Annotated in this window: 64 protein-coding genes (1 of these 64 cut by a window edge); 31 read left to right on the plus strand and 33 right to left on the minus strand. The window is 53.4% G+C overall.

Features of this window, described 5'->3' with window-relative positions; genetic code table 11:
* Positions 1-36: 36 nt before the first annotated feature.
* Entirely contained in the window at positions 37-672 is a 636-nt protein-coding gene (gene cbpA, locus DI14_RS03230) for a cyclic di-AMP binding protein CbpA (RefSeq protein WP_034805156.1), read from the minus strand.
* 187 nt (positions 673-859) lie between these two features.
* On the opposite strand from cbpA, the gene pdxK reads away from it, so the two are divergent.
* The 3 genes from pdxK to bshB2 are packed head-to-tail and all read left to right on the plus strand — an operon-like array spanning position 860 to position 2759.
* Positions 860-1684, plus strand: coding sequence for a pyridoxine/pyridoxal/pyridoxamine kinase (gene pdxK / locus DI14_RS03235; RefSeq protein ID WP_034805158.1), 825 nt, complete (start codon positions 860-862; stop codon positions 1682-1684).
* A gap of 53 nt (positions 1685-1737) precedes the next feature.
* Positions 1738-2109, plus strand: coding sequence for a YojF family protein (locus tag DI14_RS03240; RefSeq protein ID WP_034805159.1), 372 nt, complete (start codon positions 1738-1740; stop codon positions 2107-2109).
* On the plus strand, positions 2106-2759 hold the full coding sequence (gene bshB2 / locus DI14_RS03245; protein ID WP_034805162.1) for a bacillithiol biosynthesis deacetylase BshB2: 654 nt from the start codon (positions 2106-2108) through the stop codon (positions 2757-2759). Before DI14_RS03240 ends, bshB2 begins: the two co-directional genes overlap by 4 nt.
* A gap of 165 nt (positions 2760-2924) precedes the next feature.
* On the opposite strand, the gene DI14_RS03250 is transcribed toward bshB2, so the two are convergent.
* The 4 genes from DI14_RS03250 to DI14_RS03265 form a co-directional block, all read right to left on the minus strand.
* Positions 2925-3758, minus strand: a complete 834-nt coding sequence (locus DI14_RS03250; protein ID WP_034805164.1) for an undecaprenyl-diphosphate phosphatase — start codon at positions 3756-3758, stop codon at positions 2925-2927.
* A gap of 90 nt (positions 3759-3848) precedes the next feature.
* Positions 3849-4994 carry an MFS transporter gene (locus DI14_RS03255; RefSeq protein WP_235193380.1) on the minus strand — a complete coding sequence of 382 codons (1146 nt, stop codon included), beginning with the start codon at positions 4992-4994 and terminating at the stop codon, positions 3849-3851.
* A gap of 116 nt (positions 4995-5110) precedes the next feature.
* Positions 5111-5623, minus strand: coding sequence for a type 1 glutamine amidotransferase domain-containing protein (locus DI14_RS03260; protein WP_034805166.1), 513 nt, complete (start codon positions 5621-5623; stop codon positions 5111-5113).
* Between the two features lie 68 nt (positions 5624-5691).
* Positions 5692-6282: a DNA-3-methyladenine glycosylase gene (locus tag DI14_RS03265; protein WP_051622521.1), complete on the minus strand. Its 591-nt coding sequence runs from the start codon at positions 6280-6282 to the stop codon at positions 5692-5694.
* Between the two features lie 122 nt (positions 6283-6404).
* On the opposite strand from DI14_RS03265, the gene DI14_RS03270 reads away from it, so the two are divergent.
* Entirely contained in the window at positions 6405-6878 is a 474-nt protein-coding gene (locus DI14_RS03270) for an NUDIX hydrolase (protein ID WP_034805169.1), read from the plus strand.
* 59 nt (positions 6879-6937) lie between these two features.
* Here DI14_RS03270 and nhaC read toward each other — a convergent pair whose 3' ends face one another.
* A complete protein-coding gene (gene nhaC, locus DI14_RS03275; RefSeq protein ID WP_034805171.1) occupies positions 6938-8314 on the minus strand; it encodes a Na+/H+ antiporter NhaC in 1377 nt (458 codons plus the stop codon).
* 211 nt (positions 8315-8525) lie between these two features.
* Here nhaC and queC point away from each other — a divergent pair, with 211 nt between their 5' ends.
* Genes queC through queF form a run of 4 tightly spaced genes read left to right on the plus strand, consistent with a single transcriptional unit; the run spans position 8526 to position 10817 of the window.
* A complete protein-coding gene (gene queC / locus DI14_RS03280; RefSeq protein ID WP_034805173.1) occupies positions 8526-9170 on the plus strand; it encodes a 7-cyano-7-deazaguanine synthase QueC in 645 nt (214 codons plus the stop codon).
* Positions 9167-9622, plus strand: coding sequence for a 6-carboxytetrahydropterin synthase QueD (gene queD / locus DI14_RS03285; protein WP_021068101.1), 456 nt, complete (start codon positions 9167-9169; stop codon positions 9620-9622). Before queC ends, queD begins: the two co-directional genes overlap by 4 nt.
* Positions 9622-10317 carry a 7-carboxy-7-deazaguanine synthase QueE gene (queE, locus tag DI14_RS03290; protein ID WP_200871097.1) on the plus strand — a complete coding sequence of 232 codons (696 nt, stop codon included), beginning with the start codon at positions 9622-9624 and terminating at the stop codon, positions 10315-10317. The genes queD and queE overlap by 1 nt, the downstream gene beginning before the upstream one ends.
* A gap of 11 nt (positions 10318-10328) precedes the next feature.
* A complete protein-coding gene (queF, locus tag DI14_RS03295) occupies positions 10329-10817 on the plus strand; it encodes a preQ(1) synthase (RefSeq protein ID WP_029333812.1) in 489 nt (162 codons plus the stop codon).
* Positions 10818-10843: 26 nt separating this feature from the next.
* Here queF and DI14_RS03300 read toward each other — a convergent pair whose 3' ends face one another.
* On the minus strand, positions 10844-11500 hold the full coding sequence (locus DI14_RS03300) for a TVP38/TMEM64 family protein (RefSeq protein ID WP_051622522.1): 657 nt from the start codon (positions 11498-11500) through the stop codon (positions 10844-10846).
* A 116-nt stretch (positions 11501-11616) separates the two neighbouring features.
* Here DI14_RS03300 and DI14_RS03305 point away from each other — a divergent pair, with 116 nt between their 5' ends.
* Positions 11617-12126, plus strand: a complete 510-nt coding sequence (locus DI14_RS03305; protein ID WP_034805178.1) for a hypothetical protein — start codon at positions 11617-11619, stop codon at positions 12124-12126.
* A 188-nt stretch (positions 12127-12314) separates the two neighbouring features.
* Here DI14_RS03305 and DI14_RS03310 read toward each other — a convergent pair whose 3' ends face one another.
* The 3 genes from DI14_RS03310 to DI14_RS03320 form a co-directional block, all read right to left on the minus strand.
* Entirely contained in the window at positions 12315-12812 is a 498-nt protein-coding gene (locus DI14_RS03310) for a hypothetical protein (RefSeq protein ID WP_034805181.1), read from the minus strand.
* A gap of 92 nt (positions 12813-12904) precedes the next feature.
* The gene (locus tag DI14_RS03315; RefSeq protein ID WP_024372499.1) at positions 12905-13360 is read right to left on the minus strand and encodes a GNAT family N-acetyltransferase; all 456 of its coding nucleotides are present in this window, start codon (positions 13358-13360) and stop codon (positions 12905-12907) included.
* Between the two features lie 56 nt (positions 13361-13416).
* Positions 13417-14181 carry an RNA methyltransferase gene (locus DI14_RS03320; protein WP_034805184.1) on the minus strand — a complete coding sequence of 255 codons (765 nt, stop codon included), beginning with the start codon at positions 14179-14181 and terminating at the stop codon, positions 13417-13419.
* A gap of 220 nt (positions 14182-14401) precedes the next feature.
* Here DI14_RS03320 and DI14_RS03325 point away from each other — a divergent pair, with 220 nt between their 5' ends.
* The 3 genes from DI14_RS03325 to DI14_RS03335 all read left to right on the plus strand — a co-directional run bounded on the left by DI14_RS03325 (position 14402) and on the right by DI14_RS03335 (position 18170).
* Positions 14402-16030, plus strand: a complete 1629-nt coding sequence (locus DI14_RS03325; protein ID WP_034805186.1) for a PTS transporter subunit IIBC — start codon at positions 14402-14404, stop codon at positions 16028-16030.
* 52 nt (positions 16031-16082) lie between these two features.
* Positions 16083-16874: an endonuclease/exonuclease/phosphatase family protein gene (locus DI14_RS03330; protein WP_034805189.1), complete on the plus strand. Its 792-nt coding sequence runs from the start codon at positions 16083-16085 to the stop codon at positions 16872-16874.
* Between the two features lie 114 nt (positions 16875-16988).
* Complete coding sequence (locus DI14_RS03335) at positions 16989-18170, plus strand: MFS transporter (RefSeq protein WP_034805191.1); 1182 nt, start codon at positions 16989-16991, stop codon at positions 18168-18170.
* 30 nt (positions 18171-18200) lie between these two features.
* Here DI14_RS03335 and DI14_RS03340 read toward each other — a convergent pair whose 3' ends face one another.
* Entirely contained in the window at positions 18201-18905 is a 705-nt protein-coding gene (locus DI14_RS03340; protein ID WP_034805194.1) for an alpha/beta hydrolase, read from the minus strand.
* Between the two features lie 75 nt (positions 18906-18980).
* Between DI14_RS03340 and DI14_RS03345 the strand changes: the two genes are divergently transcribed.
* Positions 18981-20246 carry a purine/pyrimidine permease gene (locus tag DI14_RS03345; RefSeq protein ID WP_034805196.1) on the plus strand — a complete coding sequence of 422 codons (1266 nt, stop codon included), beginning with the start codon at positions 18981-18983 and terminating at the stop codon, positions 20244-20246.
* 21 nt (positions 20247-20267) lie between these two features.
* On the opposite strand, the gene DI14_RS03350 is transcribed toward DI14_RS03345, so the two are convergent.
* Genes DI14_RS03350 through DI14_RS03360 form a run of 3 tightly spaced genes read right to left on the minus strand, consistent with a single transcriptional unit; the run spans position 20268 to position 22649 of the window.
* Positions 20268-20660 carry an RDD family protein gene (locus tag DI14_RS03350; protein WP_034805198.1) on the minus strand — a complete coding sequence of 131 codons (393 nt, stop codon included), beginning with the start codon at positions 20658-20660 and terminating at the stop codon, positions 20268-20270.
* A complete protein-coding gene (locus DI14_RS03355) occupies positions 20657-21304 on the minus strand; it encodes an NAD(P)H-binding protein (protein WP_034805200.1) in 648 nt (215 codons plus the stop codon). Before DI14_RS03355 ends, DI14_RS03350 begins: the two co-directional genes overlap by 4 nt.
* A gap of 34 nt (positions 21305-21338) precedes the next feature.
* On the minus strand, positions 21339-22649 hold the full coding sequence (locus DI14_RS03360; protein ID WP_369792691.1) for a nucleobase:cation symporter-2 family protein: 1311 nt from the start codon (positions 22647-22649) through the stop codon (positions 21339-21341).
* Here DI14_RS03360 and DI14_RS03365 point away from each other — a divergent pair.
* Genes DI14_RS03365 through DI14_RS03375 form a run of 3 tightly spaced genes read left to right on the plus strand, consistent with a single transcriptional unit; the run spans position 22634 to position 26000 of the window.
* Positions 22634-23242, plus strand: a complete 609-nt coding sequence (locus DI14_RS03365) for an NAD(P)-dependent oxidoreductase (RefSeq protein WP_034805202.1) — start codon at positions 22634-22636, stop codon at positions 23240-23242. The genes DI14_RS03360 and DI14_RS03365 overlap by 16 nt on opposite strands.
* A 60-nt stretch (positions 23243-23302) precedes the next feature.
* Positions 23303-24856 (plus strand): ABC-F family ATP-binding cassette domain-containing protein, encoded by a 1554-nt coding sequence (locus DI14_RS03370; RefSeq protein WP_034805204.1) that lies wholly within the window; start codon positions 23303-23305, stop codon positions 24854-24856.
* Between the two features lie 19 nt (positions 24857-24875).
* Positions 24876-26000 (plus strand): DUF418 domain-containing protein, encoded by a 1125-nt coding sequence (locus DI14_RS03375; protein ID WP_034805206.1) that lies wholly within the window; start codon positions 24876-24878, stop codon positions 25998-26000.
* 46 nt (positions 26001-26046) lie between these two features.
* Here DI14_RS03375 and DI14_RS03380 read toward each other — a convergent pair whose 3' ends face one another.
* The 6 genes from DI14_RS03380 to DI14_RS03400 all read right to left on the minus strand — a co-directional run bounded on the left by DI14_RS03380 (position 26047) and on the right by DI14_RS03400 (position 29464).
* Positions 26047-26538 carry a hypothetical protein gene (locus DI14_RS03380; RefSeq protein WP_034805208.1) on the minus strand — a complete coding sequence of 164 codons (492 nt, stop codon included), beginning with the start codon at positions 26536-26538 and terminating at the stop codon, positions 26047-26049.
* 119 nt (positions 26539-26657) lie between these two features.
* A complete protein-coding gene (locus tag DI14_RS03385) occupies positions 26658-27587 on the minus strand; it encodes a manganese-dependent inorganic pyrophosphatase (protein ID WP_034805211.1) in 930 nt (309 codons plus the stop codon).
* Positions 27588-27680: 93 nt separating this feature from the next.
* A complete protein-coding gene (locus tag DI14_RS15660; protein ID WP_255344253.1) occupies positions 27681-27815 on the minus strand; it encodes a hypothetical protein in 135 nt (44 codons plus the stop codon).
* Between the two features lie 95 nt (positions 27816-27910).
* A complete protein-coding gene (locus DI14_RS03390) occupies positions 27911-28192 on the minus strand; it encodes a HesB/YadR/YfhF family protein (RefSeq protein WP_029333828.1) in 282 nt (93 codons plus the stop codon).
* Between the two features lie 67 nt (positions 28193-28259).
* On the minus strand, positions 28260-29219 hold the full coding sequence (locus DI14_RS03395) for a LacI family DNA-binding transcriptional regulator (protein ID WP_034805214.1): 960 nt from the start codon (positions 29217-29219) through the stop codon (positions 28260-28262).
* 11 nt (positions 29220-29230) lie between these two features.
* Positions 29231-29464, minus strand: a complete 234-nt coding sequence (locus DI14_RS03400; RefSeq protein ID WP_034805217.1) for a hypothetical protein — start codon at positions 29462-29464, stop codon at positions 29231-29233.
* 238 nt (positions 29465-29702) lie between these two features.
* Between DI14_RS03400 and DI14_RS03405 the strand changes: the two genes are divergently transcribed.
* The 4 genes from DI14_RS03405 (at position 29703) to DI14_RS03420 (ending at position 34062) form a co-directional block, all read left to right on the plus strand.
* Complete coding sequence (locus DI14_RS03405) at positions 29703-30992, plus strand: NCS2 family permease (protein ID WP_034805220.1); 1290 nt, start codon at positions 29703-29705, stop codon at positions 30990-30992.
* 234 nt (positions 30993-31226) lie between these two features.
* Positions 31227-31964, plus strand: a complete 738-nt coding sequence (locus DI14_RS03410; protein ID WP_034805223.1) for a (Fe-S)-binding protein — start codon at positions 31227-31229, stop codon at positions 31962-31964.
* A 2-nt stretch (positions 31965-31966) separates the two neighbouring features.
* The gene (locus DI14_RS03415; RefSeq protein ID WP_034805226.1) at positions 31967-33370 is read left to right on the plus strand and encodes a LutB/LldF family L-lactate oxidation iron-sulfur protein; all 1404 of its coding nucleotides are present in this window, start codon (positions 31967-31969) and stop codon (positions 33368-33370) included.
* On the plus strand, positions 33367-34062 hold the full coding sequence (locus DI14_RS03420) for a lactate utilization protein C (protein WP_034805229.1): 696 nt from the start codon (positions 33367-33369) through the stop codon (positions 34060-34062). Before DI14_RS03415 ends, DI14_RS03420 begins: the two co-directional genes overlap by 4 nt.
* 42 nt (positions 34063-34104) lie before the next feature.
* Here DI14_RS03420 and DI14_RS03425 read toward each other — a convergent pair whose 3' ends face one another.
* Together DI14_RS03425 and DI14_RS03430 are read right to left on the minus strand one after the other, a co-directional pair.
* Positions 34105-35139 carry a DUF4097 family beta strand repeat-containing protein gene (locus DI14_RS03425; protein ID WP_034805232.1) on the minus strand — a complete coding sequence of 345 codons (1035 nt, stop codon included), beginning with the start codon at positions 35137-35139 and terminating at the stop codon, positions 34105-34107.
* Positions 35136-35456 carry a PadR family transcriptional regulator gene (locus DI14_RS03430; protein ID WP_034805234.1) on the minus strand — a complete coding sequence of 107 codons (321 nt, stop codon included), beginning with the start codon at positions 35454-35456 and terminating at the stop codon, positions 35136-35138. Before DI14_RS03430 ends, DI14_RS03425 begins: the two co-directional genes overlap by 4 nt.
* A gap of 190 nt (positions 35457-35646) precedes the next feature.
* Here DI14_RS03430 and DI14_RS15585 point away from each other — a divergent pair, with 190 nt between their 5' ends.
* Positions 35647-36780: a hypothetical protein gene (locus DI14_RS15585; protein WP_235193381.1), complete on the plus strand. Its 1134-nt coding sequence runs from the start codon at positions 35647-35649 to the stop codon at positions 36778-36780.
* On the plus strand, positions 36765-37598 hold the full coding sequence (locus tag DI14_RS15590; protein WP_235193382.1) for a cell wall metabolism sensor histidine kinase WalK: 834 nt from the start codon (positions 36765-36767) through the stop codon (positions 37596-37598). Before DI14_RS15585 ends, DI14_RS15590 begins: the two co-directional genes overlap by 16 nt.
* Before the next feature lie 39 nt (positions 37599-37637).
* Here DI14_RS15590 and DI14_RS03440 read toward each other — a convergent pair whose 3' ends face one another.
* A complete protein-coding gene (locus tag DI14_RS03440; RefSeq protein ID WP_034805235.1) occupies positions 37638-38435 on the minus strand; it encodes a glucose 1-dehydrogenase in 798 nt (265 codons plus the stop codon).
* Between the two features lie 189 nt (positions 38436-38624).
* On the opposite strand from DI14_RS03440, the gene DI14_RS03445 reads away from it, so the two are divergent.
* A complete protein-coding gene (locus DI14_RS03445) occupies positions 38625-39947 on the plus strand; it encodes a hemolysin family protein (RefSeq protein ID WP_034805237.1) in 1323 nt (440 codons plus the stop codon).
* A 192-nt stretch (positions 39948-40139) separates the two neighbouring features.
* On the plus strand, positions 40140-41132 hold the full coding sequence (locus tag DI14_RS03450; protein ID WP_034805239.1) for a 5'-3' exonuclease H3TH domain-containing protein: 993 nt from the start codon (positions 40140-40142) through the stop codon (positions 41130-41132).
* Positions 41133-41144: 12 nt separating this feature from the next.
* Here the strand turns inward: DI14_RS03450 and DI14_RS03455 are convergent, their stop codons facing one another.
* Complete coding sequence (locus tag DI14_RS03455) at positions 41145-41945, minus strand: VOC family protein (RefSeq protein WP_034805240.1); 801 nt, start codon at positions 41943-41945, stop codon at positions 41145-41147.
* A 104-nt stretch (positions 41946-42049) separates the two neighbouring features.
* Here DI14_RS03455 and DI14_RS03460 point away from each other — a divergent pair, with 104 nt between their 5' ends.
* Positions 42050-42376: a helix-turn-helix domain-containing protein gene (locus DI14_RS03460; RefSeq protein WP_034805242.1), complete on the plus strand. Its 327-nt coding sequence runs from the start codon at positions 42050-42052 to the stop codon at positions 42374-42376.
* Between the two features lie 64 nt (positions 42377-42440).
* On the plus strand, positions 42441-43448 hold the full coding sequence (locus tag DI14_RS03465; protein WP_034805245.1) for a S66 peptidase family protein: 1008 nt from the start codon (positions 42441-42443) through the stop codon (positions 43446-43448).
* A gap of 4 nt (positions 43449-43452) precedes the next feature.
* Here DI14_RS03465 and DI14_RS03470 read toward each other — a convergent pair whose 3' ends face one another.
* Entirely contained in the window at positions 43453-44643 is a 1191-nt protein-coding gene (locus DI14_RS03470; RefSeq protein WP_034805248.1) for a helix-turn-helix domain-containing protein, read from the minus strand.
* A gap of 116 nt (positions 44644-44759) precedes the next feature.
* Between DI14_RS03470 and DI14_RS03475 the strand changes: the two genes are divergently transcribed.
* On the plus strand, positions 44760-46010 hold the full coding sequence (locus DI14_RS03475) for an MFS transporter (protein ID WP_034805251.1): 1251 nt from the start codon (positions 44760-44762) through the stop codon (positions 46008-46010).
* Positions 46011-46032: 22 nt separating this feature from the next.
* On the opposite strand, the gene DI14_RS03480 is transcribed toward DI14_RS03475, so the two are convergent.
* The 4 genes from DI14_RS03480 to DI14_RS03495 all read right to left on the minus strand — a co-directional run bounded on the left by DI14_RS03480 (position 46033) and on the right by DI14_RS03495 (position 47835).
* Positions 46033-46329, minus strand: a complete 297-nt coding sequence (locus DI14_RS03480) for a DUF3817 domain-containing protein (RefSeq protein ID WP_034805254.1) — start codon at positions 46327-46329, stop codon at positions 46033-46035.
* An 82-nt stretch (positions 46330-46411) separates the two neighbouring features.
* The gene (locus DI14_RS03485; RefSeq protein ID WP_034805257.1) at positions 46412-46915 is read right to left on the minus strand and encodes a DoxX family membrane protein; all 504 of its coding nucleotides are present in this window, start codon (positions 46913-46915) and stop codon (positions 46412-46414) included.
* Positions 46916-47100: 185 nt separating this feature from the next.
* Positions 47101-47514, minus strand: a complete 414-nt coding sequence (locus DI14_RS03490) for a pyridoxamine 5'-phosphate oxidase family protein (protein ID WP_034805259.1) — start codon at positions 47512-47514, stop codon at positions 47101-47103.
* 120 nt (positions 47515-47634) lie between these two features.
* Positions 47635-47835 carry a cold-shock protein gene (locus DI14_RS03495; RefSeq protein WP_016507985.1) on the minus strand — a complete coding sequence of 67 codons (201 nt, stop codon included), beginning with the start codon at positions 47833-47835 and terminating at the stop codon, positions 47635-47637.
* Between the two features lie 266 nt (positions 47836-48101).
* Between DI14_RS03495 and DI14_RS03500 the strand changes: the two genes are divergently transcribed.
* Positions 48102-49697, plus strand: a complete 1596-nt coding sequence (locus DI14_RS03500) for a glycoside hydrolase family 55 protein (protein WP_034805262.1) — start codon at positions 48102-48104, stop codon at positions 49695-49697.
* Here DI14_RS03500 and DI14_RS03505 read toward each other — a convergent pair.
* On the minus strand, positions 49661-50167 hold the full coding sequence (locus DI14_RS03505) for a flavodoxin domain-containing protein (RefSeq protein ID WP_034805265.1): 507 nt from the start codon (positions 50165-50167) through the stop codon (positions 49661-49663). The genes DI14_RS03500 and DI14_RS03505 overlap by 37 nt on opposite strands.
* A gap of 102 nt (positions 50168-50269) precedes the next feature.
* Positions 50270-51919 carry an alpha-glucosidase gene (locus tag DI14_RS03510; RefSeq protein WP_034805268.1) on the minus strand — a complete coding sequence of 550 codons (1650 nt, stop codon included), beginning with the start codon at positions 51917-51919 and terminating at the stop codon, positions 50270-50272.
* A 113-nt stretch (positions 51920-52032) separates the two neighbouring features.
* Between DI14_RS03510 and DI14_RS03515 the strand changes: the two genes are divergently transcribed.
* From DI14_RS03515 to DI14_RS03525, 3 genes are all read left to right on the plus strand, one after another.
* On the plus strand, positions 52033-52812 hold the full coding sequence (locus DI14_RS03515; protein WP_034805270.1) for an AraC family transcriptional regulator: 780 nt from the start codon (positions 52033-52035) through the stop codon (positions 52810-52812).
* A gap of 82 nt (positions 52813-52894) precedes the next feature.
* Positions 52895-54235, plus strand: coding sequence for a copper amine oxidase (locus tag DI14_RS03520; protein ID WP_034805273.1), 1341 nt, complete (start codon positions 52895-52897; stop codon positions 54233-54235).
* An 18-nt stretch (positions 54236-54253) separates the two neighbouring features.
* On the plus strand, positions 54254-55156 hold the full coding sequence (locus DI14_RS03525; protein WP_034805275.1) for a class F sortase: 903 nt from the start codon (positions 54254-54256) through the stop codon (positions 55154-55156).
* A 46-nt stretch (positions 55157-55202) separates the two neighbouring features.
* Here DI14_RS03525 and DI14_RS03530 read toward each other — a convergent pair whose 3' ends face one another.
* Positions 55203-55910 (minus strand): ABC transporter ATP-binding protein, encoded by a 708-nt coding sequence (locus DI14_RS03530; protein WP_034805278.1) that lies wholly within the window; start codon positions 55908-55910, stop codon positions 55203-55205.
* On the minus strand, positions 55910-55981 hold the 3' portion of the coding sequence (locus tag DI14_RS03535; protein WP_034805281.1) for an iron ABC transporter permease. The gene runs 1566 nt beyond the window's last position; the window shows 72 of its 1638 coding nt (coding positions 1567-1638); its start codon lies off the right edge, out of view — the gene reads right to left on this strand; it ends in the stop codon at positions 55910-55912. The genes DI14_RS03530 and DI14_RS03535 overlap by 1 nt, the downstream gene beginning before the upstream one ends.

The following is a 55981-nucleotide window of genomic DNA, read 5'->3' on the forward strand; positions in this document are numbered from 1 at the left end:
TGAACAAGACCTCCTTCGCGTGAAGGAGGTCTTGTCTCAGTTGTTTAAATTCTCGACTTCGACGACACGGAACCCTTTTTGTTCGAGTTTCGCGACAATCTTATCTTTCGTCGGCTCCTCGACGTCCGGTGGTAACGTGATCAACACGCGGCGAAGCACTTTGCTCTTCGCGTCGAGTGTCATCAAGCTCGCGATGGACGAGTACTTGCTGACGATTTTCGTGATCTTCTCAAGCGCTCCGGCTTGTTCGCTGAGTGCGATCGTGACGACGTAACTCCCCGTATCACGGCTCCACGCTTCTTCGAGCATCCCGAGCATCTTCCCGTGCGGCAAGATGCCGTAAAACTCGTTGCTCTCGTCTTTCAACACCGCGATGTACGGCAGTTCTTTGATGGAGAAGAACACTTTGAAGAACCCGTCCGACTCGTGGACATATTTTTGCGTATTTTTGATGAGCGTCAAGACATTATCGTCTAGGCTCCCCTCGTTCATGCCGTGACGATAAATGTGCATTTTATAAATGTTACCGCGGAAAAACGTTCCCGTCTCATCTAGGACAGGTACGCAGCGATACCCCGTTTTCTCGAGCGTGTCGAGCGCTTCCCGTAATGTCGCCGTTTCACTGATGGTGACGACATCTTTTTTCGGAATGCATAAGCTGTGCACTAACATGCGATTTTCCTCCTACTCAATTAAAAGTGGTCTACACCCTATTCATTACTATTCCCCAAATATGATTGAAATCCTCCTCTCGTTTTTTGGAAAGTTGGTCCGTCACTTTCTAATCAAGGGATTTGTCGTAACGTCAAAAAGTCGTTATAGTGAAACTATCCAAACAGACAAAGGGGATTGAACGACTATGACGATGAAAAAAGCTTTAACAATCGCTGGCTCGGATACGAGTGGCGGTGCAGGCATCCAAGCTGACTTGAAAACGATGGAAGAGCTCGGTGTTTACGGCATGACCGCCCTCACGGTCATCGTGGCTCAAGACCCACATAACGCTTGGCATCACGAAGTGTTCCCGATCGACACGACATTGATCGAGAAACAGATTGATACGGTCCTCGCTGGGATTGGTGTCGATGCTGTCAAGACAGGTATGCTCCCGACTCCAGAGATTATCGAACTCGCTGCCCGTAAAATTAAAGAGTACGGCATCCAAAACGCGGTCGTCGACCCAGTCATGGCATGTAAAGGTGCCGACGAGATTCTCAACCCGGACGTCGCGGTCGCGATGCGCAAGCACCTCGTGCCGGTCGCTAAAATCATCACACCAAACTTGTTCGAGGCGCGTATGCTCGCTGGCCTCGATAAGACACCTTCAACGATGGAAGAAATCAAAGAGGCTGCTCGCTTGATCCATGAACTCGGCGCTGAAATCGTCATCGTCAAAGTCGGTGGCAAGCTCAGCTTTGAGACAGCATTTGACGTGCTTTACGACGGCAACGAGTATCGCCTCCTCGAGAGCGAAAAAATCGACCCGGCCTTCACACACGGCGGCGGCTGCACATTCTCGTCAGCTATCGCGGCGTCACTCGCGAACGGTCACTCGGTCGATGAAGCCATCGAAATCGGAAAAGAGTTCATCACGGAAGCGGTCCGTCATTCGTTCCGCCTCAACCAATACGTTGGGCCAACGAACCATACCGGTTACCGCAAAAAACTAGCAACACAATCATAACGGGTGGCCCGGGACGCATGTCTCGGGTCATCGTTTCCATTGGAGGGAACCGCGTGAAATCAATTCAACCTACAACCATCCAGACTTATTTGGACGCGCATGTATCCATGCCGCTCTATGTCCATGTCGAGACGACGAACGGGGCGTATGCGACGCATAACGAGCCTGATTTTCATAACGCCGGTATGTTTATCCGCAACGTCGTCATCGAATATAGCATCGGCCAAATCAAGGGCGATGGACCATACCGGGTCGGCTTAAAACTCGATCACGGTTGGCTTTACGTCGAAGGTTTGACCGACTACGAACAGCACGGAGACCAGCTCCTGCTCGCCGGGCATGACCGTCTCGGACGTCTCGCCTGTGCCTTACACTTAGACATCAAACCGCTCCCACAAGGAGCCTCGGAGGTGGAAAGCCAATGAATGGACCATTACTCGTTATTTTTCCGCATCCCGATGATGAAGCGTTCAGCTCGGCCGGGACGATTATCCAACACCATAAACACGGATTCCCGGTCACGTACGTCTGCCTGACGCTCGGTGAGATGGGCCGCAATATGGGTTCGCCGATTTTCACGACGCGTGAAGAGTTGCCGAAAATTCGTAAACATGAACTCGAGGAAGCGTGTGCCGTCATGGGCATCGATGACCTCCGCATGTGGGGACTTCGCGACAAAACCGTCGAATTCGAAGACGAAGCGGAACTGGCGGCACGTTTCAGCGCCTTAATCGAGGAAGTACAGCCGGCACGCGTTATCTCCTTCTATCCGGGTTACGCCGTCCACCCTGATCACGAGGCGACGGCACGTGCGGTCGTCCGAGCGTTGCAAGACATCGATGCCTCGAAGCGTCCTGAATTTTTAGGAGTCGCGTTCGACCATCGCACCGACGCCGAACTCGGAAAACCGCACGTCGTCATCGAAGTCGGTCAAGAGAGCACGGCGAAGCGTGAAGCGTTGCTCGCCCACCGTTCACAGACGGAAGGCCTGTTACGCGCCATCGACAACGCAGAAAACGCCCACGTCATGGAGTTACTCCAACGTGAGCGCTTCTATCACTATCCGTTCTCATGATTCATAGGCAAGTCGTGTCACGTACAATAATGTACCGACCGTCCCAAGACCAATCAACGTTCCCAATACGACAACGATATGTTCCATGTTCTCACCTCTACTTGGTTATACGAACTTGATGGATCATTGGTTTCAAAGCGCATGTGCTGACATGCGCTTTTTTTCTTAGAAGTACAAGAAGTAAATCACAGCCGCCAACACGATGCGATAAATCGCGAACGGCGTCAACTTCACTTTGTTGATCAACTTCAAGAAGAACTTAATCGACAAGAGCGCGAACAAGAACGCGCTAATGAATCCGACGACGAAGACCGGTAGGGTCGCCATCGTAAAGTACTCCCAATTGCTGTAGAGCGACAGCGCACTAGCACCGAACATGATTGGTACGGCCATGATGAATGTAAAATCTGCCGCGGCCCGGTGACTCATCCCTAAGAGGACACCGCCCGAGATGGTCGACCCTGAGCGTGAAAAACCTGGCCAGAGCGAGAAACATTGAATCAAGCCGACACCGAGCGCTTGTTTATACGAAATCTCATCGAGCGTTGCTGTCGTTTGACGCTTCACGCCTAACAAATCCGCGGCAATCATGAAGAATGCTCCGATGACGAGTCCGATTAAAACGGTCTTGATCGAGAACAAGTTCTCGTCGATATAGTCTTCAAACAATAGCCCGAGCACGCCTGCCGGGAGCAGACCGATGAAGATATGCAGCAAGTTCAGTTTCTTTGTCGGCCCGCTGCTGCGAATCGCGAGCAACTCCTTCGGATTCAACAACTCTTTGAATCGATTTCGAAATACGACGATGACCGCTAAAATCGAACCGAGCTGAATTACGATCTTAAATGTGTTCGCCACCTCTTGACCGAGGAAGCTGCTCGAGTTGAGCCACAGGTCATCCACGAGAATCATATGTCCCGTTGACGATACCGGAGCAAACTCTGTCAGTCCTTCGACGACGCCTAACAAAAAGCCAATAAATAATTCATACCATTCCATTGTTTATCTCCTACTCCAGTATTGTTTCTTATCATACACAAATTTATTCTCAACCGCCCTAGGTCTTGAGACGTAAAAAAAGAGGACGCTTCAGGAAGCATCCTCTTTCCACGCTCTGACCGTGACAATCGCTTGATGCACACAAACGGTAATCCCGATGAACAAAAAGGCGGCGAACAGCGTTACCCCTGCCCCGACGGCAAACACGAGCCCGAACAGGATGATGCCGCCATGCAGCAACATCGAGACGGACGATTCCGTCGTCGCCCGAATCGTGGACGGGACACGGTGGTGCAACGCCCCGAGATAGAGCGGTTCAACGATCCCGATGAGACAGGCCATTCCGACCATCATCACGAGACCGGTCGGCCCTGGATACAGACCGAGGATGACAAAGCCAATGCCGATGCCCCAGCCAATCCAGCGCAACCAACGCTCGGCCGTGGCGAAACGTAACAGCACCGGTGCGACCAACTGTCCAGGTATTTGGATGAGCAGTAGAATCGTTGATAGCATCCCGAACCAATAAAGCGGAAGCGCGACGTCGCGCGCATACAACTGCCAGAACTCATCGATAAAATTGAACGCACTAATGGTCACAACAAACAACGACGTTACGATAAACACGCGACGATGTTGCCGAATAAAGCGGAAACCGGCCGCGATGTCCGCCCACATCAACCGTTCGTCCGATACGACTCGCTTTGTTTCAATCAGACCGAGACTGCATGTCGTCGCGATGAACAAACTGACAATCGACAGCACGTAATTCAGCTCAAACGGGAAGCGTGTCGCCAACAGACTGCCACTGAGGGCCGCGAGCACGGCTGCGACGATTCCGATGACGTTCAATCGACCGACTGTACGTTCAAACGTTCCCGCCTTTCCGTCCTGTTCGAGCGTCTCATACAGCAACGCATTCTCGGCCCCGCTTCGAAACGCCGCTCCAATGCCTGACAAGCCGATGGCGACAGCAAACCCGACAAACGAGAACGACAACAGTAGAACGATAAACGATAGACATTCCAACCCGACCCCGATTTGCATCAGCCGCCGCCGCTCAAATCGGTCGGCGAGGACACCCGTCGGCACTTCAAGCATCACGACGAGGACGGCGTAAATCATTTCGAGATAGACAACCTCTTGAATCGTGATCGTCCGCGACTCCCAAAACAGACGTTCAATCGTGTAGGCCGGGATGAGCGCATCGAACCAACGCATCCAACCAAGCAACACAACGTTTCGACCGACTTAACTAGGTGAACGTGCTCTTTTCATCATACATCTCCTCCTTGTTTGTCTATTCCCGCTGACACAAAAAAAAGCCACGGAAACATTCCGTGGCCTGCACATTATTTAATCAGATTGAGCATCTCGCGATTGAACGCCGGGATGTCGTCCGGTTGACGGCTCGTCACGAGCTGTTCTTGGCAGACGACGACTTCTTTGTCCGCATACTTCGCTCCAGCGTATTCCATGTCGACTTTAATCGACTTGTAGCCCGTCGCATCGCGGCCTTCGAGCGTCTTCGCCGTAATCAACAGCTGTGGTCCGTGACAAATGGCGAACACCGGCTTTTTCGCGTCCATGAACGCTTTCGCGAACTGGACGAAACGGTCATCTTCGCGCAACAAATCAGGTGAGAATCCGCCCGGTAAGAGCAGTGCGTCAAAGTCTTCTGGTGAGACGTCGTCGATGGCTTTGTCGATTGTGACCTTCGACTCCCCTTGTTTGCCTTCGACTGTATTCCCAGCTTTCTTTTCAATCGTGACAACTTCGTGCCCCGCTTCCACCAATGCGTCGCGTGGACCCGTGAACTCTACGTCTTCAAACATGTCTGTGATTAGCGTTGCTACTTTTGCCATATTGAAACACTCCCTCATTATTTTTAAGCACATAGGGAGTGTTCCACAACTAACCGGACCATAAACATTCAGCGAAACTTGGAGACGTACGGATTGGTCCGTTCGAAGAAGCGATACGGATAGTCACGCGCTTCGCCCGTGTTCGGAATCCCGATGCGCGGACCGGCCTCGATGTCTGGAATGACGTCCCCTTCGACGATATAGAGCGGTTCATGTTGGAGCGAATGCCCGTACAAGTCCATCGTGATCCCGAGCGCTTTCGTCAGTTTCCCAGGACCGTTCGTCTGATCGAACCGTTTGATGCCAGGACGATACATGTCGATAACCGCCTGTCCTTCAATCGGCTCGATGGCTCGGATGAGGACGGCTTCCGGCGTGCCGACCGGACCGCTCACGACGTTCAAGAGTGTATGCGTGTGCATCTGATACGTATAGACGTGTCCCGGCATCCCGAACATGACCTCGGTCCGATTCGTCCGTCTGCCGCCGAAGCTATGGGCCGCTCGATCGATGGCACCAAGGTACGCTTCCGTCTCGACGATTTTCCCGACAATTTGACCGTCGAAATGATTGTGGACGAGATACTTACCAAGCAGCGATCGGGCCAATTCAATCGTCGGTTGTTCATAAAATGATAGGTCGAGTCGTTTCATCGTCATCCCTCCTCCACCTATTTTCTCAAACGTTAGCGCACGGACACAAAAAAATGCCCTTCGTAGTCAAAGGGAATTCATGATCGGAATCGAATGGTATGACATACGAGAAAGCGAGGCGAAGAAAGATGGGGTATCTTCTAGAGTTAAGACAGACAGTGGGGAGCAGGCCGCTCATCAGTGTCGGGGCGACCATCCTCGTGTTGAACGAATACGGGGAGCTGTTGTTCCAACATCGGTCCGATACGAATGATTGGGGATTGCCCGGAGGCTCGATGGAGTTGAATGAGACGTTAGAAGAAGTGGCCGCTCGTGAATTGAATGAAGAGACAGGGCTTGAAACGAATCAATTTGAACTCGTCGGTGTCTGTTCGGGACCGAAGTTTTACTTCAAGTATCCGAACGGAGACGAAACGCATAGTGTCATCAACCTCTTCCATGCGAAGCGCGTGCAAGGGGCGTTAGCCATGAACGACGGAGAAAGTCTGGACTTGCAGTATTTCTCAAGAGCTGACTTGCCATCGAACATCGAATCGAGGGCTCAGGCGCTCATCGACCAGTTCGGAGATGCGCTATGGGAACTTGAGAGCTCTTTTACTTGAGACACTCAAAAACCATCCAGGACCTTTAATTGTCCTAGATGGTTTTTTGAGTGATTCGATTAAGATGCGATTCGCATCGTCTCACGCTGCTTTCCCAACTTCACGTATCCGAGAATAATCGAGAAAATCGGGCTGAGCCAGAGGAAGAAAGCGAATGGTGCGTATTCAAGCACCGGCACCCCGAGTGTAGCGGCGAAGAACGCACCCGACACGCCCCATGGGATGAGCGGGTTGATGACCGTCCCACCGTCTTCGAGGGCACGTGACAAGTAACGGGGATCGATGCCGCGATCGATGAACCCTTGCTTGAACGCTTGACCTGGGAGCAAGATTGACAAGTACTGTTCGCCCGCGAGCAAGTTGACGCCAATCGAGCTGAGGACGACCGACAACACCGAGCTGCCTGGTGATTTCAATCGTTCGAGCAACGCATCGACAATCGCTTGGAATACGCCGAGCTCACGGAGCAAGCCACCGAACGCGAGCGCAATCAAGACGAGACTGACCGACCAGAGCATCGACTCGAGTCCGCCACGATCGAGCACAGATGCAATCGTCTCGTTCTCGACGCCCGACTTGAACCCGGCCTGCATGACACCGAACCAGTTTGTGACGTTCCAGTTGCCTTGAACGAAACCAGCCGTCAACACCCCGGCGAACATCCCGACGAGCATCGTCGGCAAGACCGGCATGCGGCGGAACGCAAGCATCGCGACGAGAACCGGCGCGAGCAGCGTCAACCAAGACAAGTTGAATCGTCCAGCAAGTGCCGCCTGCGCTTCCGCGATTTGCGCCGTATCGGCCGCTTGACCGTTCCGACCAAGAATTGCGAATAACACAAATGTAATCAAGATAGCCGGTACGGTCGTCCCCAACATGAAACGAATATGGTCGAACAGTTTGACACCAGCCACAGCCGGCGCAAAGTTCGTCGTATCCGACAGCGGGCTCATCTTGTCACCGAAGAGCGCACCCGAGACGATGGCCCCGGCTGCGAGCGCCGGAGAGATCCCAAGCGCCATCCCGATTCCGAACAAGGCGACCCCGACCGTACCGACCGTCGTGAAGGCACTGCCCGTGAACGACGAGACAATCATCGTGATGAGCAAGACGCTCGGCAAGAACCATTGTGCTGAAATTGTATCTAAACCGATGGAGAGGATCGTCGCCACCGTACCAGACATCTGCCATACACCAATCAACATCCCGATGAGCAGTAAAATCAAGACCGGCATAATCGCTTCGCGAATCCCGCTAATCATCGCCGCTTCGATTCGTTTGAAATCACGCGTGCGATAATACGCGTAACCCCCTATTAATACCATTGTGCCAAAGATCGCCATATGTGGCGTCGCTTTGGCCAAAAACATCAGTGCGAGCAGGGAAATCCCGCTCATCAGCACGACGAATACAGCCTCTTTACCTTTCATCTGCATCGACGTCCCCTCCTTTCAGTTCCATCTTTTTATTTTGCCTAACCGCTTAAACGCTTTTATGCACGAAAGCAAGTCAGTGATGTTCTTTACTATACCTGCTCCTCTTTACCCTGTCAAACAACTTTTTATGGTAAAGTAAACGCTCGAGGGTGACCTCCGGAGTTCGTAACCTCCTCCGACATCAAAACTAGCGAAAAAGGAAGTGTGCATCATGCAACACGAAAAAGCATTGGTCGTCTTCAGTGGCGGTCAAGATTCAACCACTTGCCTATTTTGGGCAAAACAACAATTCTCTCACGTGGAAGCTGTGACGTTCGCCTATGGGCAACGCCACGACGCGGAAATCGAGGTCGCAAAAGAGATTGCGGCCGAACTCGATGTCCCGCACCACATCCTCGACTTGTCCTTACTCGGACAACTCACCTCTAACGCGTTGACGAGACATGATCTCGACATCGACAATGCGGACGTCCCAAATACGTTCGTCGATGGACGCAATCATCTCTTCTTGTCGTTCGCAGCCGTCATGGCGAAACAGCTCGGTATGCACCACATCGTGACCGGTGTGTGCGAAACTGACTTTTCAGGCTATCCGGACTGCCGCGACCAATTCATCAAATCACTCAACGTTACACTCAACTTAGCGATGGACTATCCGTTCGTCATCGATACGCCACTCATGTGGCTCGATAAGAAACAGACGTGGGAACTTGCCGACCGTCTCGGTGCGTTCGACTACGTCAAAGAGCGGACGCTCACGTGCTACAACGGCATCCTTGGCTCAGGCTGCGGCGAGTGCCCAGCGTGTGTGCTTCGTCAAAACGGCCTTGACGCGTACGAGGGGGTGCGTGTATGAAGAACGCCCCGTTCCTCGCCCCAACGAGTGTCGAAGCCAAACAGGACGGCTCGCTCATCTATTGTCCGCATCGCGTCCAAATCGTCAAAGAAGTGACGTTTGACGCCGCCCACCACTTGTTCGATTACGACGGCAAGTGCCGTGCGCTCCATGGCCATACGTATAAACTGCAAATGGGCATCAGCGGCTTTTTAGACAACCGCGGGATGACGCTCGACTTCGGTGACTTGAAAGCCATCTTCAAAGAAGAGCTCGAACCGTATCTCGACCATCGCTATTTGAACGAATCGTTGCCATATATGAACACGACGGCCGAAAACATGTGCTATTGGATTTTCGAGCAGCTCGCCAAACACTTGCCTGACGAGCGCGACGTCCGTGTCGAGTTCGTCAAACTGTATGAGACGCCGACGTCATACGCCGAGTTCCGCCGTGAATGGTTGGTGGACTGATGAAAATCCCGGTCCTCGAAGTATTCGGCCCGACGTTCCAAGGGGAAGGCCGCGCCATCGGACAGAAGACGATGTTCGTCCGGACCGCCGGTTGCGATTATCGCTGTTCGTGGTGTGACTCCGCCTTCACATGGGACGGCTCGGAAAAACCAGACATGCTGTCGGCCGACGCCATCATCGAACGACTTGACGCACTCGGTATGTACGACTACGTCACCATCTCTGGCGGCAACCCGCTCCTCATCGCCGGCATGAAAGACTTGGTCGAGAAGCTGAAGGCACGTGGCGTCAAGCTCGCCGTCGAGACGCAAGGGAGCCGCTATCAAGACTGGCTCACGCAAATCGACGACGTGACACTCAGCCCAAAACCGCCCTCGTCCGGCATGTCGACCGATTGGGAGAAACTCGACGCCATCGTCGAGCGACTCCGTCCGGAACAGACGACGTTCAAAGTCGCCGTGTTCGATGAAGTCGATCTCGCCTACGCAAAACAAGTCCAGACGCGCTATACGCCGGACGTCATGTACTTGTCGGCCGGTAACCCAGAGCCTGGTGCGGACGGTGACATCACCGACGCCCAGCTCCGTCGCCTGAAACAATTATGGGAAGACGTCGCGCGCGACCCGTCGTGGCAAAGCGTCCGTGTCTTGCCGCAGCTACACACATTACTGTACGCCAACGAACGTGGCGTCTAAGGAGAATGAATATGAGACCAGAAGACTTACAAGACTTGTCGCTCCTCGGACAGAAGAGCGTCCCATACATTTTTGAATACGCACCGGACGTCCTCGAGGCGTTCCCGAACCGTCACCCGGAGAACGATTACTTCGTGAAGTTCAACGCCCCGGAGTTCACGTCGCTCTGCCCGATCACGAACCAACCGGACTTCGCGACGATTTACATCTCGTACATCCCGGACGAGAAGCTCGTCGAGTCGAAATCGCTCAAACTCTATTTGTTCAGCTTCCGTAACCACGGAGACTTCCACGAGAACTGCATCAACGTAATCGGGAAGGACCTCGTCAAGTTAATGGAGCCGCGCTACCTCGAAGTGTGGGGCAAGTTCACACCACGCGGCGGCATCTCGATCGACCCGTACTACAACTATGGGAAGCCGGGCACGAAATACGAAAAAATGGCGGAACATCGCCTCTTCAACCACGACCTCTATCCAGAGACGGTCGATAACCGCTAAACGAAAAGTAGGTGCCCACGGGGCGCCTACTTTTTTTGGTAGCGATGGATTTTTCGTTTAATCGGCTCGCGAAACACGGTCGCGACGAGCGTCAAGACGGCGAAGACGATTAACGCGAGGACAATCATCTTGAAGTCCCCGGTCGCAATGCTGCTGCCGAGAAAGTTGTTCGCGAACGCGCCCGGGATCATGCCGACGACGGTCGCGAGGACGAACGCTGGCAGCTTCACTTTCGCAAGGCCCGAGACGTAGCTCACCAAGTCGAAGTTGACGAGCGGGATGAGCCGTAAGATGAGGACGTAGAAGAAACCGTCCTCCTCGATTTTTTGTTGTAGTTTTTTATAATCGGTCGATTCAAAGTGGTTCAAGAAGCGTTCCCCGAACCGGGTCGCCACGTAAAAGGCGACGAGCGCACTGAGCGTCGCCCCGATAATCGTGTATAACATACCCGGCAACGTCCCGAACGCGAGCCCCCCTGCAATCGACAGGACGGACGCGGGGAAGAGGATGAGCGGACGGAACGTATAGAGGAGGATGAATACGACCGGTGCCATCCAGCCGAACGCTATGATATAGTCCCGAATCACGCCCGGGTTCAAGTCGATCCATTGATAGAGGAGCGTCGCCGTCCCAAAGATGAGCAACACGCTAGCAATGATCCATTGCGTCTTCCACTTTTTCACCGAAACGACCCCCTCTCTTTTTACCATCATATCGTCTCGCCCCAAAAAAGTAACGTCTTCCTTTTTTCGGCAATCCCGTTATGGTACGGTAAGAAAAAGCAGAAGGAGGACTCCCTATGTACTTGGCAGATGCCATCAAACTGAAGAGCCTGCTCCATAAGCAGATTGATAAGTTGTTAGAAGAAGTCGAGCGCGTCGCGTTCATCGAGCTTGAGAAAGACGAACCGCTCCCGACGATTCAATCCCGTTCGCTTGAAGACATCGAAGTCGAACTCGAGTCGATTCGGCGTGATATGCGCCGTCTCGACCGCCTCGTCTATGAAGCGAACTTGAAGACGGTGATTGAGACGCACGACGGCCCGCTCCCGCTCGTCGAGGCGATTGAGTTCGCCATCCAATTGCGTGCTCAGGCCCGCATGTATCAAGATTTGTCCGAGCGACCGAAGCGCGAGTTTCAATACGGTTTTGGTGAAGGGACGGCTGTCATCAAGCATGCGCTCTATGACCCGGAGCTATATCGCTTGAAGGCGATTGACGTCGAGAAACGGGCGAATCGCATCTCGAACGCCATCAACGCTGCCAATTATCGAACGGAGATCGACTTTGACCCGAGTCGATACATGTGACCTTGGCCCGGTGAGACTCCGGGTCAAGGATTGGCGCCAAACTTTCTCCAATGCGACTGGATGCGAACACGGCCATGGACCAACCAATCACCGATGACCGATGACACGTTCACCTGTCACTCGTTCCTAACCAGACACCATTCAAGTGCGCCGAAAACGCGCCGGGGAACACTCCCTGGCGCGTTTTTTCACGTGTGGTGATGATGGTCGTTGTGATGGTGATGGTGGTGCGAACTCGAACTACGTCGCGGTGCCGGCTCGTCGGCAAACTTTTCCCCGTCCAAGATGCCGAGCCGCTTGTATTGGCGGTCGATCCGCTCCTTCGTCTCGTCGTGCACGTGCGGTGACTCCATGACCAATTGATAGCTACCGAGCGCGACCCGGAACGGCTCCATCTGCGTCCGTTCGACCGGGAACGAAGTCACGTCACGCAAATAATCCGCGAGTCGATTCGCTGCGACGTCATCTGGATGGTCGGCGAGTTCCGTCGCGAAGCGTTGCATGTCTTTCAACATACCTTTCGTCTTCGTCGCTTGGCGAATCATGCTTATAATAGCGATGATCATAACAGCGAGAATGCCGATGATAAAAATCGGAAAGATACTGAACATCCCCGCGAACAGTGAATCTCCCATCCCCGTCGAATCAATGTATACCTCTTCCCCAAATGCGAACGTGTTGACCATGACGTCTCCCCCATTTTCCTAATATACGGACGCCGCTTCATTTGGTTTCAAGCCCACGAAAAAAAGCCGCGGCACTCGCGACGGCTCACTTGTCAGTTCAATTGTTTCTCCATCATGATGCGTGGTTCGTGATCTTCCGTATACGCCCCCATAATGTCGTAGCCACACAACAAGTTCAAGATGATGACACCCTTGTTCGTGTTGCGCGCTTTCGTCCGAATCGAATGGAACCCTTGCGCTTTCACCCATTCGAGTTGCGTGTCCATCAGCTTGCGTCCGATGCCATGCTTTTGAAACTCGGGGTGGACACCGCCGGCCCAGCTATAAAAACGATACGGCTCGGCCTCGTAGCCGATTTTGAAACCGACGAGACGCTCGTCCGAGAACGCGAGCAACACGAGCGGGTTCGCATGGCGGTACAGTCGCTCTTTAAAACGAAGTTGATCGATGTCCCCGTATAACGTGCGGTACAGGTTAAAGAATTCCTCTTCAAAGTCTTTGAAATTCGTCGTCACATCTTTCACGATAAATGAACTGGTCGTACTCATCGTTCCATCCCCTTTCAACGTGTGAACAGTGCTCGTACGTCTGTACACTTCGCCGTTTACTCGGATTTTCCTGTTTCGCGTTCAAATGCGGATAGACCTTTTTGTTTATACACGCCGAGCGAACGCTTCGGCAAGCTCTTGACCATCCAATTCTTCAAGATGCGCTGTTTGTCTTCTACCTTCAATCCATAGCCTTCCGTCACGACATGGCGCGCCCGTGTCGTCACGTCGTATAACGAGATCGCCGCGGCGACCGAGATGTTCAAACTTTGGACGTACCCTTGCATCGGAATCACGTAATTGCCGTCCGCTTTGGCGAGCGCTTGATCCGATACACCGTGATGCTCATTCCCGAACAAGAGCACGGTCGGTTTTGACACGTCGATATCCTCGAGCGGGACCGCCTCTTCACTGAGTGCCGTCGCGAGCACTTGATAGCCGTCCGCCTTCAATCGATCAATCGCGTCTTCGATTGATCGGTGTTCGACCACATCGACCCAACGATCGGCGCTTTTCGCGATAATCGAGTTCGGTTTAAACTTGGCCCGGCCCTCGACGACGTGCAACGTCTGGACACCGAACGCGTCGGCCGAACGAAGCACGGCCGACTGGTTGTGCGGATCATCGACCCCTTCCGTCAGAATCGTGATATGGTTCGTCCGTAAATCCAATACTTCCTGCATACGCTTGACGCGGTCCGGCATCAACATGCTATACAGCAGCCGGTCCTCTTCTAATAGAAGGCCTGACTGTAACAATTCTTCAAGCAATGCCGCTTGCTCTTCTTTTGATAATGCCGATGTCGTCTGTCTCCAACCCATGATTCTCGCCCCTTTCAACCTCTAGTATTGTAGCGGGATTCGATTGTGCTGACAAGTTAACGTCGCATCCCGCTGTTTCAGTCATTTTATGAAAATAAATGAAAATTAGGAAACCGGTTGCACAAACTTATGCAATCGATTACAATCATTTATGCAAGCGATTGCATTGGCAGTCGCCATAGACAGATAAAAAGTTCCGTACAGGAAGGAAGCGTATTATATGAAACAACTTATCTCGTTCGATTTTTGGCAGAAGCTCGGGAAGGCCTTAATGGTCGTCATCGCCGTCATGCCTGCTGCAGGTCTTATGATTTCAATCGGTAAACTCATCGGCATGTCAGCCGGCGACGTCGGGATTTTACTGACGACGGCTCGCATCATCGAAGACCTTGGTTGGGGCATCATCGTCAACCTACATATCTTGTTCGCAGTCGCCATCGGTGGCTCATGGGCAAAAGATAAAGCAGGCGGCGCTTTCGCTGCCCTGATCGCTTTCATCTTAATCAACCGCGTCACCGGTGCCATCTTTAACGTCAACGGTGCCATGCTCCAAGATTCAGAAGCGACCGTGAAGTCGCTCTTCGGTGCCGATCTCGTCGTTGCCGACTACTTCACATCTGTCCTCGGTTCGCCAGCCCTCAACATGGGCGTGTTCGTCGGGATTATCGCCGGTTTCCTCGGTGGTGCTCTCTATAATAAGTTCTACAACTTCAACAAATTGCCGAACGCCCTCTCGTTCTTCAACGGGAAGCGTTTCGTCCCATTCGTCGTCATCCTCGGTTCAGTCGTCGCGGCCATCGCGCTCTCGATTGTCTGGCCGACGATTCAAGGGGCACTCAACAGCTTCGGTGAGTGGATCGCCACGTCACGCAACACGGCGCCTGTCCTTGCACCGTTCATCTACGGGGCACTCGAGCGTTTGCTCTTGCCGTTTGGTCTCCACCACATGCTCACCGTCCCGATGAACTATACGGAGCTCGGTGGCACATATACGATTTTGACAGGTGCGACAGCTGGTTCGGTCGTCGCCGGACAAGACCCGCTCTGGTTGGCATGGGTAACGGACCTCGTCAACCTCCGTGCTGCTGGTGATACGGCTGCCTACAACGCGCTCCTCGCGGATGTCGTCCCGGCCCGTTTCAAAGTCGGACAAGTGCTCTTGTCGTTCGCAGCGCTCATCGGTGCCGCTTACGCCATGTACCGTAACGTCGATGCGGACAAGAAAGCACAATACAAACCAATGTTCTTATCTGCTGGTCTCGCGGTCTTCTTGACAGGAGTCACAGAACCAATCGAGTTCATGTTCATGTTTGTCGCACCAGTCCTTTATGTCGTTTACGCACTCATGGCAGGTGCCGCCTTCGCCTTGGCGGACATCATCGACCTTCGTGTTCACGCATTCGGTGCGATCGAGTTGCTCACACGCATCCCGATGATTGTCAAAGCGGGTCTCCTTCAAGACTTGATTAACTTCTTCCTCGTCGCCATCGCGTTCTTCTTCATCAACTTCGGTGTGTTCAATTTCTTCATCAAGAAGATGAACTTGCCGACGCCTGGACGTAACGGAAACTACATGGAAGAAACGACCGAGAAATCGACTGTGACAGGCAACGAGCAGGTCATGGGGATTATCGCCCTTCTCGGTGGGGAAGAAAATATTGAAGACGTCGATGCGTGCATGACACGTCTACGCGTCACGGTTAAAGATATGTCGCTCGTCTCGGAAGAGAGCGAATGGAAAAAGAACGGCGCCATGGGTCTCATCTTGAAAGACCGCGGTGTCCAAGCAATCTACGGCCCGAAAGCCGACGTATTGAAGTCAGACATTCAAGACGTCATCGGAGCATAATCAACAGGCCAGCTCGCTCGAGTTGGCCTGTTTTTTCTAAAGGAGGACTATCGTGAATATTTTGACGCTCAACTGCCACGCCTGGTTAGAGGACCGCCAACAAGAAAAAATCGACTTCATCGTCGAACGGATCGCGAGCGAGGATTATGACATCATCGCGCTCCAAGAAGTGAATCAACACAAAGAGGCCCCGATCGTCGAGGGGTTGATCCGGGAGAACAACTTCGCCTACGTGCTCGTCGAACGATTGAAGGAGCTCGGGGTCACGTATCACATGACGTGGGACTTCGCCCATTACGGCTATGACGTCTACGAAGAAGGTGTCGCCATTTTGTCGCGTACCCCGTTTTTATCGACCGAGTCGTTCTTCGTCTCGAAGACGACGGACCCGAACAACTACAAGTCCCGAAAGATCGTCAAGGCGATCGTCGACGGCGTCGATGCGCCGACGGCCGTTTACTCGTGCCATCTCGGTTGGTGGCATGACGAGGAAGAACCGGTCCGCCATCAGCTTGATGAGTTGCTGCGCCGTGCCGAAGAGGATGATCGTGCCCTTCTCCTCGGTGACTTCAACAACGACGCCTTTCTCCGCGGGGAAGGGTATGATTACTTGATCGATCACGGTCTCCAAGACTTGTTTCATTTGGCGACCGAACGTGAAGGCGATGCGACCGTCCAAGGCAAAATCGCCGGCTGGGACGAGAACAAGAAAGCGCTCCGAATCGATTTGATGCTGACGAACGCACCGATTCACGTGTCACGCCACGCCGTCGTCTTTGACGGTGAGAACGGACCGATCGTCTCCGACCACGCTGGCGTCGAAGCGACCGCCTTTTGGCGCTAAGGAATCCTTTTCTTTCACGATTGTGAGAGAAAAGGGTTTTTCTTTCGTCGTAAATTCGGTATGGTTGGAGACGACTGAAGTCTAACAACTTTGAACGAAAGAAGTGATTTTATTTTGACGACTACCCCATCGCTCAGCCGTACCGACTGGACGCTCATCTTATCGCTCGCCCTGCTGACATTCGTGCTCGGGACGAGCGAGTTCGTCATTGTCGGCATCTTGCCTGACATCGCCGACGGGCTCTCCATCTCAATCGCGACGGCCGGAACACTCGTATCCGCCTTCGCCATCACGTTCGCCATCGGGACACCGCTCACGATGTCATTCACGAGCCATTTGCCGAAACGTAAGCTCATGCTCACGCTGACCGCTCTCTTTATCCTATTTAACTTATTCAGTAGCCTCGCGCCGACGTATGGCATCTTGCTCGTCCTTCGCATGTTGACCGCCGTCGTGACCGGGGTTCTCATCTCGCTCGCCATGCTCGTCGCAAGTGAATCGGTACCGACGGGAAAACGTGGCATCGCCATCTCGTTCATCTTCGGCGGGTTCACGATGGCGAACGTGTTCGGGGTCCCACTCGGTACGTTCATCGGGCAACGAAGCGGCTGGGAAACGACGTTCATCTTGACGACCGTCTTAGGTGTCGTCGCATTTCTCGCTGTGTACCGCGTCGTCCCGAGTCAGTTGACGAGTGTGCGGACGTCGATTGCCGACCAGTTGCGCCTGTTGACGAACCCACGTATTTTAATCGCCTTCTTCATCCCGGCGTTCGGTTTCGGTGCGACGTACGTCGTCTACACGTATCTCGTCCCGATTTTAAAAGGTGTGCTCGGTGTGCCGGTCGCTTGGGTCAGTCCGATTCTATTGGCGTACGGATTCATCTCGATTTTCAGCAACATGGCGGCCGGGAAAATCGCGAGTCACAATCCGATCGGCCGACTGCGTTTCGTCTTTCTCATCCAGGCGTTCGTCTTGGCCGCCTTGTACGTGACGACGTCGAACGTGACGCTCGGCCTCCTCAATATCGCGCTCATGTCGTTCATGGCGATCTTGCTCACGACGTCGACACAGTTGTATTTGATCGACTTGGCCGAGAAGTTCAATCCGGACGCCAAAGGGCTCGCCTCATCGCTCATGCCTGTCGCGAGCAACGTCGGGATTGGCTTCGGGTCTGCGCTCGGTGGACTCGTCTACGCGAACACGCCCGTCATGACGCTCGCCCTCGTCGGAGGCGCCGTCGCGCTCTTGACGGCTTTACTCACCACGGTCAGCTATACGCTCGACCGACGCTAAAACAGCGTGCCCAACTCGGGCACGCTGTTTTCATAACCAATTTAAAATTTGTTCAATCGTCTCGTCGAGCTGCTCTTTCGCGCTGAGCGGACTGTCGTTATCGCCGTCTTGCGGTCCGTACATGCCGAAGTTGGCATGGTTGCCGTCTACAATCTCATAAAAGACGGCATCGTCCGGGACGTTTTCTCGGCTCGCCTCGATGTCAGTTTGCGTCGCGAGCCCATCGACTTCTCCAGAGATGGACAAGACACGTAGCTCGCTCTCCACCATCGAGCTGATCGGGTATGAAGCGAGGAAGATGACCCCTTCGACTCGGCTCTCGTTCTCGAGCGCAAAACCGGACGCGGCCGAACCGCCGAGCGAGTGTCCGCCGACGATCCAACGTTCGATGCCTGGATGAGCGGCGATAATCGTCTCCGCCGCATCGATATCTGCGATGCCGAGATTCAAGCGCAGCGACGGGATGGCGACAAAGACTCCTTCTTCCGCGAGTCTTGAGCCGTAGTAGGCGTATGCTTCTTTCTCGACTTTCGCACCCGGATAGAGGATGATTCCAACCTCGCTATCCGGATCACCAAATTCGATACGATTGTCCACTTCCGTCGCCTCGGCCGCGTAACCGAGCGCTTCATCCGTCGGCCCATACGTCAGTTGCGTCCACACGAGGAAGCCGATGACGGCGACCAAAATGAGGCCAACTAGACCAAGGCCGATCCACTTCAACTTTTTCTTCATTATAAGACCTCCATTTGCATCCGTTTCAAGGTCACGGTACACTAGTATAAAAAAGGGAAATACCAGGGGGAGACCATGACCAAGAGTACTGTAACCACGACGATTCAGTGGTTCATTTTTATTTTAGCTACAAATATTGTACCACCGCTTTCGATCGCTGCCTTATTCGAACTGTCGCCGGCCGATACGATGACGTTCATCTCACGTTCGCTGTTCGTCTTCGCGCTGTTTAGCATCATCCAGACGCTGCTCGGCCACCGTTTGCCGATTTTAGAAGGACCGGCCGGCATTTGGTGGGGCGTGTTCACGCTTTATGCGTCCATCGGTCCTGCGCTATACGGAAGCGGCCAAGAGACACTCCAAGCGCTCGGATTCATGTTGTTCTTGAGTGGTGTGCTCGGTGTGCTCATGACCGTCACCGGGATTTTACGTCGGATGCTGTCGCTCTTTACGCCGCAAGTGCTTGGCGTCTATATGATTCTCCTCGTCCTCCAGTTGTCAGGCGCCGTCATCAAAGGCGGGTTCGGCGTGAGCGAGAGCGGTATCAATACGATTCAGGCTGTCGCGACGGCCGGTCTCGTCTTGTTCGCCCTCACGCTCGAACGGAGCCGCTTCAAACAGTACGGTCTTGTCATGACGCTCCTTGTCGGATTCGGGCTGTTCAATCTGCTCGGGCTCGGCAATCCAATCGTCCGTTCGGAGTCGTTCTTCCTCGTCCCTGAGTTGTTCCCGTTCGGGGCTTGGGTATGGAATTGGAACTTGCTGCCGACCGCGTTCGTCATCACGCTCCTCCTCATGACGAACGTGCTCGCCAACATCAAACTGATTGAACGGATTGTCAGTTCGCGGACGAAGCAACAAGTCGAAGGCAACGTCCCGGCGTCAGGCATCGTCAGCGGCTTCAGCCAAATCGTGGCCGGATTGTTCGGTACACCTGGCCCGGTCGCGATTTCAGGAACGGCCGGCTTCTTGTCTTCGACCGAGAGCGTGCACCGGGCACCGCACCTCGTCGCCCATACGCTCATGATGGTGCTCGCCTTGGTCGGTCCGTTCGTCTCGCTCATCGCGAGCATTCCAGCCGCGGTCGGCTATGCCATCGTCACCCCGCTCATCGCGACGATGATCATCATCGGGATTAACGAGGCGGCGTTCGAGTTGAATCAAAAGACGGCCTCGCTCACCGTCGGCCTCCCGCTCGTCATCGGGGCCGGTGCGATGCTCCTCCCGCCTGGTGCGATGAACGATTTGCCGCCGCTCCTAGCGACCGTGTTCTCGAACGGGCTCGTCCTCGGGACGATCGTCGCCTTGACGACGGCAATCCTGAGCCGCATCAGAGACTAAAAGAACTGACCTCGCGCGAGGTCAGTTCTTTTTCGTGACGTGCATATGGAATGCCCTGTCGTGTGGCAAGACGGCACCGTCTTCAAGCTCGAAATGGGTACGGTCTTTGACATAGGTTGCAATCGAGCGCGTGTCACGGTGAAGCGCGCGTCTGAACGCCTGCTCGGCCGTGACCGGGCTCCCGTCGTCGTTTCGTAACTCGAGCCCCATCAGTTTATACCCGAGCGTCTGGCCGCCACGGCTCATCTGGCACGCCTCGAGCGCATAGGCGACAAGCGTCGGGGTGATGACCGTATGGACGAACTCGCTCTTTACTTTCTTCCGGACGATTTGCTCGACACCGTAACTGACGAGTCCGGCGATGACGCTGTCGATCAACACCGCTTGCGTCCGTTTTTTCGTCAACGGTCTCATCGGCTCATCCTCTGCATCATGCCTGACGTCAACACTTCCGTGCCCTGTCCTTCTTCGGCGGCCATAATCAAGGCGCGCGCCACATGGAGCGCTTGAATCGGTGCGGCGTCCGGTAACTTATCGAGTAAAAACGGTTGCAGCGGACGGCTGACGATTTCGGCCGCTTTCTCGCCGAGACGGAACTCATCCCGATCCCCGAGCAATAGCGACGGACGGGCAATAATTAAATGGTCGAACCCGAACACTTTCAGGCCGTTCTCGAGTTCCCCTTTGACTCGGTTGTAGAAGAATGGTGAGCGGAGCGACGCCCCTTGCGCCGAGACGACAACGTAACGTGTCGCACCATGTTGTTTGGCGATCCGCGCCGTCTCGAGCGGCAAGTCGAGGTCGACGTGTTTGAACGCATCTTGCGAACCAGCGACAGCAATCGTCGTCCCGAGCGCACAGTAAACGTCATCGACGTGAGGTAACGCCTCGTCCATCCCTTCAAATCCGACGACTTCATGTAATTTCGGATGCTGCCAACGGGTCGAGCGGCGGACTACCATCCATACCGCATCATATCGTTCCTCTTCAAGCAACTGCTCGACGAGCTCGCGTCCGATTAAGCCGGTCGCGCCGACCACAAGTGCTGTTTTCCCCATCCTCGTTCCCCCTTGATTCGTAGTTGCTTTCAGTCTAACTGACTTGCCGTTCCTCGGCAACGACTTCGACCGGACGGAAGCGGTCGACGAGACGGAAGAATCCGTTCAAGAACAAGGCGGTGAACGAACCAGCGACGATCGCACTATCAGTGAACAATTGAATCGGTTCCGGCATGTTGGCCACGATCCCTGGGTTGGCCGTGATGCCGAGCCCGATGCCAATCGAGAGCGCGATTGTAACGAGGTTCTCGTTCTTCGAGAAATCGACTTCGCTCAAGATACGAATCCCGGATGCGGCGACCGTCCCGAACATGACGAGCATCGCCCCGCCGAGCACCGGCTTCGGGATGAGTGTCGTGAACGTCGCCACTTTCGGTAAGAAACCGAGTAAAATCAAGAGCCCACTCGTCCAAAAGATGACACGACGGGATTTGACGCCCGACAGTTGCACGAGTCCGACGTTCTGACTGAACGTCGTGTACGGGAAGCTGTTGAAGATGCCACCGAGAATCGTCGCGACCCCTTCAGCCCGGTAGCCTTTCGTCAATTCGTTCGAGCCAATCGGCTTCTTCGTGATGTCACTGAGCGCGAAGAACACGCCTGTCGATTCAATCATAGAAATGATGGCAACGAGCGTCATGACGAGGATAGCAGAGACGTTGAACGTCGGCATCCCGAAATAAAACGGTTGCACCATCTGGAACCAGCTCGCCTCTCGGACAGGGCTGAAGTCGACGAGTCCGAGCGTGGCGGCCACACCGGTCCCAATCAAGACGGCAAACAAAACCGCTGCCGCACGGGTGAATACCGTCCCGACCCGATTCAAGACGATGATGAGACCGATTGTGAGTCCACCGAGCGCCAAGTTTTGCATCGAGGCGAATCCAGGCTCCCCTGGCGCGCCGCCGCCGATATCGTTGATGGCGACCGGGATGAGCGACAAGCCGATGACCGTCACGACCGAACCGAGCACGACCGGCGGAAAGAAACGGGCCAGTTTTCCGACGAAACCAGAAATCAGAATGACGATGATACCGCTCGCGATGAGTGCGCCGTAAATAGCGGTGATGCCGCTCGAGCTCCCGATCGCAATCATCGGGCCGACCGCGGTGAACGTACAGCCGAGCACGACCGGGAGACCGACACCGGTGAAACGGGTCGTCCATACTTGCAACAGCGTCGCGACGCCGCACATGAACAAATCAATCGCGACATTGTAGACGATATCTTTGGAAAAGCAACACTTTCTGAACGGATAGCTAAAAGTTCGATTTTTCTGAAACTGCTGTATACTGAACGTATACGAATCAGGATGGGAGCGATTATGCGATGAAGCTATTTGTATTAGGCGCGACCGGCCGGACCGGTCACCAGTTCGTCGACCAAGCGACCGAACATGGCCATCACGTCACGGCTTTCGTCCGGGAACAGAAAAAATTGATCCCGACGCCACAACTTGAAATCATCGAGGGCGACGTGACGGACGTGTCTGCATTGACCAACGCGATGAATGGTCACGACGCGGTCGTCAGCTGTCTCGGGACCGACCTATCGGATGAGGACTTCCTCGCCCGCGTGACCGACGCGCTCGTCCCGGCGATGAAAGCGAACGGCGTGACGCGCATCATCTATCTCGCCTCGGCCGGCATCGACCAAGAGATTCCCGGGCTAGCCGGAAAAGTCGTCACGTTCATGCTTCGAAAGCCGCTCCGGGATCACCGGGCCGCGGTCGATTTGTGGCGCAACTCGTCGTTCGATTATACGATTGTCCGGCCGATGCAACTGACGGACGGTCCACGGACGTCGGTGTATCGCGTGTCCGTCGACGGGATTCCAGAGAACGGGAAACAAATCTCCCGGGCCGACGTCGCCCAGTTCATGTTGAATGCCGCTGAAGACCAACTGTTCATCCGCCAATCGATTGGACTGGCGTACTAATTTTTTTCAATTCATGCTACAATATCGGATAGTCAAATTTGAAAGGAACGAATACAACACATGAGTATATTATCGGTACAAAACTTGAGCCACGGCTTCGGTGACCGCGCTATTTTAAACGACGTCTCTTTCCGCCTATTGAAAGGCGAACATATCGGCCTCGTCGGGGCGAACGGTGAAGGAAAGTCGACGTTCATGAACATCATCACACGTAAATTGCAACCGGATGAAGGAAAAATCGAATGGGCGAAAAACGTCCGTGTCGGCTATCTCGACCAGCACGCGGTCCTCGAGCGCGGCATGACCATCCGGGACGTCTTAAAGAGCGCGTTCCAATACTTGATCGACATGGAGACACGCATCGGCGAACTCTACATGGAGATGGGTGACGCGACACCGGAGCAAATGGAAGACATGCTCGCAGAAGTCGGTGAGCTCCAAGAGACGCTCGACTCGAACGACTTTTACATCATCGATGCGAAAGTCGAGGAAGTCGCGCGTGGTCTCGGTATTCTAGACGTCGGGCTCGACCGTGACGTCACGGACCTCTCCGGTGGGCAACGGACAAAGGTGTTGCTCGCGAAGTTGCTTCTCGAGAAGCCGGACATCCTCCTCCTCGATGAGCCGACGAACTATTTGGACGAGGTCCACATCGAGTGGTTGAAGCGTTATCTTCAAAACTACGACAACGCGTTCATTTTGATCTCCCACGATATCCCGTTCTTGAATAGCGTCATCAACTTGGTCTACCACATGGAAAACCAAGACTTATCGCGCTACGTCGGCGACTACGATAAGTTCATGGAAGTGTACGAGATGAAGCGCTCGCAGCTCGAGTCGGCCTACAAACGCCAGCAGGCGGAAATCGCCGACTTGAAAGACTTTGTCGCCCGGAACAAGGCACGTGTCTCGACTCGGAACATGGCGATGTCACGTCAGAAAAAACTCGACAAGATGGACGTCATCGAACTGAGTGCGGAACGTCCGAAGCCAGAGTTCCGCTTCCTTCAGGCCCGCACGTCAGGCCGTCTCATCTTCGACGCCAAAGGCCTCGTCATCGGGTACGATGAGCCGCTTTCACGTCCGCTCGACCTGCAAATGGAACGCGGTCAGAAAATCGCGCTCGTCGGAGCGAACGGAATCGGGAAGACGACGCTGTTGAAGAGCCTTCTCGGGTTGATCAATCCGCTCGAAGGCACGGTCGAACGCGGTGAGTTCTTGGAGATTGGTTACTTCGAACAAGAGGCGGCCGTCAGCAACAACACGTGTATCGAAGAAATTTGGAGCGAGTTCCCATCGCTCAACCAACAACAAGTCCGAGCCATGCTCGCGAAATGTGGGCTCATGACGAAGCATATCGAGAGTAAAATCGCGGTGCTCAGTGGTGGCGAGAAGGCGAAAGTCCGCCTCTGTAAGCTTCAAAACAACGAGTCGAACCTTCTCCTCCTCGATGAGCCGACGAACCACTTGGACGTCGATGCGAAGGAAGAGTTGAAGCGTGCGTTGAAAGAATATAAAGGCAGTATCCTACTCATCAGTCACGAACCAGAGTTCTACCAAGACATCGTCACAGACGTCTGGAACTGTGAGTCGTGGACGACGAAAGTATTCTAACTTGTAGAGGAAGTGTCGCATGACTGGCCCAATCCAATTGAACGAACGGATCGTTCTTTACGACATCATTCGAGGATTTGCCTTATGCGGCATTTTTCTCGTCAATATCCCGAGCATGCTCGGGAGCGACTGGATGTTCGGTCGCCCCGACTACACCGGAAGTGACTTGCTCGTCCGGACGCTGTTCGACATGTTCGTCCAGACGAAGTTTTACACGATTTTCTCGCTGTTGTTCGGCATCGGCTTCTCGATTTTCCTCGAGCGTTCGTACGCTCGGGGCGAGTCGGCGAGCCGCTACGTCCGACGTATCGTCATTCTATTTTTGTTCGGACTCGCTCACCTGGCCATCTGGTCGGGTGACATCTTACATACGTACGCGATGTGGGGCTTACTGCTTCCCTTGTTTTATCGCTTGAGTAATCGGGCCATCTTGACGTGGGCGTGGAGTTTATTGCTCGGAAGTTTCTTCTTGCTTTACGTCTCATCCGCGCTAGTGGAATGGACCAACGGCGGATCGTTCAACTCCGGTGTTCCGTTCCCGACCGTCTTCAATGACGGGTTCAGTGTTTGGTTCGATTATCGTCTGAACGTCGAAATCTTTGCTGCTATCTCAAACTCCCTTCTCGTCGGGATTGAAATTTTAAGTATCTTCTTGTTCGGCCTCTATATCGGACGGGAGCGAAAGCTACTCACGTGGACCGTTCAAGGACTGACACGGACGGCCATCGTCTGCGCCGTGCTCGCGTTGCCGTTCTTCGGTGTCATCTTGTGGCACCATTACGGTGGCGGCGACGCCTATTATTGGCTGAACTTGATTGCCGTCCTCGTCTCTGGGAAGTTGCTCGCGACGACGTACGTCTGTCTATTCACGATCGCCGTCCGCAACGGGCGCGCATTCCGTCCGCTCCAAGCGCTCGGCCGGATGGCGCTGACGAACTATTTGACGCACACGCTCGTCGTCGTCCTGCCGGTCATCGCCCTCGGCTACTACGGCCGCCTGTCGTTGACGGAAGGTTTGTTCTTGAGCATCGCGATTTTGATTGCCCAAGCGTTCTTCTCGATGTGGTGGCTGAAGTCACACCGTTACGGACCGTTCGAGAAGTTATGGCGCATCGGGACGTATGGGTTGCAACGAAAATCTTAACAAGCATCATAAAGGCTCGAAGCAGACGCTTCGAGCCTTGTTTACGTTAACGGTCCGGTTTTGCCTTCGTGTTCAACAACATCAGGGCGATTCCGATCCACAGTGTCAACCCGACGTACATGAAGAACGTATTGACGTTGAACAGTTGATTGTTCATGTAGATGGAAAAGACGTCGCTCGTGATACTATTTGCGTAGTCTAAGCCTCCACGTCCCTCCTGATTTAAGACGATATCCGTCACGTACGTCCGGTATCGGTCGAATGCATTCATCTGATAGCGATACCCCGCAACGAGCAACATCGGGATAAAGACGAAGCCGTACCATAACAAACGTGGGCGCACGTTCGCCATCAGTTCCATCCAGCCGAGCATAAAAAACAGGATGAAAAAGAAAAGGAGAAACAGGCCGATGAGCGCCGGATTCCCGTTTCCGGATATCTTCTCCGGTTGAACGGTCATCACGTTACCTAGATAGAAAATTCCGATACACACCCCAAACCCGAGTCCCATCATCCAGCCGATTCGCTTCTTGTTCATCTGTGCCCCCCGTTCATCGTTCGATTTATCATAAACTCTTCCTCGTTCAGTATAAGGCTACTTTTCCCAATTCCCCATAAAAAAATGAACATCCCGTCTCCAGGATGTTCATTCATACGTCAGTTCGTCGCCGTCTCTGTCAACACAGGGACGATCTGTTTTTTCCGTGACACGACGCCAGGAAGTGTCGCCAACCCTTCTTGAAGTTCAACGTTGAACGCCTTCTCGAACAAGTCCTTTTTCTCACCGACGACGAGCGCTTCTGAGTCGTTCGTCAAAATGTTCGTGATGGCAAGAACGAACAAGTCGAGCTCTTTGTCCAACAATTTCACCGCCATCGCTGCTTCGACGTCCGCTTTACGGTTCAATACGTCGTTCGCGTCGACCGTGTTCACTTGTGCGATTTCCACACGGTAGTCGCCCATCGCGAACTCTTTCGAGTCGAGCGTGATGAGTTCAGGCACCGTCTTTTGGCTCAAGTCAGCCCCCGCTTTCAGCATCTCAAGACCGTACGCCTCGACGTCTGTCCCAGAGATCTCAGCAAGCTCTTTCGCTGCTTTGATGTCCTCGTCCGTGCACGTTGGTGATTTGAAGAGGAGCGAGTCCGAGATGATGGCCGAGAGCATCAAACCAGCCATGTCCGGAGCGATCTCAATCCCGTGCTCTTTGTAGAGTTTAAGTAAAATCGTCGCCGTGCAACCGACTGGCTCGGCCCGGTAGTAAAGCGGGTCTGCCGTTTGGAAGTTCGCGATGCGGTGGTGGTCGATGACTTCGAGAATGCGCACGTCTTCGATGTCGACGGCACTCTGTTGGAACTCGTTATGGTCGACCAAGATGACCGCGTTCGCTTCGTCTGAGACGCGTTCGACAAGACGTGGCGCTTTGACGCGGAAGTGGTCGAGTGCGTATTGTGTCTCGTTGCTCACTTCACCGAGACGGACAGCCTCTGCGTCCATCCCTAATTTCTTCTTCAGCTCCGCGTAGGCGATCGCTGAACAAATCGTGTCCGTATCCGGATTTTTGTGTCCGAAGACAAGTACTGTACTCATAGTTCATTCTCCTCACTGAATAGTTTTCCCTCATCCATTATAACGTCTATGCCCGTTCTTTCAATTGCAAAACAAAAAGAGCCCGCGGGCTCTTTATGCTTGTTCGTCTTCGTCCGTCTCTTCGAGGTCCGAATGATCCCCTTTTGAGTCTTCCTCGTGCGAGATGTCGGGCTGATCGCGTTTCAACTTCTCACGTTCTTCTTGTTCGCGTTTGTCTTTGTCTGACATGCGTCTTCACCCTTTCGGTTTTGTCATGTCGTAGACTGTTCCCCGCGGATGTTTGATTCAAACAGATGTCACCCATCTGTTAACGAATTGTGATGTTACGCTTGCACGAACACGACTTCGTCGCCGCGAATCTCGACGTTGACGTCCTGCCCTTGGAATAACCACTCGTCTTGTTCGGCTACGACGAAGCGAATCCCGTCCGCCTCAGTCTCAACCGCCGCGTTATCGATGTCTTCTGTGATGACGCCGACCGAGAAACCGTGCGTCAAGTCCGTCGAACCCCCATACTTAGCAAACAAGCGCACCGTCTGGCCTGATTTCACTTCCATCTCGTCTTTAAAGAATTGTAATGCTTCTTCTGTCACGTTGATTTTCATCTGACATCCTCCTCTCGACTTCTGTCTTCATTCTAATCGTTTCGAAATAGTCGAGCGAGGAAGTTGCCTAGAGGGTCGTCCCTGACAAGTACGTGACCGTCAAACTTTCCTGGACGACCGGCGCGCCCGTCATTTCCTGGAACGTGGCCTCAAACAAGGCGCGCCCGATGTCTTCGTTCGGGGAGCGCATCGTCGATAAACCGAACGCCTGGCCAATCGGATGGCCGTCAAAACCGAGCACAGCGATGTCATGCGGCACCTGAAGGCCGCTACGGGTCGCTTCCCCTAAAAAACCGAGCGCGACATAGTCAGACGAGAAAAAGAGCGCACGGGGGCGCTCCTGTTCAGAGAGGAAAGCCGAGACCAACCGCTTCCCGTCCTCACTCGTCAAGTATCCGCTATAGACCCATCGCTCACGCGCGGACGCCACTTCATCGAAGTATGCCTGCTGACGCACGATGGAGCTTGGACTGTCCGGCCTCGATAAGACGATGCCGACGTCTTCATAGCCTGCCTCTGTCAAGACACGAAGGCCGGTTTGGAATGCGGTGTAATGATCGACATGAACAGACGAAATCGTCTCCGGTGCACCGACCGTCGCGACGGAAATCGGACCATAGGCTCGATACGTCTCCATCTCCTCGAACGTCATCGTATGCGACAACACGATCGCACCGTCAACTTCCCGATGCTTCAACAAGTCGAGCGCTTGACGTTCTTGGTCGAGCCGATATTCGGTTTGCCACATGACGAGTCGATAGTCTTTCGCTAGCGCGGCTTTGGCCAACCCGTTGACGAACAAGCCATAATACGGATGGTCCATATACGGCAAGATGACGACGAACCGCTGTGTCCGCCCGGTCGAGAGCGTCAACGCTTGTTGATTCCGCAAGTAGCCGAGCTCTTTCATCGCACGCTGCACCCGCTTTCGTTTCTCGTCAGACACGTACGGATGCGCATTGATGACGCGCGATACCGTCGTCACGGACACGTCTGCATGTTTCGCGATATCTCGAATGTTCGCCAACTCGTCTCACCTCAGTTTGTCAGTCTTTGCATATAGTGTACCCAGTTTGCATCTGGACTGCCACCCTTGTCGATCACTTGCACGCGAATCGCCTGTACGAGACGAAACCGTTCCTCGATTGGCAACTGAAGGAATTCATCTTGAAAATGGCTACACAACATTCTTCCGAACGGCGTGTACAACTGATTGATCACCAGTTCATAGACGATCCCGCTGCAAAACGTCTTCCATGTTGATCCATTCATCGGATTTCCCCTCCTTTGATTCAAGCGTACAGGCTGAAACGCGTTTCAGAGCAAGCTTTATTTTTATTCCATCGATTTCCGAACAATATTTGAATAATTCGAACGTTTTTTAGTTTTTTCATTCGAAATGATTGACGACTCAACCTCATTTTTGTATAGTCATCAAGTTGATAGCGTTTATTTCTGATTAACCGGACTATTAATGTTCGGAAATTCATCATCATAAGGAGTCTTATTCATGAACTTATTTCATTTGAAACAACATGGGACGAATGTTAAACAAGAAGTGACCGCTGGCGTCACAACGTTCGTCACGATGGCGTATATCTCGGTCGTTAACCCGGCCATCCTGTCTGATGCCGGCATCCCGTTCGCGCAAGCGTTCACGGCGACCATCATCGCCATCTTGATCGGAACGGGACTTATGGCGTTTTATGCGAACCTGCCAATCGCCGTAGCACCCGGGATGGGGCTGAACGCCTTCTTCGCCTATACGCTCGTTGCCCAGCAACAAATCGCACCGTCGACCGCGCTCGGCGTCGTCTTCGTCTCGTCTGTCTTCTTTTTGATTTTATCGCTGTCCCCGATTCGGACGAAGTTGATTCAAGCGATTCCGGCGTCATTGAAGCATGCCATCACGACCGGCATCGGATTGTTCATCGCTTCGCTCGGTTTGAAACTGTCGGGTCTCATCGTGTCAGACGAAGCGAACCTCGTCCGTCTCGGCGACTTGTCTTCTCCGAGCGTCCTCCTCGTACTCGGCGGGCTCGTCGTGTCGGCACTCCTTTTCTCACGGAACATCCCAGGGTCACTCCTCATCGGGATGATTCTCACCGGGATTGCGGCCTACTTTATGGACCTCTTAAAAATTGACGGGGTGACGGCGATGCCGACGTTGCCGGAAGGACTGATGGTCAATCCGGTCACCGCATTCACCGATGTCATTCAATACGGCCTGTTTGGCGCCGTCTTGTCATTCTTCCTCGTCACGCTCTTTGACACGACCGGCACACTCGTCGGGGTCGGAAAGCAGGCAGGGTTATTGAAGCAAGACGGAACAATTGAGAACGGGCACCGCGCCTTGTTCGCTGACTCGCTCGCAACGATGGGCGGCTCGCTCGTCGGAACGAGCCCGTCGACGGCGTATATTGAATCAGCCGCCGGTGTCGCTCAAGGCGGACGGACCGGCCTGACGACGGCTGTCGTCGCGGGATTGTTCGGGCTCACGCTCTTCTTTAGCCCGCTCATCGGCGCCATCTCCGGTGTCGCGGCCATCACGGCGCCCGCACTGATTATCGTCGGGGCCCTCATGTTGACGAACGTCCGCTATATCGATTGGTCGGACTTTAGCGAATACTTCCCGGCCTTTATGACGATCCTTATCATGCCGCTCTCAGGTAGCATCGAGCGCGGGATTGCCTTCGGGTTCATCCTCTATCCGATCTTTAAAGCGATGAACAAAGAGACGGTCCACCCGCTCATCTACTTGTTCGGCGCACTCTTTATCTTGGAAATGTTTTTCTTATAAGTTAGATTCGTGCCCTCGTCCTCGACGAGGGTTTTTCTGTATCGAAGCAAGGGAATGCTGTTTTATAGCAAGATATGCCTGAATTCCAATTCATTCTCATCCCCTTCTCAATTAGACAGGATTTTACAGTTTTTTATGCGATTCATCCCATTTTGCTTTATTGTTGTCGTTCCGTTATGAAATAATGGCGGTGAAATCGTTTACGAAAACCAGCTGAAGAAAGAAGGAATGGACATGCCTAAAGTGGCGCTATTCGTCACTTGCCTTTCCGATACGCTCTTCCCATCGGTAGGTCAAGCGACGGTCGAACTATTAGAACATCTCGGTTGTGACGTCAGTTTCCCGTTCGAGCAGACGTGTTGCGGTCAACCCGCCTATAACAGCGGTTACCATGAAGAGACGAAAAAAGTGGCCAAACACATGATTGAAACGTTCGAGAAAGCCGATGCCGATTACATCGTCGGGCCGTCGGGTTCTTGCGTCATGATGATGCGTGATTATCCACACTTATTCAAAGACGACCCAGCGTGGAAAGCGCGGGCCGAGGCGCATGCGGCGAAGACGTTCGAGTTGACACAATTCATCGTCGACGTGCTCGAAGTGAAAGACGTCGGGGCGAAGTTTCCGGCCAAAGCGACGTATCACGCCTCGTGCCATATGACGCGTCTCCTCGGGATTGAGGCGGCACCGGGACAACTGCTCAAACATGTTGACGGCTTGACGATGCTTCCGCTTGATGGTGTCCATAACTGCTGTGGTTTCGGGGGGACGTTCTCGGTCAAGATGCCGGACGTGTCGGTGCAGATGGTCGACGAGAAGGTCGCGTCCATCTTGAATTCTGGAGCCGACGTCTTAATCGGTGCGGACGCCTCATGTCTAATGAATATCGGCGGACGCCTACATAAACAAGGGCATCCGATCAAAGTGATGCATATCGCGGAAGTGTTGAACGAAGGGGTGAAACAAGCATGAGTATGGGGATTCGGCTAGATGAAAAGTTTCAAGCACGTCGCAAAGACGGGATCGACAACCCGTTCATGCGCCAAGCTGTCAGCTCGGCTCAAAACCGGCTTCGTGACGGTCGGCTGAACGCTGCCGGCGAACTCGGGGACTGGGAAGCGTTCCGTGACCATTCGGAAGAGATTCGCCAGCACGTGCTCGAACATCTCGACTATTACTTATATCAGCTAAGTGAGAACATCTCGAAACGCGGCGGCAACGTCTTCTTCGCGGAGACACCGGAAGAAGCGAACCGATACATCCGTGAAGTCGTCCGCTCAAAAGAGGCGAAACACGTCGTCAAATCGAAATCGATGGTGACCGAGGAAATCGGTTTGAACGAGGCACTCCATGAGGAGGGTTGTACGGTCGTCGAGTCGGACCTCGGGGAATGGATCCTTCAACTCGACAACGATCCACCGTCCCATATCGTCGCCCCCGCGCTCCATAAAGATCGAAACGCCGTCCATGAGACGTTCACGGCCCACGGGTACGTCGGAACGAACGACCCGACCGAACTCGGCCGTTACGCTCGTCGCGAGCTGCGGAAAGATTTCTTGAAAGCGGAAGTCGGCATCACCGGCTGTAACTTCGCCATCGCCGAGAGCGGTGCCGTCGGGCTCGTCACGAATGAAGGAAACGGACGGATGGTCACGTCCCTTCCGGACACGGTCATCTCTGTCATGGGGATGGAGCGGCTCGTGCCGTCGTACGAAGAGTTCGAAGTGCTCGTCAACATGCTCTGCCGAAGCGCCGTCGGGCAACGACTCACCTCATACATCACGACGTTCGCCGGGACAAGGGCTGTCGGCGAGGTCGATGGTCCTGAAGAATTCCATCTCGTCATCGTCGACAACAAGCGCTCCGGGATTCTCGGCACCCAGTTCCAATCGGTGCTGCAATGCATCCGCTGCGCCGCCTGCATCAACGTCTGTCCCGTGTATCGTCATATTGGCGGTCACGCCTACGGCTCGATCTATCCTGGCCCGATCGGCGCCGTGCTCGCACCGCTCCTTGACGGTTACGAGAATTATAAAGAATTGCCTTACGCCTCGAGTTTATGCGGTGCCTGTACGGAAGCGTGCCCGGTCAAGATTCCGCTCCATGAGCTGTTGATCGAGCATCGCCGCGTCATCGTCGAAGAAAAGAAGCAGTCACCGTTCGTCGAACGCATCGCCATGAAAGGTTTCGCCGTCACGTCATCGAGCCCGTTCTTATTCGAGGCGGCCGAACAGATGGCGCCGTTCGCCACATCCCCGTTCACAAAGGCGGGCCAAATTGATAAAGGCTTACCGGCTTGGACCGACTCGAAAGATATGCCGCAACCGAGTAAACAGACCGTACGGGACTGGTTTAAGAAACGGGGGAATGCACAGTGAATCCAGGAACAATCACGAATCGGGAAGACTTTTTGAATCGTATCGCCAAACAACTCGGACGTGACGTCGACTTGACCCCGCCCAAACGTGTGTACAAGCACCGCCCGCAAGATGACGTGTTGAAAGACGTGTCTGAAGAGGGGCTCCTTGAGACGTTTCGCATGGTTGCGATGCGCATCCATACGGACGTCGTCGAGTGCGATTCGGCTCACCTCGACGATACGCTCCGTCTTTTAATTGAACGCTATGAAGGATCCGCCATCATCGCCGAGCAAGACGAACGAATCAAATCGTGGGCGCCAAAGACGAGCGCATCGTTCGACTGGTGGGACGCCACGCGTCCGGATGAGAGTCGGGCGTTGGCCGTCAAAGCCGATATCGGCATCACAATCGCCGACGCGGCGTTCGCCGAGAGCGCGACAATCGTCCAATACGCAAAACCGGGAAAATCACGGACGATAAGCCTGTTGCCGCACGACCATATCGCCATTATCCCGAAATCGGCCCTTGTCCCTCGGATGACACAAACCGCCAAGCAGCTCAGTGCATTAGACAAGGACGGAGACCTCGCGTCACCGAACGGCGTCAACTTTATCTCCGGCCCATCGAACTCGGCCGATATCGAGATGAACTTGATTGTCGGGGTACACGGTCCGGTCCGTGTCGCCTATGTGCTCGTGCACGATTTATAAATAGCAAGACTCGCGCGTGAAGGGCTCACGCGCGAGTCTTTTTCATGCTTGTTCAACGGTAATGCTTCCGTTCGAGCTCGTCAGTCTAAGTTCAACCGTCCCATCCCCATACGTCCGCTCATTCGCCCGATCGCCGAACAGCTCGACTTTGCCGTTGTTCGTTTTCGCACGGATGACGGCGTCACGCGGCTCACGTTTCAACCGAACATCGATGCGCCCATTATTCGTCTTCAGGCGGACTGGGTGCTCGAACACATCCATCGCATAGTCGATGCGTCCGTTCGAGGTCTTCGCCTCGACCGCTCCTTTTACGTCATGGATATCGAGACGCCCGTTCGAGGAATGGACCTCTAATCGATCGACGTTCGAGGCAGCGACTTCCACGCGTCCGTTCGAGGAATGGGCATGTAACGCCTGACCGCTCATCGCCGTGAGACTGACTTTCCCGTTCGAGGAACGGAAAGAGCCACGCTTCGCATTCACCGTGTGCACCGTGATACTACCGTTCTCGCTCTCGACTTCGACCGATGCCGCATCTAGGTTTCGCACGTCGCACGAGCCGTGACGATTCTTCAAGACGACTTGTTCATACGCATGACGCGGCAGCTCGATATGGAGCACCGGGGCCTTCGTCACCGCCCAGGCAAACAAATTCGATAGACCGAAACGACGCTCGGACTCGATTCGGATTTCCAAGGTGTCCCCGACGATATTCATCGTCACCCCGTGGTCCCGTTCCGTCTCGAGCGTGGCGTAGGCAAAACCGTCATGCGACGGAACGACGCGGACGTGTGCTTGCAGGACGTCGATAGAGACGTTATGGAACGCCACGTTCTGACTTTTGACGACGGTCGGCTCTTTACGACTGACTTCAGAAGAGGACTCAGTCGACCCAAGCAGCTCACCGGCTAACGTCTCTGGCCGCCCAAGCTCCTCAATCATCGCTGCGTCCGTCTTCCCGTCTGCCCGTCCGTTCGCAAAGTACTCGGACACGTCACGCAACATATCGACTCGTTCGATGACGCTCACCCCGGCAAGTAATCGTTCGAGCTCTCCCAAATACTGTTCTTCTGTCATACGTCGTCTCCCCCTTTAATCAATTCGTTGACGCCTGTTGTGAACAATTCCCACTCGTTTCGTAACGCCTCTAAATGCATCTTCCCTTGGTCCGTGATCGTGTAATACTTTCGCGGCGGTCCTTCAGCCGACTCTTTCAAGTACGTCGTGAAGTAGCCTTCGGACGTTAGCCGCCGAAGGAGCGGATAGACCGCACCTTCCGAGATGGATACTTTCGCCGAAATGGCTTGGACGAGCTCATAGCCGTAACGGTCGCCTTGTTCGACGAGCGCGAGCACACATAAGTTGAGCACGCCCTTCTTAAATTGAGGATTCATCATCCCGCCTCCTCTACTATATATTAAACAATAGCCCATTGTTCACTATTGGTCAATGAATAGTAGTGAATTTCCGAGAATTTCTTGATTGGTGGCAACGGCTGGTTGAAATCTGTACAATGAAGGAACGAACCAGACAGGATTTTGTCACAGATGGAATGCACGTAGTTCCAGGAAGGAACGGTCTATTATGAAAGCATGGATTGACCAACGGATCGGAAGACAGTTTTTATTCGTCTTCTATTTATTCATCGGACTGATCCTCCTTACCTCACTTGCCGTGTACGTCTATACGGAAAATCGAATTGAACAGACGACGACCTCGCTCGAGAATGTCAGCGAACGCAGAACGAATGCGACTGAGTTATTCGAGACGTGGCAGTCCATGCAATATGAGATGCGCGGCTACGTCATCCTCGGTGACGAGGAGATGCTCACCCGCGTCAAAGATAAACAAGCGTTGATTGAGACGCAGACCGCTTGGTTTGAAGCGAATGCGGTCACTGAAAAAGAGAAAGTGTATGCGAGCGACGCTCGGACGCTCTTCTCGGCATATCAGGAACGTGTCATGCCGAGCCTAGAGCGCTATGTCGTAGCGAAACGTACCGGTACGGTCACCGAGCCGTTTTTGCAGATGCCGACACTCGGCAAGGTGACGCCGCAAGCGGAACCACCGGCAGACCGGAAGTTTAAAATCAATTCGAAGAGCGCCGCGGATATGAGCGCGAGCATCGTCGACATGGAGTCCGTGTTCACGGAATATCGAAACTCATTGAACGATGAGGAGAACATGCTTCGTGAGCAACTTGCGACACATACGAAGTGGGCGCAAGTGCTCTGGTTGTTATCCCTCCTCGCCGTCCTCTTCGTCCTCTTCATCGCCGCCCGTCCGTACGTTCAGCGGTTGACCGGTCAGCTCCAAGACTTGATCGTCAACAGCGGTCGACTCGCGGATGAACAAATCGTGCCGATGCAGTGGGCCTCGTCTCGAAATGAGGTCGGCCAATTGACCGACTCGTTTCGTCAAATGGCCTCTTCGCTCGCGATGCAGCGTCATCAAGTCGAAGAGGAACGTGAAAAGACGGCCCGTCTGCTTCACTCGATTCGTGATGCCGTCATTTATGTCGAACATACGACGAACGAGAAGATGGCGAACCAGGCGCTATTCGTCATGTTCAATCAAGCCATCACAAAACGAAATGAGATGGACTTATATCGACTCGACGCCGATTTAGAAGCGCTCGGACTTCAAGTCGACCAAAAAACGCGTTCTTCTCGTTCATGCGCCATGCGTTCGAGGGTGAGGGCATGGAAGAGAGCGTGACGTTCTCGATGAACCAAGAAGCACGCTTCATTCAAATGTATGCCGAGAAGATTCATTTACGGGGCACGCGACACGGCACGATGCTCGTCTTCCGTGACGTGACACAAGAGACCGAAGTCGACCGTCTGAAGACCGAGCTCGTCTCGACGGTGTCCCACGAGTTGCGGACACCGCTCACGAGCATCATCGGCTTCACGGAACTGTTGCGCTATCGGAGCTTACAGCCAGATCGCGTCGATCAGTATTTAGGGATGATTCATCAAGAGACGCTTCGCCTCGAGGACTTGATTTCGAATCTGCTCGACGTCCAGCGCATGGAGTCTGGTCAACAGGCGTACGAGTACCAACCCGAACGCCTGCATGACATTTTGTCCGAAACGATTGCGCTACATCAAGGCGCGAGCCAACACCACGCGCTCACGCTCGAATGTGATACGAATCTCCTCGTTTATGGGGACCGGAATCGGTTGAGTCAACTGTTCACGAACTTGCTGCACAACGCGATTAAATATTCGCCGGACGGGGGGAAGGTTGCCGTCTGCGTCACGCATGATCAAGCGGACACGATTGAGATTTCGGTTCAAGACAAAGGCATCGGGATACCTGAATCGGCGATTTCCAAACTGTTCGATAAATTCTATCGTGTCGACAACTCGGCCAGCCGTAAAATCGGCGGCACCGGTCTCGGTCTTGCCATCTGTAAAGAGATTGCGGAAGGTCATGGCGGATCGATTCATGTCGATTCAAGTGTCGGGGATGGATCGACCTTCACCATCACCTTACCGAAATATGTAGCCGAAGATAAGATGAGTAGTTAACAAAAGAGAAGGGGTCCGCATTGCGCGAACCCCTCTTTTTTATTGGACTTTGTTTTCAGGGCCAAACGACGGATAAAGCGAAAGGCCACCGTCGGCGAAAATCGTCGTACCAGTCACGTAGGATGACTCGTCTGACGCGAGCCATGCGGCGACCGCCGAAATTTGTTCCGGACGACCAATCTCATGCGTCGGGATGAGCGCCTCGAGCCCTTTCTTCTCTTCCGGGTCTTGCATCGTCTCTTCGTTGATCGGTGTATCGATCGCACCTGGTGCGATGGCGTTCACGCGAATCTTGTTCGGTGCGTATTCAAGCGCGACCGATTTTGTGAACATCTTGACGCCACCCTTACTCGCCGCATAGTGCGTGTAACCTGGGCGGGGGATGACTTCATGCACCGACGACATGTTGATGATATTTCCTTGAATCTCGTGTTCGACGAAATATTTCAACGCGGCACGCACACCGAGGAACGTGCCCGTCAAGTTCGTATCGATAATCTTCTTCCAATTGTCGAGCTCCATCTCGTGCGTCTTCGCTTCGACTTGGACACCGGCGTTGTTGACGAAGATATCCATCTTCCCAAACTCAGAGACAGCTTTCTCGATCATCTTCTCGGCGAGCCCTTCTTCCGCGACGTCCCCTTTTACCGCGACCGCTTTCCCGCCACTCGTTTCGATGCCACGAATAACTTCGTTCATCTCGTCTTCGCTACTCCGATAGTTCAAGACGACATGGACGCCTTCTTTCGCATAGCGCTCGGCGACGGCACGCCCAATCCCTTTCGAACTCCCCGTGATGACCGCGACTTTCCCTTTTAACTCTGGATAGTTTGCCATACTGTTCCCTCCTTCAGCTTCTCGCTTTGTAGTTCCCTCATTCCCCTCTTGTCGAAACCTCCCGACCTTGATTTTGAATATTTAATGTAAATCCACTATACTGAAACAAACTACTCGTTTTCAGGAATTGCCTGAAAGACGTACAATCTTACTTCAATGGAGGTGACTCCCCGATTTTTGGGGGAATTTTTGGACAGTCCCACGTTACTCAGTTTAATCATCGTTACCTTGCTCATCTTCTTGACCGCGTTCTTTGTCGCTGCCGAATTTTCAATCGTCAAAGTGCGGGGCGCACGACTCGACCAACTCGTTCTTGAAGGAAACAAGCGCGCCATCGTCGCAAAAAAAGTGATTGAGAATCTCGATGATTCCTTTTCCGCGTCTCAGTTCGGCATCACCTTGTCCGCGCTCGGCCTTGGGTGGATCGGCGCCGATCAAATCGAAGGGATGATGGAACCGCTCGTCAACGTCTTCAACGTCTCGGCGACCACTTCGACGTTCTTGTCATTTTTAATCGCCTTCTTGTTGATCGCCTTCTTACATGTAGTTATCGGTGAACTCGTCCCGAAGACGCTCGCTGTTCACGAGGCCGAGAAGTTGACGCTCCTCGTCGCACGTCCGCTTTACTGGTTCACGAAGATTATGTATCCGTTCATCCGTGTGTTGAACAGTTTGGCCCGGCTCACGCTTCGCTTGTTCGGTGTCCAGACGACCGCTCAAGAGACGGCGCATTCCGAGGAAGAACTGAAGATTATCATGACGGAGAGCTTCAAGAGCGGGGAGATTAACGAGAACGAGCTCGCCTACGTGCAAAACATCTTCTCGTTCGACGAGCGCGTCGCGAAAGACGCGATGGTGCCGCGCATGAACATGGTCACGATTGACGAGGAAGATTCGATGGACTCGATTATCGCCACCGTCCAAGAGCACCAATATACGCGCTATCCGGTCACACGCGACGGCGACCGGGACGACGTGCTCGGCTTTGTGAACGCGAAGCAGTTGTTCACGGCCCAACTCGCGAACAGTGATGCCCCGTTCGCGACGTTCATCCATCAACTGCCGCTCGTGACCGAGTTCACCCCGCTCCAAGAAGCGATGGTGAAGATGCAAAACGCACGGACGATGATGTGTCTCGTCATCGATGAATACGGCGGCACGGCCGGCCTGCTCACGATTGAGGACATCTTAGAAGAAATCGTCGGCGAGATTCGTGACGAGTTCGACCGCGACGAACAGGCCGAAATCACGGAAGTCACCCCGGGGCACTATCGCCTGTCCGGCCTCGTCCTCACACAGGAAGTCGAGGAACGGTTCGGGATCGAGATTGAAGACGACGTCGACACGGTCGGCGGGTTCGTCTTGTCACAAAAAGCGAACGCCCGAGCCGGCGAACGCTTCGTCCTGCCCGGTGATCACGAATTAATCGTCCGTGAAGTCGATAACCACCGCATCGTCTTCGTCGACTTGATTCTCGCCCATAGAGACGAGATTCAAGCTGAAATCGATTGACGCTTCCACTTGCCTTCCCACTCCACGTCGGGAAGGCTTTTCTTATGCGCTCAGAACTGTCGCTATATTTTCATGTCCTGTCGTGCTATACTGCACATATGTTGCTTATTTGAGTGCACGCCACTCATTGACACAACATCACCGAGTTATTCACGATTGCTCGGTCCAACAACTACAGAAAGAAGGTTACGCATGGAACGTAAACTATTTTTAATTGACGGTAACTCCATGCTGGCCAGTGCCTACTATGGTGCCGCCGCGAGCCGAACGAAAAAAGGACGCGAGGTATCAAAAAACGATCGGAGCGCCGTCATCGGAATGACCGGCCTCATCCGGACGATTCTACGCAGACATCGTCCGACCCATTTTGTCGTCGTTTGGGACGTATCACGTGAAACATTGTGGCGTCGGGAACTTTATCCCGGTTATAAACGCCGCCGTCGCCAAACACCGCCCGAATTGAAGGCTCAAATGGAACTCATGCGCCAACTCCTTGAAGAGAGCGGCATCCCGCAATATCAAGTCGAAGGCTATGAAGGAGAAGATTTGATCGCCCACATCGCGCGGAAGTTCAGCTGTAGCGCACCTGTCGTCATCATGACGAAGGATAAAGATTTGCTTCAGCTCGTGAGTCCACGCATCACGGTTTGGCTTCAAACTCAAGAACTGCAACAGATGCAGGCGCGTTGCGACATTAAAGACAACCGCCCGCTCCCGCTCAAGCGACATCTCGAGATTCGCCCTGAGGAGATTGCAGCACTCTATGAAGGCTTGAAGCCGAAACAACTCTCAGCCGTCAAGGCGTTGACAGGAGACCGTTCTGACGGGATTCCTCCTGTGGCCGGACTTGACGAGAGCCAGTCGGTAAAATTGATTAAGCGATTCGGTTCGCTCGAAAAATTGTATACGGCACTGAGCGTCAAAGGCGACAAACGACAACAAATCAACGAAACGATCGCGGCACTGACGTCAGAGGAAGTGCCCCGTAACTTGAGACGCACCCGTAAGAAAGCCGAGCGCAACATGGAGCTCGTCCGTCTCGATGTCACGGTGCCACAGCTTGAACATTTGAAGCTCGCTCATCTCGAGCTTAGCATCAACCCAAAACGAGTCGAGCAAGCGTATAAAAAACGCGGGCTTCGCCTCTCGTTCGATTCAGGCCAGAAAAAAATGACAGCACGTTAAAAAGCGCGGACATCAGTCCACGCTTTTTATATTGACCGTAATGCCGTCTGAATCGGTGAGCGACCATTCGCTCGTCGTCCCACCGAGCGCTTCGTTCGTCGCCGCATCGACGAGCAGTGTCCACGCCTCGATGCCGGCCTCTTCGCCCATCGGCATGCTCGGTCGCGCCCAAACGTTCGTGCCGACATGATGATGATAGCCGTCGGCCGCCAAGAATAAGGCACCCAGATAAGAGTCCGTCGTCACCGTGAAACCGAGGCGATCCGCATAAAATGAACGCGCCGTCTCGAGAGAACGAACTTTGAAATGCACGTGGCCCATCGTCGTCCCGGACGGCAGTCCCGTGAACGGGCGATCGGCCGCCGCTTCGAGCATCGATTGATAGTCGACAGGATCCGTCGACATCTTCACGTGCCCGTTCGGCTCATATTCCCACTGGTCACGAGGTCGGTCGGCATACAGTTCGATGCCGTTCCCTTCTGGATCGCTCAAATAGAACGCCTCGCTCACCAAATGGTCCCCTTGCCCGACCTCGATGTGACGACTGATTAAATGATGGAGCACTCGGCCGAGCTCGATTCGGTCCGGTAGAAGGATGGCGAAATGGAACAGGCCAGCCGCTTGACGATTTGGTCGCGCGCCTTTCACTTCATGCAAGATGACGAGCGGCGTCATTTCCGTGCCGAGCGTCACGTACCCGTCTCTCGTGTCGAGAACGTCCATCCCGATGATTTCTTTATAAAAAGCTTGCATCGTGTTCAAGTCGCTGACGCGCAACGTGACAGCACCTAATTTGATATTTGTTAGTTTCATGTTCTTCACCTCTCTTTTGAGTATACCCGCTAAGTGAAATCGACAGAAGACGGCACAAAAAGGTGGTATAGTTACGTAAAGGATACTATGAAGGAGAGAACGTTGTGACGAAAATCTCAAGTTGTGAAGTCGATACGGCGCTCGAACTGATTACGGGCAAATGGAAGCCGTCGATTTTACTCGCCCTCATTAACGGAGGCACACTCCGGTTCAGTGAACTGAAACGCGCGCTTCCGAACATCAGTCAAAAAATCCTGACGGCCCAACTCCGTGATTTAGAAGAGCACGACATCATCATCCGGACCGTCTATCCGGAAGTGCCGCCGCGCGTCGACTATCGATTAAGCGAATACGGACGGACGCTCATCCCGGTGCTCGAGACGATGAACGCGTGGGGCATCCGTCATGCGGAGCATATGCGTCAAAAGTGACTTGTCCACATGTGGATAATCCGATTCTACACTTCATTCCACTACTTATCCACAGGAGGCCTTTATGATTCGTTATCCCCAACTGACCGGCAGAACGGTCGGTGTCACGGCGCCCTCATCCGGCATCCCGACCGAACTTCACCATCTACTCCATGAAGCGGAGAAGACGTTCAACCGTCATGGTTTCACGTTACGCTTCCAGCCGTCGAGTTGGACGCAGTCAAACGCCAAGTCGGCGCCTGCCGACGTCCGCGCGAGTGAGCTGACGTCGTTGTTTCAAGACGAGACGATCGATTTGATTATCCCGCCGTGGGGCGGGACGCTATTGATTGAAATTCTAGACCGTATCGCTTGGGACGCGCTACCGGCGAAATGGATGCTCGGTTATTCCGACGTCAGCTTATTTCTATTCGTCTATACGTTAAAAACTGGCATCGCCTCAGCGCATGGGACGAACCTCGTCGACCTTCGCGGCGAGGAGTGGGACGAGACGAGTTCACGCTGGCTCGATGTCGTCTCGGAAAAAGAAGGCGAGACCGTCATTCAACGCGCTTCGGAGCATTATCAAAAGGAATGGCAACACGGGAACCCGACTCCGCACATCTATCATTTGACCGAGACGACCGAATGGAAAGCGATGGGCGGCACCGAGGCGACAGGGCGACTGCTCGGCGGTTGCATCGACGTCTTGTTGCATACAATCGGCACACCTTATGGCGACATCGCCACGTTTCAACGGGAGCGTTTGAACGGGGAGCCCATCCTTTGGTACTTCGAGAACGCCGAGTTCGATGTGCCCACACTCAAACGGACCCTGCTTCAAATGAAGTGGGCCGGTTGGTTCGATCATACGAGCGGAATTTTGTTCGGCCGAAGCGAGGCGCAACAACCGGTCCAAGGCTATACGGCCGAAGACGTCTATGCCGAGCTTCATGACATGCTCGACGTACCCGTCATCTATGACATCGACTGCGGGCACGTGCCGCCACAACTGACGCTCGTCAATGGCGCGCACGCCTCGATTCAAGTCGAGGATGGAAAAGGAACACTCATTCAAACGTTCAAGGGCTGAGTCATCAGCCCTTGATTTTTTTCATCATCGAAGTAAGGTGGCTCCGGAAACGACCTTCCGGGAATAAACCGACTTCTCGTTCAATCAACGGTATCCACTCATCCCCACAACCGTGACTCGTTCCAATTAACAATCCCTCGAAGTAAATGGCTTGGTCGACAAAACCATGCTTCGCCCACTGATCATGGTGCTCCAACAGCTTCAAAAACGACTTCCGAGCTACTTCTGCCTCACCGGTCAGTGCGAAATAAACACCTTTACTCATCTCGAATGCGGCAATGAACTCTTCATTCCCCGCTAATAATTGGTCCATAACCGAAATTTGCTGTTTTAGAAGGTCTGTTTTCCGATAATCAATTGCGTAGAGCGCCTCGGTCATCGCGACACGTATTTTCATTGATACATCCCCTGTAAAGGCAGTGTATTGCTTCGCTTTCTCTAGCGCACTTAAGACTAAATCCTCATCTTTTAAATACAGGGCACATATCGCGATGACACGATATACATCGTCCACACGATAGTATATCTTTGTCCGTGTCATATAATCGAGTGTATCTTCAAGACGACGAATCGCACCTGGCAAATCATCGTCATACAACATATTCCGGAACACCATCAACATACTGAACTCAACACGCGTCTTCGTTTTCATGCTCCTCAAATCAATCAATTCAAGCATATCAATGCGCTCAATCGCCTCTTCAAAACGATTCCACATAAGCAGATAAAAGGCTTGGCTGATGCGCGCCATAATCAGTTCCTCTTTCTCCTCGAACCGCTCAAACACCGCAATTGCCTGATCGTATAGCTCAAGCAGTTTTTGTTGCTCTCCATTATTGAACATCGTGTCCGCGAATAAAGTATAAGCTTTCCCTTGCCATACCGAGTTCATCTCGTCTTCTAAATAAGGACGAAGCGCTTGTTGGACGTCTTCATCTTTCCATGATTGGAGCGTCCCTTGTGTCGATTCAATCTCCTCGACGATTTTCTGTAAATCTGCTTCTCGCGCATCGACAAGCAGCGACTGTACCGGCACGTCTAGTCGCTTCGCAATCTCGCGTAGGCTGCGCATCGACGCCTCCGCCTTGCCGTTCTCAATCATACTGAGCATCGATTTCGTGATGATGCCTTCTGCGAGCTGGCTTTGGGTCAACTTTTTTTCTTTCCGTAACGCTTTAATCTGTTGTCCAATCATAGAGCACCTCTTTAAAAAAGTTAAATTAAATTGAACTTATTGTATACAATTGGAGTCTCATCGCTTACTATACAGTTAAATCAAATTGAACTTTATAGTAAAGGAGAATGATTCTGATGAACACATCACCAAACTTGTACGTCTTGTTGCTCGGGAAATTCATGTCGCTGTTCGCTTCGAGCCTGTTCACGTTCGTCGCCGGCTTGACCGTCCTGACGACGTCAGGCTCCGGACTCCAGTTCGCGCTCGTCCTTCTTTTTGGCACGTTGCCCCGCGTCCTGTTATCCCCGCTCGCCGGTGTCTATGCCGATAAACTGAACCGCAAGCGTGTCATCATCACGATGGAATCGTTGAGCGCGGCCTTGTTCTTTCTCGCAGGCGCTGCGAGTCTCGTTTGGACGTTCGGCGTCCCTGTCTTCTTGATTATCACATGTCTGCTCTCTATCGTCTCGACTTTCTTGTCGGTCACGCTGTCGAGTTCGATTCCTTTTCTTTTTGATAAAGACGAACTGCAACGTGCCAACTCGCTCATTCAAAGCGTCGTCTCGATCTCGAGTATCGGTACACCACTGTTGGCCGGGGCGTTGTTCCTCCTTCTACCGATCTCAGCGTTTCTGTTCAGCTCGTCACTGCTCTTTATCATCGCAGCTCTCTTCGCCTCCCGGCTCACCTTTCAATCATATGAAAAAACTTCCGCCGATCATTCGACGTGGGAAGACGTCCGTTCCGGTTTCCGCTATTTGAAACGGCAGCGCGTGCTGTGGACGTTGACCGTCCTTGCCGCACTGCTCAACTTTTTCTTCGTCGCTTCACAAGTGTTATTTCCGATTGTCGCCTTGCAAGAAATCGGAACGAGCCCGCTCCAGTTCGGTTTATTAGAAAGCATGTTCGCCGTCGGCTTTTTAGTCGCCTCGCTCGCCCATGCATTACCGATATTTGCGATCAAGTATCGCCTCGCGACAGTCCGAACGTCGCTCATCGTCATGAGTTGCCTCTTTATCGCACCGGCCGTGCCCGTTTATTTTGACTTCTCGATTACACCGGCCATCGTTTTTTTAACAGCCTTCGCGCTGTTCAGCGGCTTTTTCATCATCCGGGTCAACATTCCGATGCAACTGTATTTACAAACGAATACAGAACCGAGCTACCTCGGTCGGGTCATCGGTGTGCTCGAATCACTCGCGATGGGCATCACGCCGCTCGGTTTCATCTTGTTCGGCGCCTTGAGTGAATGGGTATCGGTCGCTTTCCTCTATACAGTCTGCATGGTCTGCCTGCTATCGATCACGCCGCTTGCGATGTATCGGATCCGTCACGACATCGCTGCCGAAAAAGCAGCTGTGTCAGCAGACGCGGAAAGTGCATGAACGCCAAAAGACATCGAACCGCTCAGTTCGATGTCTTCTCTGTTGAAGGTAAAATTCGTTTTTCGAGTAGGAACGGTCCGAACGGGATGACCGACGCCATGACCGCGAGGACGAGCACTTTGAAACTCCAGCGGAAGCGCCGCGCCATGTAGACCGCAGCCGCGACGTACGCGACGAACAAGAATCCGTGCGCCGCACCGACGATGCTGACGGCGAGCGGCATACCCGCTAAATACTTGAGCGGCATCGCGATAAACAATAACAATAAGAACGACATGCCTTCCGTATATCCGAGCCATTTAAACTGTGTAGCGTTCATTTCTGTTCTCCTTTGCAATCCATGCTATGTTCATCGTAGCCGAACAACGAACGGTTTGTCACAGGAGAATGTCAGAAAGTCGTCACGCTATTTGACGATTTGGTGAACGATGCATGACTTTCGTTTCAACGAACTTGCGAAGGAACAACCCGTCGATCCCGATTTTCCCAGCGTTGTAACCGGCGACGAGGATGAGGACCGAAACGATGAGCATCGTCGGGTTCGTGCTGACCGTACCTGAGAGCAAGAACGCCATGTTCATGACGAGACCGAAGAAAGCGGCGCTACGAGTCAACGCTCCGAGCAAGAGGCCAAGACCGACCAAAAACTCACCATACGGGATCAAGATGTCAAACAACGCTGCGTTCGGAATCGCGAAGCCTTCGAGGAAGGCGGCCCACCAACCGGCCACCGCCGGATGGTCGCCCGTCGCGAGCGACGCTGCGTTTTGAAGATAGCCACCAGATGCGAAGTCGCCTGTGATTTTTCCCCACCCGGCCGTGAGCCAGTGATAACCGAGCCAAATCCGAAGTACGGTCAAGATGCCGGTCGCGATGTTGTGGTTTTGCCAAAACTTTGTGAACATGATAATTCCTCCTTGTTATGTGGAATGATGACTCATATGTGATTACATTCACAATATACCACTCATGTTCAGTTTTTCACATATGTTATGACAATCGTTCACCGTTCGTCCATACGTGTGTCACAAGTCAGTCACTTTTTGGAAATTCCACAAAAAAGACGCCCGTTTGGACGTCACGTCGACCTTTATAACTGAACTTCTTGCGGTGGTTGCCCTTTCTTATTCATGACCCGCATCGATTGTGGCGTCACTTTCAAGATGACGAGTTTCGGATCATCCGGACCGTCGAACCAACCTTCGAGCTTCTCGTTCCACACTTTTTCTTTCATCGACTCGTCGTCCGACACGGTCGTCTCCCCTAAAATCTCTAAATACGTATCGCCGACACCGTCGCCATCGTAACCGATTAAAATATGTGTATACGGATTGTTTTTCAACTCGTCGACTTTATCTGTGTCTTTCGAGGTCGCGGTATAGAGCGTCAATTCATCGTGGAAAAATGTCATGTAGCGGCTATGCGGCTTTCCTTTATAGACAGTCGCCATCGTCCCTACGTTGCTGTGATTCAAAATATCTTTTGCCGTTTGCAATGCATCCATTTCGAATACCCTCCTTGTGATTGTCACTCGTATACTCTTCCCCGGAGGCACGCGATTAAACACAAAAAAACCTGCCCGCAGATGCGGACAGGTTATAAAATTCCTTAAAGTTAAGGAAGATTAGATTTTTTCAACGTTAGAAGCTTGTGGTCCACGAGCTCCGTCAGTGATTTCGAAAGTTACTGCTTGGCCTTCTTCAAGTGTCTTGAAGCCGTCGCCTTGGATTGCTGAGAAGTGTACGAATACGTCGTCTCCGCCTTCCATTTCGATGAAGCCGTAACCTTTTTCTGAGTTAAACCATTTTACTTTACCTGTGTTCATAATGAACCCTCCTGAAATAAACGCTGAGCGTTATAGTAGTGCCTTACTAGAAAAAACTGACCAAAAAAAGCACAAACCTCTGGGATTATCTTAAAACGAAAAATAATCCAAAGCGTTTGTGAATTATGTTTCCAGCTATTCTTAATTAAGCACATATGTAATATACCACGGACAAATGCTTCTGTCTACTAAATACTTCGGTTTGCTAAAAATACTTCGAAATCGGGTACAGTCAGAGGGAAGTCATCACGAGGAGGAGACAGACCATGGAGGCCATTAATCGATTGAATCCCCACGCCACTATTCGCGCCAACTCTGCTTATGCGGAGGAATCTTTATGGACGGATACGCTCGCTTGGCATGAAGCGACTCGCCGCGAGTCCTATCCGCATCAACATCATACCGAACCGTCACGTCTTCCATTGACCGAACGAATCGTACCGGTGACGAACGCCCTTCCCCTCGAAGTGGCAGACGATATGGTGCGTCCCGTTTGGATGAGACGACTGGACGCGGAATATTTGAATCTGACACAAGCAACGACACACCAAGTCGATGTGACCGAGTACGGGGCCGTCGGGGACGGGAGGACCGACTGCACGCTCGCCTTCCGGCTCGCCCTTCGTTCAAATCGCCGCGTCCACGTACCAGCCGGGACGTACGTCGTCCGAGGGATTCGAATGCCATCGAACTGCGTACTCGTAGGGGCCGGACAGGACAAGACCGTGATTAAGCTCGCCGACGGGGCCCCGAAACATCGACGTCTACTCCGGAATGCGACACCGTTCCGTGGCAACCACCATATCGAAGTCGCTCATCTCACTCTCGATTGGAACGTCGATCGCCTCGGCGACGTCGAACGGACGTCGAGCAGCGATACGGCGTCGAGTGCGTTGACGTTCGCCCACGTCACGTTCGGCTGGATTCACCATGTGACGGCGAAGAATGCCGGCTTGCACGCGTTCGACATCACGGCGCCCCACTACCACTATCTCGGGGACGGCCTACGGGCGGCGAACGGGAGCCGTTACGTTTGGCTCGACCGATGCGAGGCGACCCATTACGGGGACGATGGGATCACGACCCATCACAGCGACGCCATCTATATCACGAACTGTTATTGCCACCACCCGCACGGCCGAACGCACACGGCCGGTTTTTCGAATTCGAACGGGATTGAGGTCGATGATGGCTCACGTCACGTCGTCCTCGTCAATAATTTGACCGAAGGCTGTTTCGGCGGGATCGAGGTGAAGGCGCACGCCACGTCCTCGGCCGCCCATGACGTCCACATTTTCGGGCACGTGTCGTATCACGACAACCGTTCGTATAACTTCCGCCACATCGGCCACCATTTGGCGGACGACCCGGACTCGAAGACGGCCCGGTTCCTCTCCGGGACGAACCTCGTCTCCATTGAACCGGTCCGGTCCGGCTTATACGAAAAGTCCTCGCCTCGCAGTCTCGTCATCTCCGCTTATCAAGATGTGTTCATCAACGGGTTCACCGCACTCGGAGACACGGCCTACGACTACGAGGCCCAACCGGCACTCGCGATTCAATACAAATCGCGTAACGTGCGTTTGAAGCGGATCACGGCGAGCGGATTCACATCGGCCCGTGCCGACATCGAACTGTTCGGCGGGGCGAACCATACGGACCGCGTCTCGATTGAAGACGTGTCCTGCCGTCACTCGGCTCCGATCGCCATTAAAATCGGAGGACGGCTTTCGACGGTCTCGCTTCATCGAATCGAGGGCGAACAAAAAGGAGGAGATGCACTCATCTCCTCCCAAAGTCCACTCGACGCCCACGACGTGTTCGCTTACGGATTCTCAGAGCGGGTGCGGAGCGACGCTTGAGCCGATTCGACGAGCTCGTCGAGCATCGCTTCGTCCAAATCGAGCGAACTTACTGTTTGTTTCGCCATCATCCGGACGATCGCCTTGTCGAGGAAGCCCATGCGTTCAAAGTCATACCCGCTGCCCACGACTTCGACGAAATAGGCATGCGCCCGTAACGCGTCCCGATAAGCCGCTTCAAGTTCCCGTTTGCGTTCCGCGGCGGTCGGGGTGCCGGCACACAAATAGAGTCCGAGCGGGCGTTTCAACAGTTCCGACTCGTTGATGTGAAGCCACGCGGTCATCTCGTCTTGGATTTTCCCCATCCGGATTGAGCTGCCGACGATGACGTGATCCACGCCCGCCCAGTCTACGTCAGGCCGTTCGACCACATCCTGTACGTGGACGTCCCCCGGTAATCGGTCCGCCAATAGACGTGCGACCTTTTCGCTCGTCCCGTAGCGGCTTGAATAGGTGATCAATGTCTTCATCTCGTTCCCCCCCTTTCGGTCAGGTCATAGTATCCTATTCCCGAAAGAACGCGCGATACGTAGCAGCATCAAAAAAACTCGCCTCTAAAGGCGAGTTTTTTGTCACACTTTATACACTTGTGCCTCGTACGGGCGAAGCGTGAACGGGGACACGGGTTCCATGTTTCCGATGACGCGTTCGTTCACTTCAAACGGGAGTTCCCGCACTTGCTCCTCATCCGAGAAGTTACACAGGACGAGCCATGTCTCACCTTCGTACGTCCGCGTGAACGCATATACCGCCTCGTCGTCTGGTAAGAGCAGTTCATACTTCCCGTAGACGACGACCGGGTTCTGTTTCCGGAGCTGAATCAACTGGCGATAGTAGTGGAAGAGCGAGTCCGGGTCTTTCCGGGCCGCTTCCGCATTGATGTCGACGTAGTTCGGGTTGACGTCAATCCAAGGCGTCCCCGTCGTGAACCCTCCTTGCGCCTCAGCCGACCATTGGACCGGCGTCCGGGAGTTGTCGCGTCCACGCTCGTGGATGCCGCGAAAAATCTCTTCATGCGTGAGCAGTCCGTTCGACGTGTAATCGCGATAGGCGTTGAGCGTCTCGATGTCCCGATACTTGTCAATCGCATCGAAGGCGACGTTCGTCATCCCGAACTCTTCCCCTTGATAGATATACGGCGTCCCTTTCAACATGTGTAAGAGCGTCGCGAGCATCTTCCCAGACCGCACGCGATATTCTGCCGAATCGTTCCCGAAACGGGAGATGGCACGCGGTTGGTCATGGTTGCTCCAATAGAGGCTGTTCCAGCCTTCCTCGTCGAGCCCTTCTTGCCAACGCGAAAAAATCGTCTTCAAATCCGTCAGCTTCCAATCGGTCGGGTTCCACTTCCCGAAGCTCCCGTTGCCGACGTCAACGTGCTCAAAATGGAACACCATGTTCAACTCGTTCCGGTCTTCTCCGGTATAAAGTTTCGCTTCCTCGACGCTGACGCCCGGCATCTCGCCGACCGTGATCGTGTCGTACTTCGACAACACTTCCTGGTTCATCTCCTGCATGAACTCATGAATGCGTGGCCCGTTAAAGAAGAACGGTGTCCCGTCGCCGTAACCCGTGCCCCGCGTCTCCCCGTCCGGATAGCTCTGGTCTTTCGAAATCATGTTGATCACGTCCATCCGGAACCCGTCGACCCCTTTATCGAGCCAATACGTCATCAAGTCGTACACTTCACGACGAAGCGTCTCCGACTCCCAGTTGAGGTCCGGTTGTTTCTTACTGAATAGATGCAAATAGTACTCATCCGTCGCCTCATCATACTTCCAGGCGCTGCCGCCAAAGAACGCACCCCAGTTCGTCGGAGGCTGTCCGTCCTTGCCTTTCTTCCAAATGTAGTAGTCACGATACGGATTATCTTTTGACGAGCGAGACTCCATGAACCAATGATGTTCGTCCGACGAGTGGTTGACGACGAGGTCCATCATGATTTTGATGCCATGACGGTGCGCTTCTTCTAACATCGCATCAAAGTCTGCCATCGTCCCGAACTCATCCATGATGGCGCGATAGTCGCGAATGTCATACCCATTGTCGTCGTTCGGCGAGTCGTACACCGGCGAGAGCCAGATGACGTCGATGCCGAGCTCTGCTAAATAAGACATCTTCTCGGTGATGCCCGGGATGTCCCCAATCCCGTCACCGTTCGAATCGTTAAAGCTGCGCGGATAGATTTGATAGACGACCGCTTCTTTCCACCATTGTTTCATGTTCATCCTCCTCATACGTTCTGTCGCCTCCATCGTACCGTCTCCTCGAACGCATGACTATCCATGATATGATTGGGATATGAACGATTTTGCTATTAAGAAAGGAAGATTCGATGGAAATCGGCTTTTGTGGCTATTCTTATCACACTACATCCTATACTTTTCCGTTTCCAAATCAACTTGAGACGTATTTGATTCGGTTACAGACAGAAGGGACGGCTCGCGTCGTCATCAACGGTGAGACGTATGCGGCACGCCCTGGGGACTTGTTGCTCGTCAGGCCGGGCGATGATTACGCGCTCCACGTCGACACCCCGGCGAGCGGCGACTATCACTTGTTTTGCCTAGGTGCCCCGCTCGATGCCTGGTGGGAAGAAGCGCCCCGTCAGACGATGACGTCCATTCCGATTGATGCACGCATGCTATCGCTTTGGCAACACATCACAGAAGAGGCGCGACGTCCTGCGATTGACCAAGATGAGCGGATTATTGAGACGCTCGTCCAAGCGCTACTCTTCATGCTTGACCGGGCGATGCATGAAAATCGGATGAATACGAGGCCGCCCGTCGTCTCCCGCATGATGCGCTATATCGAAAGCCACGCGACGGACGACTTTAAAGTCGCGGACGTCGCCGACGCGGTCGGACTGAGTGTCTCGCGCACGGTGCATCTCTTTAAAGAAGCAACCGGTCTGACTATCATCGCCTACGCTCAGTCGATTCGCCTTCAACTCGCTGAAGAACAGATGCGCTACACGCAACACTCACTTGAACAGATCGCCGAACAGTCCGGCTTTCATTCGTATCCCTATTTCCATCGAATTTTCAAACGGAAATATGGCGTCGCACCGGGGGTTTATCGCACACTTCAACAAAAACACGAAAATAAATAAAAAAGAGTGATCCATTTTTTGAACCGCTCCGTTAGATGGGTGTAAACAACGACAACACTCACAAAACAAAGGAGCGATTCACATGAAGAAGAAAACAATGAACAAGATTGTAGCACCGGCATTAGCGTTAGGCTTACTCGTCCCACTCAACGCCCAGGCGGCAGATCACGCACCGACAGCGAGCACACCGGCTGGTGACCTTCGTGCGACACTCGACCAGTTGCTATCTGAGCACTATGTCTTAGCGGTCACATCGATGATGAAAGCATACGACGGAGCAGCAGACGCTGAAGTGGCGATGAAAGCGCTCGACCAAAACGCACTCGACATGACACCTGCCATCGCATCGATTTACGGTGATGAAGGCGCGGCCCAATTCGAAGAAATCTTCGCCGGCCATAACGACTACTCGGCAGACTTCGTCGAAGCAGCGAAGTCAGAGGACCAAGAGCTCCGCGCTGAGGCAGAAGCAGAAGTCGACGAGTTTGTCGAAGAATTCTCGACATTCCTTGACGCCGCGACAGAAGGTAACCTTCCTAAAGATGCAGCGGCTGACGTCCTCGAACTTCATGAAGAACAAGTCCTCTCTGTATTCGACAACTACGTCGCAGGTGACTACGAGTCGGCATACATGACGTACCGTGAAGGATACAAGCTCATGTTCGACATCAGTAAAGCCCTCTCAGGTGCGATCGTCACACAAATGCCTGACAAGTTCGACTCACCAGCCGACACACCGGCCGTCGAGCTCCGCTCAACGTTGAACAGCCTTGCAGGTGAGCACTTCGCCCTCGCAGCAATCGGCATGCAAAAAGGCTACGATCAAGCAGAAGACTTCGACTACGTGAGCTGGGCTGAAGATCAGAACACACTCGACTTCAAAGCAGCCATCGGTTCAGTCTACGGTGATGAAGGTGCGACCCAATTCGAAAAAGTATGGAATGGCAACCACATCACAGCACAAGGTGACATCGTTGCCGCCACACTCGAAGGTGACGAAGCGAAAATCGAAGAAGCTCGTATGAAGCTTGACCAGTTCGCTGTCGACTTCAGCACATTCCTCGATGCAGCAACAGAAGGCAACTTGCCACAAGCTGCCGGTGAAGAAGCAATCAAACAACACGAAGCACTCGTGCTTCAAACGTTTGATCAATATGTAGCAGGTGATGCAGAAGCAGCTTGGATGTCATTCCGTGAAGGATACGCGTTCATGTTCGGTGTTGGTGAAACACTCGGTAACGCGATCGTGACACAAATGCCTGACAAGTTCCACGAAACAACAATGCCTGAAGAAATGCCTGAAACAGGTCTCGGTGGTGCACAAACACAATCGATGAACACACTCTACGCTGGCCTTGCTGTCCTTGGCGGAATCTTACTCGCCTTTGTCACACTTCGCAACCGTAAACAATCTGTTCAATAAGAAATAAGGAGGGAGCCCATGAACAAGCGCCATTTGTTTCTGGCGCTCTCTCTCTTTTGTTTTGGCTTCTGGACGTGGACGAGCGCCCAAGAATCGTCGTCACCACCTGTAGAAGAAAAACAAATAGAGGAGAGTCCAGATTTATCGGCTGAATTCTCACTTCTACAGGAAGAGGTGAAGAAACTTCGGCTCGCAGTGGAAGAAGAAAGTGCTAAGGCAGTGACCCCGGTCACCATCCGAATCCCAAAAATCAACGTCGATACCGCCATCGAACAGGTCGGGTTGCTCGAGAACGGTCAGATGGGTGTACCGGCTGACGAAGATCAAGTCGGCTGGTTCGAACCCGGCGTCAAGCCCGGAAGTAAAGGCAATGCCGTCATCGCCGGACACGTCGACAGCAAGACGGGGCCCGCCGTCTTCTATGAGCTCGACCAACTCGTTGCCGGTGATGAAATCGTCATCGTCGATGAGGCCGGAAACACGCCCCGGTTCGAGGTAACGAAGACCGAGCGCTATGAGACGGCGAATGCGCCCATCAAAGAAATCTTCGGCGCAACGGATAAACGGAATCTAAACTTGATCACCTGTTCTGGAACGTTCGGCAGTGCCGGCTATGACGAGCGATTCGTCGTTTATACCGAACTCGTCGATGCGGAAGTGCCTCTCGCTGATGACTTCGCGCTCGATGTCCCGACGAACGTCGAACTTCGCGGTACGTTCCTCACGTGGCATGCTGTCCGTAATGACACTGTGATTGGATATCGGATTTACCAAGTAATTGACGGGGAGAACGTGCATCTTGAGAGCGTTCCGTCCCATGCCCGAAAAAGCATTGAAGTGCCGGACGAAAGGGCCACCTATTACGTCACGGCAATCGACCGGCTCGGCAATGAATCGAGTCCTTCCGAAGCAACCGAATAACTACAGAAAACTCCCGCCGGACGGTCGTCCGGCGGGAGTTTTCTTGTTAGACGAAACATGGAATCTGCGGGTTGAACGTCTTGTTGTTCTCCGTCATGATTTGCTTCTTAATTTTGCCTTCTCCGAGATAGACGATGCGGTCGGCGAGCGCCTCGGCGTCCTCTTCGTCATGGGTGACGAAAATCGTCGTCGTCCCCGTCTGCTTCAAGAGTCGCCGCAAGTCGTCCCGAATCCGGTGTTGCAGTGACGTGTCCAAGTTACTAAACGGCTCGTCTAAGATGAGCAACGACGGTTTCGGCGCAAGCGCACGCGCGAGCGCGACACGCTGCTGTTGACCGCCGCTCAGTTCGTACGGGAACCGGTGACGGAAATCCGACAAGTTCACGAGCGCGAGCATCTCTTCGACGCGTTCGTTCCGTTCTTTCCGTCCAAGCTTATGGAGCCCGAACCGGATGTTCTTCTCAACGGTCATGTGCGGGAAAAGTGCATAGTCTTGGAACACCATGCCGACCCCACGCTGTTCCGGTGGCATGAATTGGCAGTCATCGCAACAGACGCAGTCGTTCACGACGACGACGCCTTGATTCGGCATCTCAAGACCGGCGATGAGACGTAAAATCGTACTCTTCCCTGACCCACTGTCACCGAGGAGCGATACGATTTCACCTTTTGTGATCGAGAGCGAGAACCCTTTAATCGTCTCTTCATGCGCACCCTTATAGCTGAAGTGTAAGTCGTTGATTTGAACAAACATTAGTCGGCCTCCTTATCAAGCACCTTATGGAAAACAAAGATCAACAGTCCGCTCATGATGACGATGACAAT

The organism is Exiguobacterium sp. AB2 (assembly GCF_000696055.1).
GTDB lineage: Bacteria > Bacillota > Bacilli > Exiguobacteriales > Exiguobacteriaceae > Exiguobacterium > Exiguobacterium alkaliphilum.

Excerpts from the sequence above, each read along its gene's own strand:
- DI14_RS03495 (WP_016507985.1), bottom strand. The coding sequence starts at position 47,835 with ATGAACACAGGTAAAGTAAAATGGTTTAACTCAGAAAAAGGTTACGGC.
- DI14_RS03380 (WP_034805208.1), bottom strand. The coding sequence starts at position 26,538 with ATGAACAAGAAGCGAATCGGCTGGATGATGGGACTCGGGTTTGGGGTG.
- DI14_RS03440 (WP_034805235.1), bottom strand. The coding sequence starts at position 38,435 with ATGGCAAACTATCCAGAGTTAAAAGGGAAAGTCGCGGTCATCACGGGG.
- DI14_RS03375 (WP_034805206.1), top strand. The coding sequence starts at position 24,876 with ATGACTGGCCCAATCCAATTGAACGAACGGATCGTTCTTTACGACATC.
- DI14_RS03270 (WP_034805169.1), top strand. The coding sequence starts at position 6,405 with ATGGGGTATCTTCTAGAGTTAAGACAGACAGTGGGGAGCAGGCCGCTC.
- DI14_RS15660 (WP_255344253.1), bottom strand. The coding sequence starts at position 27,815 with ATGTCAGACAAAGACAAACGCGAACAAGAAGAACGTGAGAAGTTGAAA.
- queF (WP_029333812.1), top strand. The coding sequence starts at position 10,329 with ATGAGACCAGAAGACTTACAAGACTTGTCGCTCCTCGGACAGAAGAGC.
- DI14_RS15590 (WP_235193382.1), top strand. The coding sequence starts at position 36,765 with ATGGAAGAGAGCGTGACGTTCTCGATGAACCAAGAAGCACGCTTCATT.
- DI14_RS03370 (WP_034805204.1), top strand. The coding sequence starts at position 23,303 with ATGAGTATATTATCGGTACAAAACTTGAGCCACGGCTTCGGTGACCGC.
- DI14_RS03340 (WP_034805194.1), bottom strand. The coding sequence starts at position 18,905 with ATGAAGAAAAAGTTGAAGTGGATCGGCCTTGGTCTAGTTGGCCTCATT.
- DI14_RS03450 (WP_034805239.1), top strand. The coding sequence starts at position 40,140 with ATGGAACGTAAACTATTTTTAATTGACGGTAACTCCATGCTGGCCAGT.
- nhaC (WP_034805171.1), bottom strand. The coding sequence starts at position 8,314 with ATGCAGATGAAAGGTAAAGAGGCTGTATTCGTCGTGCTGATGAGCGGG.
- DI14_RS03320 (WP_034805184.1), bottom strand. The coding sequence starts at position 14,181 with ATGGGTTGGAGACAGACGACATCGGCATTATCAAAAGAAGAGCAAGCG.
- DI14_RS03315 (WP_024372499.1), bottom strand. The coding sequence starts at position 13,360 with ATGAGTACGACCAGTTCATTTATCGTGAAAGATGTGACGACGAATTTC.
- DI14_RS03480 (WP_034805254.1), bottom strand. The coding sequence starts at position 46,329 with ATGAACGCTACACAGTTTAAATGGCTCGGATATACGGAAGGCATGTCG.
- DI14_RS15585 (WP_235193381.1), top strand. The coding sequence starts at position 35,647 with ATGAAAGCATGGATTGACCAACGGATCGGAAGACAGTTTTTATTCGTC.
- DI14_RS03310 (WP_034805181.1), bottom strand. The coding sequence starts at position 12,812 with ATGGTCAACACGTTCGCATTTGGGGAAGAGGTATACATTGATTCGACG.
- queD (WP_021068101.1), top strand. The coding sequence starts at position 9,167 with ATGAAGAACGCCCCGTTCCTCGCCCCAACGAGTGTCGAAGCCAAACAG.
- DI14_RS03465 (WP_034805245.1), top strand. The coding sequence starts at position 42,441 with ATGATTCGTTATCCCCAACTGACCGGCAGAACGGTCGGTGTCACGGCG.
- DI14_RS03345 (WP_034805196.1), top strand. The coding sequence starts at position 18,981 with ATGACCAAGAGTACTGTAACCACGACGATTCAGTGGTTCATTTTTATT.
- queC (WP_034805173.1), top strand. The coding sequence starts at position 8,526 with ATGCAACACGAAAAAGCATTGGTCGTCTTCAGTGGCGGTCAAGATTCA.
- DI14_RS03265 (WP_051622521.1), bottom strand. The coding sequence starts at position 6,282 with ATGACGATGAAACGACTCGACCTATCATTTTATGAACAACCGACGATT.
- DI14_RS03415 (WP_034805226.1), top strand. The coding sequence starts at position 31,967 with ATGGGGATTCGGCTAGATGAAAAGTTTCAAGCACGTCGCAAAGACGGG.
- DI14_RS03355 (WP_034805200.1), bottom strand. The coding sequence starts at position 21,304 with ATGGGGAAAACAGCACTTGTGGTCGGCGCGACCGGCTTAATCGGACGC.
- DI14_RS03410 (WP_034805223.1), top strand. The coding sequence starts at position 31,227 with ATGCCTAAAGTGGCGCTATTCGTCACTTGCCTTTCCGATACGCTCTTC.
- DI14_RS03485 (WP_034805257.1), bottom strand. The coding sequence starts at position 46,915 with ATGTTCACAAAGTTTTGGCAAAACCACAACATCGCGACCGGCATCTTG.
- DI14_RS03515 (WP_034805270.1), top strand. The coding sequence starts at position 52,033 with ATGGAAATCGGCTTTTGTGGCTATTCTTATCACACTACATCCTATACT.
- DI14_RS03490 (WP_034805259.1), bottom strand. The coding sequence starts at position 47,514 with ATGGATGCATTGCAAACGGCAAAAGATATTTTGAATCACAGCAACGTA.
- DI14_RS03510 (WP_034805268.1), bottom strand. The coding sequence starts at position 51,919 with ATGAAACAATGGTGGAAAGAAGCGGTCGTCTATCAAATCTATCCGCGC.
- DI14_RS03430 (WP_034805234.1), bottom strand. The coding sequence starts at position 35,456 with ATGAATCCTCAATTTAAGAAGGGCGTGCTCAACTTATGTGTGCTCGCG.
- DI14_RS03530 (WP_034805278.1), bottom strand. The coding sequence starts at position 55,910 with ATGTTTGTTCAAATCAACGACTTACACTTCAGCTATAAGGGTGCGCAT.
- DI14_RS03305 (WP_034805178.1), top strand. The coding sequence starts at position 11,617 with ATGTACTTGGCAGATGCCATCAAACTGAAGAGCCTGCTCCATAAGCAG.
- DI14_RS03325 (WP_034805186.1), top strand. The coding sequence starts at position 14,402 with ATGAAACAACTTATCTCGTTCGATTTTTGGCAGAAGCTCGGGAAGGCC.
- cbpA (WP_034805156.1), bottom strand. The coding sequence starts at position 672 with ATGTTAGTGCACAGCTTATGCATTCCGAAAAAAGATGTCGTCACCATC.
- DI14_RS03260 (WP_034805166.1), bottom strand. The coding sequence starts at position 5,623 with ATGGCAAAAGTAGCAACGCTAATCACAGACATGTTTGAAGACGTAGAG.
- pdxK (WP_034805158.1), top strand. The coding sequence starts at position 860 with ATGACGATGAAAAAAGCTTTAACAATCGCTGGCTCGGATACGAGTGGC.
- DI14_RS03385 (WP_034805211.1), bottom strand. The coding sequence starts at position 27,587 with ATGAGTACAGTACTTGTCTTCGGACACAAAAATCCGGATACGGACACG.
- bshB2 (WP_034805162.1), top strand. The coding sequence starts at position 2,106 with ATGAATGGACCATTACTCGTTATTTTTCCGCATCCCGATGATGAAGCG.
- DI14_RS03455 (WP_034805240.1), bottom strand. The coding sequence starts at position 41,945 with ATGAAACTAACAAATATCAAATTAGGTGCTGTCACGTTGCGCGTCAGC.
- DI14_RS03520 (WP_034805273.1), top strand. The coding sequence starts at position 52,895 with ATGAAGAAGAAAACAATGAACAAGATTGTAGCACCGGCATTAGCGTTA.
- DI14_RS03405 (WP_034805220.1), top strand. The coding sequence starts at position 29,703 with ATGAACTTATTTCATTTGAAACAACATGGGACGAATGTTAAACAAGAA.
- DI14_RS03390 (WP_029333828.1), bottom strand. The coding sequence starts at position 28,192 with ATGAAAATCAACGTGACAGAAGAAGCATTACAATTCTTTAAAGACGAG.
- DI14_RS03525 (WP_034805275.1), top strand. The coding sequence starts at position 54,254 with ATGAACAAGCGCCATTTGTTTCTGGCGCTCTCTCTCTTTTGTTTTGGC.
- DI14_RS03505 (WP_034805265.1), bottom strand. The coding sequence starts at position 50,167 with ATGAAGACATTGATCACCTATTCAAGCCGCTACGGGACGAGCGAAAAG.
- DI14_RS03425 (WP_034805232.1), bottom strand. The coding sequence starts at position 35,139 with ATGACAGAAGAACAGTATTTGGGAGAGCTCGAACGATTACTTGCCGGG.
- DI14_RS03470 (WP_034805248.1), bottom strand. The coding sequence starts at position 44,643 with ATGATTGGACAACAGATTAAAGCGTTACGGAAAGAAAAAAAGTTGACC.
- DI14_RS03365 (WP_034805202.1), top strand. The coding sequence starts at position 22,634 with ATGAAGCTATTTGTATTAGGCGCGACCGGCCGGACCGGTCACCAGTTC.
- DI14_RS03500 (WP_034805262.1), top strand. The coding sequence starts at position 48,102 with ATGGAGGCCATTAATCGATTGAATCCCCACGCCACTATTCGCGCCAAC.
- DI14_RS03250 (WP_034805164.1), bottom strand. The coding sequence starts at position 3,758 with ATGGAATGGTATGAATTATTTATTGGCTTTTTGTTAGGCGTCGTCGAA.
- queE (WP_200871097.1), top strand. The coding sequence starts at position 9,622 with ATGAAAATCCCGGTCCTCGAAGTATTCGGCCCGACGTTCCAAGGGGAA.
- DI14_RS03400 (WP_034805217.1), bottom strand. The coding sequence starts at position 29,464 with ATGAATGGATCAACATGGAAGACGTTTTGCAGCGGGATCGTCTATGAA.
- DI14_RS03350 (WP_034805198.1), bottom strand. The coding sequence starts at position 20,660 with ATGAGACCGTTGACGAAAAAACGGACGCAAGCGGTGTTGATCGACAGC.
- DI14_RS03475 (WP_034805251.1), top strand. The coding sequence starts at position 44,760 with ATGAACACATCACCAAACTTGTACGTCTTGTTGCTCGGGAAATTCATG.